The organism is Alkalibacterium iburiense, assembly GCF_039521845.1.
Taxonomy (GTDB): Bacteria; Bacillota; Bacilli; order Lactobacillales; family Carnobacteriaceae_A; genus Alkalibacterium; species Alkalibacterium iburiense.
This window is the reverse complement of the sequence record NZ_BAAACW010000110.1, coordinates 1-50245: the sequence shown is the minus strand read 5'-3', so window position 1 is coordinate 50245 and position 50245 is coordinate 1. Positions and strand designations below refer to the sequence as shown.

At 35.6% G+C, this 50245-nt stretch carries 47 protein-coding genes; 6 read left to right on the top strand and 41 right to left on the bottom strand.

Annotation, left to right across the window (positions count from 1 at the left end; genetic code table 11):
* Nucleotides 1–204 precede the first annotated feature (204 nt).
* From ABDZ53_RS09215 to ABDZ53_RS09200, 4 genes are all read right to left on the bottom strand, one after another.
* Nucleotides 205–567 carry a type III PLP-dependent enzyme domain-containing protein gene (locus ABDZ53_RS09215; protein WP_343755804.1) on the bottom strand — a complete coding sequence of 121 codons (363 nt, stop codon included), beginning with the start codon at nt 565–567 and terminating at the stop codon, nt 205–207.
* 15 nt (nt 568–582) lie between these two features.
* Nucleotides 583–1281: a type III PLP-dependent enzyme domain-containing protein gene (locus ABDZ53_RS09210; RefSeq protein WP_343755802.1), complete on the bottom strand. Its 699-nt coding sequence runs from the start codon at nt 1279–1281 to the stop codon at nt 583–585.
* 555 nt (nt 1282–1836) lie between these two features.
* Nucleotides 1837–2976, bottom strand: coding sequence for a glycerate kinase (locus ABDZ53_RS09205; protein WP_343755800.1), 1140 nt, complete (start codon nt 2974–2976; stop codon nt 1837–1839).
* A gap of 27 nt (nt 2977–3003) precedes the next feature.
* Nucleotides 3004–4269, bottom strand: a complete 1266-nt coding sequence (locus ABDZ53_RS09200; protein ID WP_343755797.1) for a GntP family permease — start codon at nt 4267–4269, stop codon at nt 3004–3006.
* Nucleotides 4270–4415: 146 nt separating this feature from the next.
* Here ABDZ53_RS09200 and ABDZ53_RS09195 point away from each other — a divergent pair, with 146 nt between their 5' ends.
* Nucleotides 4416–5516 (top strand): CdaR family transcriptional regulator, encoded by a 1101-nt coding sequence (locus ABDZ53_RS09195; protein WP_343755795.1) that lies wholly within the window; start codon nt 4416–4418, stop codon nt 5514–5516.
* A 112-nt stretch (nt 5517–5628) separates the two neighbouring features.
* Entirely contained in the window at nt 5629–6324 is a 696-nt protein-coding gene (locus ABDZ53_RS09190; RefSeq protein WP_343755793.1) for a class A sortase, read from the top strand.
* A 57-nt stretch (nt 6325–6381) separates the two neighbouring features.
* Here the strand turns inward: ABDZ53_RS09190 and ABDZ53_RS09185 are convergent, their stop codons facing one another.
* The 17 genes from ABDZ53_RS09185 to ABDZ53_RS09105 form a co-directional block, all read right to left on the bottom strand.
* Entirely contained in the window at nt 6382–7065 is a 684-nt protein-coding gene (locus ABDZ53_RS09185) for a nuclease-related domain-containing protein (protein ID WP_343755791.1), read from the bottom strand.
* A gap of 259 nt (nt 7066–7324) precedes the next feature.
* The gene (gene lacZ / locus ABDZ53_RS09180; protein ID WP_343755789.1) at nt 7325–10429 is read right to left on the bottom strand and encodes a beta-galactosidase, LacZ type; all 3105 of its coding nucleotides are present in this window, start codon (nt 10427–10429) and stop codon (nt 7325–7327) included.
* 32 nt (nt 10430–10461) lie between these two features.
* Nucleotides 10462–11349, bottom strand: a complete 888-nt coding sequence (locus ABDZ53_RS09175; RefSeq protein ID WP_343755787.1) for an ROK family protein — start codon at nt 11347–11349, stop codon at nt 10462–10464.
* A 27-nt stretch (nt 11350–11376) separates the two neighbouring features.
* Nucleotides 11377–12291 (bottom strand): dihydrodipicolinate synthase family protein, encoded by a 915-nt coding sequence (locus tag ABDZ53_RS09170; RefSeq protein WP_343755785.1) that lies wholly within the window; start codon nt 12289–12291, stop codon nt 11377–11379.
* 20 nt (nt 12292–12311) lie between these two features.
* Nucleotides 12312–13013, bottom strand: coding sequence for an N-acetylmannosamine-6-phosphate 2-epimerase (locus ABDZ53_RS09165; protein WP_343755783.1), 702 nt, complete (start codon nt 13011–13013; stop codon nt 12312–12314).
* 90 nt (nt 13014–13103) lie between these two features.
* Entirely contained in the window at nt 13104–13793 is a 690-nt protein-coding gene (locus tag ABDZ53_RS09160) for a YesL family protein (RefSeq protein ID WP_343755781.1), read from the bottom strand.
* Between the two features lie 24 nt (nt 13794–13817).
* Nucleotides 13818–15164, bottom strand: a complete 1347-nt coding sequence (locus tag ABDZ53_RS09155; RefSeq protein WP_343755779.1) for a sialidase family protein — start codon at nt 15162–15164, stop codon at nt 13818–13820.
* A 63-nt stretch (nt 15165–15227) separates the two neighbouring features.
* The gene (locus ABDZ53_RS09150) at nt 15228–16937 is read right to left on the bottom strand and encodes a type 2 periplasmic-binding domain-containing protein (protein WP_343755776.1); all 1710 of its coding nucleotides are present in this window, start codon (nt 16935–16937) and stop codon (nt 15228–15230) included.
* Between the two features lie 45 nt (nt 16938–16982).
* Nucleotides 16983–17897: a carbohydrate ABC transporter permease gene (locus ABDZ53_RS09145; RefSeq protein WP_343755774.1), complete on the bottom strand. Its 915-nt coding sequence runs from the start codon at nt 17895–17897 to the stop codon at nt 16983–16985.
* Between the two features lie 15 nt (nt 17898–17912).
* Nucleotides 17913–18893, bottom strand: coding sequence for an ABC transporter permease (locus ABDZ53_RS09140; RefSeq protein WP_343755772.1), 981 nt, complete (start codon nt 18891–18893; stop codon nt 17913–17915).
* A gap of 342 nt (nt 18894–19235) precedes the next feature.
* Complete coding sequence (locus tag ABDZ53_RS09135) at nt 19236–21887, bottom strand: sensor histidine kinase (RefSeq protein ID WP_343755769.1); 2652 nt, start codon at nt 21885–21887, stop codon at nt 19236–19238.
* Between the two features lie 2 nt (nt 21888–21889).
* The gene (locus ABDZ53_RS09130; RefSeq protein WP_343755767.1) at nt 21890–22666 is read right to left on the bottom strand and encodes a response regulator transcription factor; all 777 of its coding nucleotides are present in this window, start codon (nt 22664–22666) and stop codon (nt 21890–21892) included.
* A gap of 337 nt (nt 22667–23003) precedes the next feature.
* Entirely contained in the window at nt 23004–23855 is an 852-nt protein-coding gene (locus tag ABDZ53_RS09125; RefSeq protein WP_343755764.1) for a formylglycine-generating enzyme family protein, read from the bottom strand.
* Between the two features lie 132 nt (nt 23856–23987).
* On the bottom strand, nt 23988–24176 hold the full coding sequence (locus ABDZ53_RS09120; RefSeq protein ID WP_343755762.1) for a hypothetical protein: 189 nt from the start codon (nt 24174–24176) through the stop codon (nt 23988–23990).
* Between the two features lie 162 nt (nt 24177–24338).
* Nucleotides 24339–24560 (bottom strand): type II toxin-antitoxin system PemI/MazE family antitoxin, encoded by a 222-nt coding sequence (gene mazE, locus ABDZ53_RS09115; RefSeq protein WP_343755760.1) that lies wholly within the window; start codon nt 24558–24560, stop codon nt 24339–24341.
* A gap of 131 nt (nt 24561–24691) precedes the next feature.
* Nucleotides 24692–25357, bottom strand: coding sequence for a DUF421 domain-containing protein (locus ABDZ53_RS09110; protein WP_343755758.1), 666 nt, complete (start codon nt 25355–25357; stop codon nt 24692–24694).
* Nucleotides 25358–25537: 180 nt separating this feature from the next.
* On the bottom strand, nt 25538–26650 hold the full coding sequence (locus ABDZ53_RS09105) for a plasmid pRiA4b ORF-3 family protein (RefSeq protein ID WP_343755756.1): 1113 nt from the start codon (nt 26648–26650) through the stop codon (nt 25538–25540).
* Between the two features lie 138 nt (nt 26651–26788).
* On the opposite strand from ABDZ53_RS09105, the gene ABDZ53_RS09100 reads away from it, so the two are divergent.
* Together ABDZ53_RS09100 and ABDZ53_RS09095 are read left to right on the top strand one after the other, a co-directional pair.
* A complete protein-coding gene (locus tag ABDZ53_RS09100; RefSeq protein WP_343755754.1) occupies nt 26789–27061 on the top strand; it encodes an AbrB/MazE/SpoVT family DNA-binding domain-containing protein in 273 nt (90 codons plus the stop codon).
* The gene (locus ABDZ53_RS09095; protein WP_343755752.1) at nt 27061–27411 is read left to right on the top strand and encodes a type II toxin-antitoxin system PemK/MazF family toxin; all 351 of its coding nucleotides are present in this window, start codon (nt 27061–27063) and stop codon (nt 27409–27411) included. Before ABDZ53_RS09100 ends, ABDZ53_RS09095 begins: the two co-directional genes overlap by 1 nt.
* An 87-nt stretch (nt 27412–27498) precedes the next feature.
* Here the strand turns inward: ABDZ53_RS09095 and ABDZ53_RS09090 are convergent, their stop codons facing one another.
* The 12 genes from ABDZ53_RS09090 to ABDZ53_RS12940 all read right to left on the bottom strand — a co-directional run bounded on the left by ABDZ53_RS09090 (nt 27499) and on the right by ABDZ53_RS12940 (nt 38235).
* Nucleotides 27499–27756, bottom strand: a complete 258-nt coding sequence (locus ABDZ53_RS09090) for a type II toxin-antitoxin system PemK/MazF family toxin (RefSeq protein ID WP_343755806.1) — start codon at nt 27754–27756, stop codon at nt 27499–27501.
* 45 nt (nt 27757–27801) lie between these two features.
* A complete protein-coding gene (mazE, locus tag ABDZ53_RS09085) occupies nt 27802–28032 on the bottom strand; it encodes a type II toxin-antitoxin system PemI/MazE family antitoxin (protein ID WP_343755750.1) in 231 nt (76 codons plus the stop codon).
* A gap of 354 nt (nt 28033–28386) precedes the next feature.
* Nucleotides 28387–31212 (bottom strand): TOTE conflict system archaeo-eukaryotic primase domain-containing protein, encoded by a 2826-nt coding sequence (locus ABDZ53_RS09080; RefSeq protein WP_343755748.1) that lies wholly within the window; start codon nt 31210–31212, stop codon nt 28387–28389.
* Nucleotides 31213–31510: 298 nt separating this feature from the next.
* Complete coding sequence (locus ABDZ53_RS09075; RefSeq protein ID WP_343755746.1) at nt 31511–31804, bottom strand: type II toxin-antitoxin system RelE family toxin; 294 nt, start codon at nt 31802–31804, stop codon at nt 31511–31513.
* Nucleotides 31805–31807: 3 nt separating this feature from the next.
* A complete protein-coding gene (locus ABDZ53_RS09070) occupies nt 31808–32137 on the bottom strand; it encodes a hypothetical protein (RefSeq protein WP_343755744.1) in 330 nt (109 codons plus the stop codon).
* A gap of 111 nt (nt 32138–32248) precedes the next feature.
* On the bottom strand, nt 32249–34009 hold the full coding sequence (locus ABDZ53_RS09065) for a hypothetical protein (RefSeq protein ID WP_343755742.1): 1761 nt from the start codon (nt 34007–34009) through the stop codon (nt 32249–32251).
* A gap of 237 nt (nt 34010–34246) precedes the next feature.
* Nucleotides 34247–35557, bottom strand: a complete 1311-nt coding sequence (locus ABDZ53_RS12950; RefSeq protein ID WP_425541701.1) for a DUF1186 domain-containing protein — start codon at nt 35555–35557, stop codon at nt 34247–34249.
* Nucleotides 35558–36087: 530 nt separating this feature from the next.
* The gene (locus tag ABDZ53_RS09050) at nt 36088–36528 is read right to left on the bottom strand and encodes a protein-export chaperone SecB (RefSeq protein WP_343755741.1); all 441 of its coding nucleotides are present in this window, start codon (nt 36526–36528) and stop codon (nt 36088–36090) included.
* Between the two features lie 2 nt (nt 36529–36530).
* Nucleotides 36531–36830: a hypothetical protein gene (locus ABDZ53_RS09045; RefSeq protein WP_343755740.1), complete on the bottom strand. Its 300-nt coding sequence runs from the start codon at nt 36828–36830 to the stop codon at nt 36531–36533.
* A complete protein-coding gene (locus ABDZ53_RS09040; RefSeq protein ID WP_343755738.1) occupies nt 36831–37403 on the bottom strand; it encodes a hypothetical protein in 573 nt (190 codons plus the stop codon).
* Nucleotides 37404–37867: 464 nt separating this feature from the next.
* Complete coding sequence (locus ABDZ53_RS12945) at nt 37868–38008, bottom strand: IS1096 element passenger TnpR family protein (protein WP_425541700.1); 141 nt, start codon at nt 38006–38008, stop codon at nt 37868–37870.
* On the bottom strand, nt 38005–38235 hold the full coding sequence (locus ABDZ53_RS12940; RefSeq protein ID WP_486187748.1) for a plasmid pRiA4b ORF-3 family protein: 231 nt from the start codon (nt 38233–38235) through the stop codon (nt 38005–38007). Before ABDZ53_RS12940 ends, ABDZ53_RS12945 begins: the two co-directional genes overlap by 4 nt.
* 670 nt (nt 38236–38905) lie before the next feature.
* Here ABDZ53_RS12940 and ABDZ53_RS09035 point away from each other — a divergent pair.
* Complete coding sequence (locus ABDZ53_RS09035) at nt 38906–39808, top strand: hypothetical protein (protein WP_343755736.1); 903 nt, start codon at nt 38906–38908, stop codon at nt 39806–39808.
* Between the two features lie 69 nt (nt 39809–39877).
* On the opposite strand, the gene ABDZ53_RS09030 is transcribed toward ABDZ53_RS09035, so the two are convergent.
* The 5 genes from ABDZ53_RS09030 to ABDZ53_RS09010 form a co-directional block, all read right to left on the bottom strand.
* Nucleotides 39878–40714 carry an N-acetylmuramoyl-L-alanine amidase gene (locus ABDZ53_RS09030; RefSeq protein ID WP_343755734.1) on the bottom strand — a complete coding sequence of 279 codons (837 nt, stop codon included), beginning with the start codon at nt 40712–40714 and terminating at the stop codon, nt 39878–39880.
* 11 nt (nt 40715–40725) lie between these two features.
* The gene (locus ABDZ53_RS09025; protein WP_343755732.1) at nt 40726–41268 is read right to left on the bottom strand and encodes a sigma-70 family RNA polymerase sigma factor; all 543 of its coding nucleotides are present in this window, start codon (nt 41266–41268) and stop codon (nt 40726–40728) included.
* Between the two features lie 519 nt (nt 41269–41787).
* Nucleotides 41788–42951, bottom strand: coding sequence for a spr1629 family repressor/antitoxin (locus tag ABDZ53_RS09020; protein ID WP_343755730.1), 1164 nt, complete (start codon nt 42949–42951; stop codon nt 41788–41790).
* A gap of 18 nt (nt 42952–42969) precedes the next feature.
* Complete coding sequence (locus tag ABDZ53_RS09015) at nt 42970–43776, bottom strand: spr1630 family ClpXP-sensitive toxin (protein WP_343755728.1); 807 nt, start codon at nt 43774–43776, stop codon at nt 42970–42972.
* 207 nt (nt 43777–43983) lie between these two features.
* Nucleotides 43984–45567 (bottom strand): TIGR04141 family sporadically distributed protein, encoded by a 1584-nt coding sequence (locus ABDZ53_RS09010; RefSeq protein ID WP_343755726.1) that lies wholly within the window; start codon nt 45565–45567, stop codon nt 43984–43986.
* A gap of 557 nt (nt 45568–46124) precedes the next feature.
* On the opposite strand from ABDZ53_RS09010, the gene ABDZ53_RS09005 reads away from it, so the two are divergent.
* Nucleotides 46125–47231 carry an IS4 family transposase gene (locus tag ABDZ53_RS09005; protein WP_343755724.1) on the top strand — a complete coding sequence of 369 codons (1107 nt, stop codon included), beginning with the start codon at nt 46125–46127 and terminating at the stop codon, nt 47229–47231.
* 183 nt (nt 47232–47414) lie between these two features.
* Here ABDZ53_RS09005 and pdxA read toward each other — a convergent pair whose 3' ends face one another.
* The 3 genes from pdxA to ABDZ53_RS08990 all read right to left on the bottom strand — a co-directional run bounded on the left by pdxA (nt 47415) and on the right by ABDZ53_RS08990 (nt 50144).
* Nucleotides 47415–48392: a 4-hydroxythreonine-4-phosphate dehydrogenase PdxA gene (gene pdxA / locus ABDZ53_RS09000; protein ID WP_343755722.1), complete on the bottom strand. Its 978-nt coding sequence runs from the start codon at nt 48390–48392 to the stop codon at nt 47415–47417.
* 96 nt (nt 48393–48488) lie between these two features.
* Nucleotides 48489–49838, bottom strand: coding sequence for an amidase (locus ABDZ53_RS08995; protein WP_343755720.1), 1350 nt, complete (start codon nt 49836–49838; stop codon nt 48489–48491).
* A gap of 12 nt (nt 49839–49850) precedes the next feature.
* Nucleotides 49851–50144, bottom strand: coding sequence for a PTS sugar transporter subunit IIB (locus tag ABDZ53_RS08990; protein ID WP_343755718.1), 294 nt, complete (start codon nt 50142–50144; stop codon nt 49851–49853).
* Between the last annotated feature and the right edge of the window lie 101 nt (nt 50145–50245).

Here is a 50245-nt window from a genome sequence, read left to right as displayed (position 1 = left end):
ACTTTGAGTACTTTAACACAGGACTTTGTCTGTTCTTTTTTCACTCGCTTCACCTCTATCACGAATACAAACGTGTGTTCTTTTCGTTAACTTTAGTATATCACTCCGTCAACGGAAAGGCTAGAGAAAGGTACACTTATTTTTAAAAGAAAAAGAAGACAAAACAATCAGACATTTATCTCAATGTACGCTCTCATCCCACGATTAAAACCGTGGGCTTTCACGCTTGATAGTTCTGTAAGCACCGACTTTTTCGTAGATGATTCTATCTCCTCTGACCAGCTTCTGTTCTTCTGAAAGAGTCATGATTCGGTCGTGATCCATGCAGGTGTAGCCACATATGACTTGTTTCTCTACTGTTTTTTTCTCCTCTTTTTGTCTTTCAACTCGGTAAGTATAGTGGTCTTTAGCCCAAAGCGGATCAATGTTTATCCGACTGCCATCCGTTGTCACAATCGATGATTGGCTCGTATCTTTACTGTCCAGTACTGACGTATGAAACTCTACAGCTGAACCGATAATCGCTGACCCCGGTTCCACTATCAGTCGGGTTGATTCAGTATCCACTACTTCTTCCAATACCTATTTCACTGCCTGAATGTAATCACTCGCTGTAGGCTTGCCCTCCACTCCTCCGAAAAAGCCTCCGCCAATATCTATAAAGGATGGATTGATAGTATATTTTCTTATAATATATTTGGCATAACGGGCAATCTCCTGATACACTCGGACACTTCTCGTGACACTATTACAATGAAAATGAAGCCCGATTCTATTCGACGATTGATTGAATCGGATTAGGTCAAGCGCTTGAGCTAACTCTCCATTAGCTTCTGAAAATCCGAATCGGAACCCTTCTTCTCGATACCCTACGTCCTGACTGTCAAAAAGAGTGGTATCTACGTTAATGCGCAGTCCTATGGTTTCCTTGTGTTCCTGACAGTGTCTCCTGAAGTAATCCAGCTCATTTTGGGAATCAATATTAACTAGTGAGCCTTTTTGAACTGCCTTTAAAAAAGCCGCTTCTCCTTTTATGGGGCCATTAAATACAATTTCGTTTTCTGAATAACCGGACAATTGAGATAATGCGAACTCCTCATCTGATACGACTTCAGCCAGAACACCCTGTTTTCTTAAATAGTCTAATACCCAAGGCAAAGAATTGGTTTTGACCGAATAAGCAATATGTGAATAGGGCCAGATCGCCTGTAAAGCGTGCTTAAACTCAGAAAGATTCGTTTCTAACTGATCTTGATCTATTAAAAAGTATGGTGTTTGCATGTTCTTCTCCCCTTCTCTCTCGTTGTTCATTTAGGACAAACATGTACTCAACAAATAACCTCCTTTAGATGAGATGAGTTCTATAGGTGTATTTAAATGCAAAGTTTAGAAATGGGTCTAGGTAGAATCTATGAAAGGTGCTTGGAGATATGTGGGGTAATAAAAGACGCAATGTGAATAGACAGATGAAAGAAAAGGTTCATTTGGAAAATAGTAGTGTAAGAAATGGAGTATAGGATATAGTAAAAATGTGCATAGTATTTTTAAGGTGGGGGTAATTTTAATCGAATAATAAGGGGGAAAACTCAGGTGATAAAAAGATAGTCAAGATTAGAAGGAAAGGCAGTGGATGTAACAGATGAAATAAATGGAGATGAAAAGAATAGATTCCTTTTGTTGCAGGCATTCGATTTATTAATTTTAAAGTAGCACAACTCTAAACCGATTACAACACCTATTCACAAATAATCAGCCCGGAGTGAGTGAAAGGCAGCTGAGTTAGACATGTAAATATCTAAAAAGAGAAAGCCCCTAAAGACTTCCTCCTTATTTTAATTATAAGTTTTGAGCTGCTTTCACAATGGCAGCGACGTTCATGGAAACAGCTTTTAAATTGCGGTAGCCATTTTTTAAAGCTTCTTCTAAAGAGGTAAACTCAGGAATGATACTGAATGTTGAAATAATGCCTTCGTCGTAGATAGACTCATAGCCTTCGTTCAAACAGCCAGCTAAGGCAATCGTTGGGACACCATGTTCTTTTCCGACTCGAGAAACGGCAATCGGTGTTTTTCCGAATTGTGTTTGGTGGTTAATGCCTCCCTCACCTGTTATCACTAAATCGGCATCACGTATCGCTGCATCCAGATTTAAAATATCGACCATCAAGTCGCCGCCTCTTTGGAGTTCGGCGTCTAAGAAACCAAGCAAGCCGCCACCCAATCCACCAGCTGCACCGGCACCGGGTAAAGAATCAATATCTTTCCCAAGCTGATCTTGAACCAGACGAGCAAAATGAGTCAAATTAATATCCAATTGTTCGATTATCTCTGGCGTTGCTCCTTTTTGAGGGCCATAAATGTGTGACGCTCCATTTAACCCCGTTAGCGGATTGTCTACATCACACGCTACTTTGATAGAGACTTCTTTGAGACGAGGATGCATGCCTGATACATCAATGGTGTCCAAGTCAGCTAGACCTCTGCCAGTCGGTTCAATAGGCTCCCCGTCTTTTGTTAAAAGCTGTCCTCCAAGAGCCATAATCATACCGGCTCCCCCATCGTTCGTCGCACTGCCTCCAATACCTAAGAGAATGTCTTCTACCCCTTCTTCTAAGGCATCTTGAATGAGTTCTCCAAAACCATAAGTGGTTGTGTTTAAAGGATTGCGTTGACTCGTCTCTACTTTATCCAAACCAGATGACGCAGCCATTTCTATCACAGCAAGTTTTTTATCACCGGACAAGCCATAAAAGGAAGAGACTTTTTCTCCTAAGGGACCTGTAACGAATAATTCTTTAATGGTTCCCCCAGTCGCATCACTGATAGATTGGACCGTTCCTTCTCCTCCATCAGCCATGGGTATTTTCACGTACTCTTCATTGGGCAGGATTTTTTTAAAGCCTTCTTCAATGGCTGTGGCAGCCTCCAGAGCCGTCATGCTTTCTTTAAATGAATCAGGTGCGATAACAATTTTCATAATCTTATCCTTTCTCTTCTTTCTGTTTTATCCAAATAGTCCGAAAATGATCACGGAAATGATCGTAATAACGAGTCCGACTAATGATTCATAAGGAATGACTTTCAATCTATCTTTAAAACTCATCATGACACTTCCACCGGTTGCATGGTAAAAACTACCGTGTGGCAAGTGGTCTAAAACGGTTGCGCCTGCATGAATCATAGCGGCACCAGCAATAGCCGACACACCAGACTCCATAAGCGTTGTACTAAATACAGAGCTCGCGACAATGGATCCTGACGTGGTTGAAGCCGTAGCGGCAGACATCATAATCCCGGCAAATGGAGCAAGTAAATATTCTGGCAAGCCAATATTGGCAATGAAATTAACTAGGACATCGCCTAATGTGGAATTTGAAATAATTCCAGCAATTAAACCTGTTCCGATTAAAAGAACAGCGACGTTAGACATTTTACTTAATCCAAAGGACGCTTGATCGATAATTCCTTTGAATTTACCCATAATGAGTGAACCGGCGATTCCCCCTAAAGGTAAGGCAACCATAGGGTCAATGACAATATCAAACACAGGTCTGAGTGAAAGTAAAAGAACGGCTACAATCGGTCCGGATAAGGCTGTTATAAAGCTAGGTAATTCCTTATCTGTCAGTTCATCCGTATCCACATCTTCCAGCGCCACTTCTACCCCTTTGTTCGTTAAGCGTTTAGCTAAAAAGTAAGTAACAAATAAAGCGAAAATCCCAGGAATCACTCCTGCTAGCATCACTGAAGTCAAAGGTGTCCCAAACGCATCTGATACAGCAATTGTGTTAGGATTTGGTGACATGATGTTACCGGCTTTTCCTCCACCAATCATAGCAAGTAAAATAGACGTTTTACTTAACTTGGCATTCTTGGCAATAATCAAAGCAATTGGGGCAACGGTAATAACGGCAATATCGATAAATACCCCTACAGCGGTTAGAATCAAAGTGGCTAACGCTAAAGCAAACAAGGCTCGCGTTTCCCCAATTTTTGAAATGATAGTGCGTGCGATGGATTCAGCCGCTCCTGTTTCGATGAGGACACCAGCTAATATACCGGCTGCTAAAATACGCAAAATGGCCGTCATCATCCCTTGAGCTCCTCCGATCATCAAGGTGATTGTATCACTTAAACTCGCTCCACCAATTAATCCTCCAGCTAAAGCACCAACTAACAACCCGTAAACAGATGGTGTTTTTATAAAAATTAAAGCGATTGCAATAATGAGTCCAATTACGGCTCCTAAAGCAGTTACTTGTATATCCAATTTTCTTCCTCCTTATGTATCTGTTGTAAGCTAATCTTACTCTTTAGTGAATCCGTTTACTATATCTTCAAGACTAATTTATTGAGCATTGTTTTTGTCCTGCAGACCAAATATAATAAGAGATGAATCCATATAGGAGGTTTAAAATGGAAATTTCCGCTACTATTGCTCAAGAAATCGTCTCACAGATGAAAATTGTTCTTTCTCAGGAGATTAACTTCATGAACAGTCAAGCCATCATCATTGCCAGCACAGATTCTTCTCGAATCGGGAATTTTCACGGAGGTGCAGAAACGGTCTTAAAAACAAGACAGCCTCTAGTGATTGAATGTAACAATCAGTTCACTGGCAGCAAAAAAGGAATCAATATGCCCATCACATTTGAAAAAGAAGTCATTGGAGTTATAGGAATCACTGGTGAAAAGGAAAAGGTCATGAAAAATGGAGAAATCATTAAGAAGATGACTGAAATTTTGATTAAAGAAGACTTTCTGAAAAATATTACTCTGCAGAAAAGAAATCAATCAAGGTATATCATTGAAAAACTCCTTACCTATCATACGGCCCCTTCATCTTTTGAGGAGCCAGATGTTTTCAGTTATGATTATTCAAGACCACATATTTCAGCAGTTGGGCAATTAGATTGGGAAGGATCTTTTCGCTATGAGGATCTCTATACCCTACTGGATCAAGAGTTCTTTCATACTTCCCAATATAAATACACCATACTTAATAATCAGCTGTTTCTACTCATACAAGATAGTAATGCCCAAGCAGTCTCAAAGACACTGGATTCTTTAGGCAAAAAAATAAGCTCTGCTTTCAAATCGCCTTTTTATTTTGGAGTAAGCTCATTAAGCTTTTCAGAAGATGAGGCCAGCCAAGCCTTTCAGCACGCTCGTGATGCACTCAGCTGGAATATCTCTTATGATAAAAAGGGATTACTTGAATATAATGACATGGATTTAGGACTGCTATACTCCCACCTGTCCAAAAAGAACAAAAGACCTTTTATAGATAAAATCTTATCGGGTATTCCAGAAACGGAGTATGTAGAACTTAAAAAAGTGCTGCTGACTTACGGTGAATTTAATAAGAGTTTGTCTAGAAGCGCCGAACATTTATTTATCCATAAAAACTCTTTTCAATATAAACTGAATAAAATTTACACGTACACTGGATACGATCCGAAAGTACTAAATGACTATGTACGTCTTTATTTAGCTTTTTTATTGAATGATAAATGAAAGATTATATGTTGTTGCCTCAGTAACACAAGTTGTAATTTTATTTTTTTCAATTACACTAGATGTATGAAGATTCAAGGTTTTCAGAATATATTTAGTGAGGAGACTAAATATGAAACGTCGGATAGTAACTTTAATAGGTCTTTTATTCATCGTAATTGGGATAGTCATGCTTTCTCTTCCAAAAATGGCAGAATATAATATCAATAACCATGTCACTAGAGTCGATGACATGTATCATACTCTTGACTCCAATCAACTACGAAGTAATGTGGAATCAGAAGCTGAATTTGACTTTTCAGCCATTGATGACATCAGTCCAACCGATACTTTTTTTGATCCTGCTAATCTCGATAGCAATCTAGTTTTAGGACAAATCGTTATTCCTAGTATTGATGTACAGTTGACAATTTTTAAAGGGATTACAAATCAGATTTTAAATGCTGGGGTTGGGACAATGAAAGAGAATCAGACGATGGGGAAAAGTAACTATTCTCTGGCAGGGCACTATACTCATAGTGGTCAATTATTTGGCAGACTAGAAGAATTGAACATTGGGGATAAAATCTTATTGAATGATAAAGAGATGATATATGAATACGACGTATATGACACGTTAATTGTTCCCCCTACTGCAGTAGAAATGATTGAAGATCAATTGGCTGAAGAACATGGGAATGCTATTGTGTCTTTAATGAATTGTTTTTATGTTGATGATGTAAATACAGGCGATCGTTATTTTGTATTAGGAGAATTAGTTGGAACACATCCATACTCTGAAGCTGGTGTAGCAATGAATCATTTCTAAATTCTATCAAACAAAGTTCAACAAAAAAGCAGATCCGATTGGGTCTGCTTTTAGCTTTCAACTCTTTAATTTTACACGTTCTATATGCGCTCTTTTAGTTTGTTCATCCGCTAGAGTATGTTTGTTTAACTGGTTGAAAAGCGTCAATACTTCTTGCAATGATAGGACTTTTTCAGATTCCATTATATCTTGTTTTATAATAGAATGAAGCCTATTTCTTTTCATCACTTTGATGCGGGGAGAATGGATCGTAATATCTTTTAGGGTACAGCGCTCACTGAAGATGATGTAGGATTGAAATAAATCTCTATCAGTTAATCCTGAGTATTTCTTTATTGCATTGATATGAGCATTATTTTGCCAGACTGGATTGAAAAATTTAAATTTCTGCCCATTTGGCATCGTCTGAGTCCATTGTTTATACTTTTCATTCCCAAATATCCATCCACTATAATTCTTAGATTCAAAGACATATATGCCCGTTTCAGCCAGCATGATTAAATCAACCTCTGACGTGCTGCCATCCTCTTTAGGTATGTATGCATTAGATAACAACTTCTTAGGTATAGGCAATTGTTCCAAGGTGTAATACGTTAAAAATTCCCCGTAATTCCCTTTATCAAATACTGTCTTCAAAAAACTATTTCCACTGGCAACTGTATAGTTTGATTCATTAAACTTCAAATACATGGGAAGCATAATAAATAAGATCATTATAAAGATTAAAAAGATTATCACCATATCTTTCATCTCCTTTATACAAATTAGTGTGACTGTCTTGCATTTCACTACTTATTATCGGTTCTTCTAAAGGAGATATAAGCGAAATGCTAAAATTGTACTAAGAAATTAGCAACAGACTTTACATCGAATTTAAAGGAACCTGGATTGAGCTTTAATCATTTAATCTGTCATTTCAGATTTAGCATCAATTAGTAATCTGTTGAACGAAAAAAAAGCCTAGGTCCGAAGTCCTAAGCTTTCTTTATAATTTTGAAATTTATATCATTCTTAAACTAAATGCAAAGGTATAAGGATGCGTACCAGGTAGTCTAAATTCAGGATGAGTTTCCTGACCCCAGCTGTCATCTCCACCTACACCTGTTTGAGCTAAATTAATACGTAAAATTGTTTTATCTGACTCACTTAATTTATAAGCATAATCTACAGCTTCCAATTCTTCGAAAGTAAATTCCGAAGCATTAAATTCTAAATCGCCATGACCGCTTACTTTCAATCCTATGTTGTTTTCATTTTTGATTTCAAGCCACTTCGTACCTACATGGTTTCCGTGCTCTTGAGGCCTTAAATACGGAATGAATTGCTCAGAAACAGTGCTCTCATGCAAGCCGACTTTTGCTCCCGTTTGTCTATCCATATACGTCTCAAATGGTCCTTTTCCTAACCAACGAAGCTGATCGTAAGATTCATCTAAAGCTAATCTCACACCTACTTCAGGAATATCTGGTAAAGGCTTGTGAGGAATTAAGTTATAAAGTACTGTTACTTCTCCATTTTCTTCGAATGTGAACTGTAACGATACTTTCAATCCATGTAATTCAGGATATATAAAGTGAGTTTTAACTTTCATAGCATGCGATAGCTTGACAACTTCAAAAGCATCTAGCTCTCTATGTTCATTAGCATTTCTCCACACTTTACTCTTATCATTAAACCAGCTTCCAAAGTCGTTGTCCGTATAGGCTCTCCAGAAGTTTGGTTCCATGGCTGCTAGTAACAATTCAGTTCCATCTATTTTTACCGATGTTAACAGACCAGTTGCCTTAGCAAATCCATAAGCATGATTATTTGACTCAACATATAAGAGAGTATCTTCTTCTCTAACTTCCCATTTAGAAAGGGAGTTTTCAGTTTCTGTCAGTTTAACTACTGCTGGAACAGGCGTCTGTTCGAAAGCAATCTCATGTCCAGCTTCTGCCCATAATGTATCTTTTCTTGTTACTAATGACAAGGTCAAATAGAGACTGTCTTCAGCAGACTTCTTTTCATATTTATTGAATGGCAATTGGATTGTTTCCTTCGTTAAAGGATCGATTTCTAAACTTTCTAAACTTCCTTTATCTATCACTTTTCCATTCTTTTCAACAGACCAATTTAAAGTGTAAGCTGATAAATCATCAAATAGATTTTTATTACTTATCTCAACTTTTCCTTTTGTGAAATCTGATACTTTAAATTCGACATTCTGATAAGATTTTTTCACTTCATATAATTTTGGACTGACTGTTCCATCCCCAAAAATAACGCCATCTCCTGAAAAGTTTCCATCATGCGGTGACTCTCCAAAGTCTCCTCCATATGCTAAATAAGATTTACCTTCTTCAGAAGTTCGAGCAATCGCTTGGTCTTTCCAGTCCCATATGAATGCTCCCTGTAATATAGGATACTTATCAAATAACTCAGTATACTGATAAAAGTTACCTAAAGAGTTACCCATAGCATGTGAAAATTCACAAATGATGTAAGGCTTCGATTCTTCAGTTGCTTCTAGAGCATACTTTTCGACATCTTTAGGTGGGATGTACATAGTACTTTCAATGTCAGAAGCAGCTTCAGATTTTCGGTAATGGAAGACCCCTTCATAATGGACTAAACGAGTAGGATCCGTTTCTTTGAAGTAATCATAGAGTTTTAAGAAGTTGTCCCCACCAAATGATTCGTTGCCAAGTGACCATATTATGATACTTGGATGATTTTTATCCCGCTCATACATTGATTTGGCACGGTCTAATACATTAGCTGTCCAAATTGGCTTACTGCCGGGTACATTTCTGTCTTCTAATTCTTTTTGACCATAATACCACGTGCCATGTGATTCTAAGTTCATCTCATCGATGACGTAAAGGCCGTAACGGTCACATAATTCATAAAAGTACGGATGGTTCGGATAATGAGAGGTTCTGACAGAGTTGATGTTAAATTGTTTCATCAAAATAACATCCTTCTCCATATCTTCTTTTGTGACAGCTCTCCCTCTCTCGGCATCCCATTCATGACGGTTGACACCTTTAAAGACAATACGTTCACCATTGATTGTCATTAACCCGTCTTTTAATTCAAAGGTTCTAAAACCAACCTTACTGCGTTGTACTTCTAAAACTTCATCATTATCATCCTTTAAAGTAATAAACAAAGTATAGAGGTTGGGGTGTTCGGCACTCCATTTCTTAGGATTGCTGACTGTTTGAGAAAAGGTTTGAACAGAATCATCATCAGTGACAAGGTGTTGTTCTGTCACTACAACTTCTCCCTCTTCATCATGAAGCTCAATCTCTACTTTTCCTTTAAAGTCCACCTTGAATAAATTTTCTGTTTCAGTTGTTACACGTAATTCTGCATCAGTATACTCATCATCCAATACCGTTTGAACTTTAAAATCTTTAATGTGTACAAGTGGCGTACGGTATAGAATAACATCTCTGAATATCCCGCTTAATCGCCAGAAATCCTGATCTTCTAGCCAACTGGTATCTGCCCAGCGGTAGACTTCAACAGCTAGTTTATTTTCTCCTTCTTTTACATATGGGGACAAATCAAATTCTGAAGCTGTAAAAGTATCTTCACTATAACCGACTAAGTCTCCATTCACCCATACATAGTAAACAGCCTCTACCCCAGCAAAGTGAAGAAACAGAGGACTATCTGCCCATTCATTATCAAGAGTGAAGGTTCTAACATATTGCCCTACAGGGTTATAGTTGGTAGGAGCAAATGGTGGTTCAATATCATCGTGTTCCACCCATGGATACGTTGTGTTGGTATACTGTGGGTAATCATAGCCTTCAAACTGCCAATGACTAGGTACGGGTATGGTATCCCAACTTTCCGTATTATAATCAGCTTTAAAAAAATCCTTATCCCGTTGTTCAGGTTGCTTAACCCACTTGAATTGCCAGTCCCCATTTAATGATCGCACAAAGGGAGAGTCAAGATAAGCAGACTCTTTTGCTTGTTTAATAGATTCAAAGGGAAACGATGTAGTACTCGCTTCGCGTCGATTTAACTCAAATATTTCCGGATTATTATTCCACTCCGGATAGCCATTCTCAGGAGGAGTATAAGAGAATTTCTGTGGTTTTTGCATTGATTACTAACTCCTTTTCAAATAATTCCGATTTAGGACCGTACTGTTTCTAATTGATTCTTAAAATGAATATAGGCTCCCAGCATACCAGCTTGATTTCCTAAAGATGCAAAATGGATTTGTGTTCTTTTTCGAACATAAGCATTTTGGTAAAGTTTAAACCTCTCATTAATCTTTTCTGATAGGTACTCTTTTTGTTCCATAATACCGCCACCTAAAATAACGACTTCAGGATTCAATACGCTCACATTATTAATTATAATTTTAACGATATTCTGAACGAAACTATCTATTTCCTCTATGCATATCTGATTGCCTTTCTGTGCTTCTTGGAAAACCCAGTGGCCGTCAATATCTTCTTTATTAACGCGTTGTTTAACTTTATCGACTAGTGCTCTGGCTGAGGCAACGGTTTCTATATTATCATCTCCTAAGTAAGAGTAACCTACTTCGCCCGCACTGAAAGAACTACCGTGAAATATTTGTCCATTTATATAGACACTTCCTCCCACACCAGTCCCAATTGTTAACATAAGTGCATTGTTAATAGTGTTTAATTCCCCAAAGTGCAATTCTCCTAACAAGGCACAGTTGACATCATTTTCAACAGAACAGGGAACACCGTATACTTTTTCAAGTTCGTCTTTTATAGGTGTTCCAATAAAGTTTGGGATATTTCCATTCGCATGCAGAACCTTTCCCGCTACCGGATCAATGATACCCGCGGTAGAAATAGCAATACCATTTATGGATTCCCTCTTTTTTATTTCATTAATGACTTGGTGAATCCGATTGAGCAGGAAAAAGTCTTCATCAGAAGTACCTGTATCTAATTTCCCCAGGGGTGTAAGTTTTTGGGTCATTTCATTGAAGACACCGTACTTAATCTGGGTCCCTCCAATGTCCAATAAAGCTATCATACAAAGCACCTCCATTAATCCATTTCCTTATTGTACAAACTCTGCTTTTGCATCCGAAATCATCTTATGAACCTTTTTAATTCTCTCTTCATCTTTTTCAGTTACTCGCGGTAAAGGTGAACGAACGGATCCAATTTCAATGCCTTCTAAAGAAAGAACAGACTTGATAATGTCATATAAGTGGGCATCACTTTTAACGATTTCAAAAATAACATCATTGATACGGTACTGGATCTTTTGAGCTAATTCAAAGTCACTGTTTTGAACGGCTTCATCTGCTTTTAAAAACAACTCAGGCATGACTCCGTATGTACCACCGATTCCACTATCTGCACCCATCAAACGACCTGCAACGTACTGTTCATCTGGTCCGTTAAATATAACGGAGTCTTTTGAGGCTGCTTGCTTAAATTCATAAATATCTTGTACTGGCATAGACGAGTTCTTGACACCAATAACTTGGTCTTTCGCCATCATTTTTTTGTATAAATCTGCTGATAAAGCATACCCTGTTGTTTGCGGAATATTATAAATAATAAAATCCAAATCGGTTGCTTCCATCATCTGTGTCCAGTAGTCTTCTATCGCATCTTCTGGAAGAACAAAATAAATGGGAGGAATAGCAGCAAGGGCATCTGCTCCTACAGATTCAGCATGTTTAGCTAGTTCAATACTGTGGCGGGTAGATGGGGCTGCAACGTGTGCAATAATAGTTAATTCATCTCCCACAGCTTCTACAACATTTTCTAAAACAAGTTTTCTTTCTTCAACTGTCTGATAAATACACTCACCAGAACTGCCTCCAACATATAACCCTTTAACTCCTACTTTGGCATAATGTCTCGCTAAAGTTTGAATGCGTTCAGGATCGATTTCTCCTTCTTCGTTATAGCAAGCGTAAAATGCGGGAATAATTCCTCTATATTTGTCTAATCTACTCATTAAAATCTCTTCCTAACTGTTTAATTATTTGGTAGTGCATGGATGAACCGTTTGGCAATATCTAAAGGTCGGGTAATAGCGCCTCCGACTACAGCAGTATGAATCCCTGTTTCAAAAGCTTTCTTTAGTTGTTCTGGATAGTGCAATTTTCCTTCAGCTACTATGAATCGATCCGTTTGCTCCACTAAATCTTTCATTAACTGGAAATTGACATCTGTCTGTTCTTTCGTTTCTTCCGTATAGCCGTTCATCGTTGTTCCTATTAAATCAAAACCAATCTCAGCGGCATTGAGCCCTTCTTCTAACGTTGATATGTCTGCCATAAATAACTGGTCAGGATATTTTTCTTTGACCTCTTTGAAGAAGCCATTGATTGTCTTTCCATCTCCACGTTTGGCAAACGTGGCATCCATCGCAATAATATCACTGCCCGCTTCAACTAGCTCGTCCACTTCTTTCATCGTCACTGTGATATAAGAATCGAATGATGGGTACTCCCTTTTGATTATTCCGATTACCGGTATGTCAAAAGCATCTTTAATCTGTTTAATGTCTGTTACCCCTTGTGCCCGAATCCCAGCAGCACCTGCTTCGATAGCAGCCTGAGCCATTAAAACCATGACTCCACCCTCTTCTTTATAGAGGGGTTCACCAGGAAGAGCTTGACAGGAAACAATTAATTCGTTTTTTAGTGATTGTATAAGTTCATGATTATTTTTCACTCTAACTTTCCTTTCGTTGAATAGTTAATAATCAGATAATAGAAATTCTTAGTAATCTATAACTCAAAGACTACTAAGAATCACTGTTAGTTATGATTTATTTTCAGTAGATAACTCTGAATAAGACGTCTCTTTTTTATTTTTTCTTTGCCCTTCTTTTTCAGCAACATCATCAACAGACTTAAAAGCATGGTTAGCTAGTCTCATAATCCCATAGGCTAATACGCCAACACTTACAAAGGGAACTAATACTGGAACGACACGTGCACTCAAGTAAAAGAGGTAGCACAGTCCAGCCATCCCTACAGCATGTAAGGGAGTTGAGATAACCATTATAAAAGCATGCTTAATAACTTGAACATTTTTAATATCAAAATGAACATAAGTTGGGACTATATAGAGAACAACTAATAAAAAGATTAACCATAATCCTAACGAGCTCAGAGTAAACAGGAAAGATAAGGAACCTTGAACATTCAAGGAATACTGATAGTGGAGTCCTAACAATAGACTCATAGCGAGAATGCTGTAACCCAGCAAATTAGCTTTTACGAGATTTTTTTTATAATGTGCCCAGAATTCTTTATTAAACGAAAACCCATCCCCTGACTGTATCCTTTTTCGTATCAAGGCAAACATGGAAACTGTAGCCGGGAAAAATCCTCCGAATACTAAACCTACTAGTGTGAAAACGATCCAAAGTAACTGAATATGTGCCATATCAGCAAACCACGTCATGAGTTTCATTAACTTACTATCTTTATGAAATAATCCTTGCATAATAATCCCTTTCTTTCTTGTTTTTTAGGCTTTCAAATCATCCAATGTAAAGGAGGCGTAAACAGACTTGATTCTTCCTTCATCATCACATTCTGTTTCATATAAGACGCCTATTTCTCCGTTTTCTAAAACAGTTAGACAAGAGTACACGAATGAACCAGATTCTAATACTTTAGCATGTGGCCACGTTTTCCCGCCATCTTCACTGAGAAGGACCACCCCATTTTCTCTTTCTGTTTCAGAACGTGGTCCGCAGAAAATCAATGTGTCTTGTTCATCCGATTCCTGCGTGTAGTTGATGACACTCACTTGACAGACTGGATTAAGTAATTCTTCAACGAATTCAAAGTTTTCCCAAGTCACTCCACCGTCATGACTCACAGCTCGAGCTATTTGGCCATTACCAAAATGATTCCGCATATAAAGAGCTAATGTGCCATCAGATAATTCAACAACTTGTGATTCTGTTAATTCGTGATTTCTCGCGGACACACCTAGATCTTTCGCAGAGTTAGATTCAAGTGTAATCGTACGATTATCATTTGGCGAGTCTGCCCTCTTCCATGTTGCTCCATTATCGTCACTATAAATTACTGTACAGGACATGAAACGAACAGAATTTGAGAAGTAAACGGGATAAACTAAACGTCCTTTATGTTCTCCCTTTTTTAGTTGAATTCCAATTCCTGGCCCTGTCCCTAAGAAACGCATCCATTCTTCTTTCACCTGAGTGTTTAGTTCCATCGGTTTAGACCACGTTTCTCCGTCGTCTTCACTTTTGATGACCTGAAGAAAGGTTGTGGGTGATTCATAGAGTAAGTCTTGATTAAGTTCATCAAACTTTTCATATATATGCCCGACCGTTTTATTTCCTTTAGTCACATAACCTTTTTCATTAACTGTATACTCTGTTTTTTCACCTTTCGCATTTAAAACACTGCCATCATCTTTTAAAACATAACGCGCTTTTTGCCAGTCAAAGAGTAGTCGGTCTCCATTTTCGTCAAACCCAACTCCTTCTTCACTGTTCCATAGTCCAATGCCTCCTGGCGTATGCGAATACAGTAACCAGATGGTTCCTGTTTCTTCATCTTGTAATAATGAAGAATCAATAGCTGCAGGACTGGATAGGTCATCTCCAGGAAACTCCACAACTGTTTGTAAATCTCCCCAAGTTTGTCCATTGTCAAAACTTCTTCGAATGGTAATATTGATTTTATTCGGATTATCTCTTTGATCTACAATTCTCGCATCGTTTGCGGCGATCACGGTTCCTTCATCTGTCGTCAACAAGGTCGGAATACGGTAAGCCTTTGAGCCATTTAATCCTGGTGTAAATAAATCTTGTTTGTGTGCCTTTAATTCTTTCATCTTTGTTATTTCTCCTCCAACTGTATAAAAAGGAGACAATACACTATTGTCTCCTTTTAAGCTTTATTGCCCTAATATATCTTCAACTAATGGGGCTTTTTCTAATTCATCTAATAATTCTTGTCCCCCATTGTTTAACCATGTGTTAACATAATCGTCCCAATCATTTTCAATATCGATGACACCTGTGATTCCATTCATTCTGAATTCTTCTTCAATGGTTCTCAGTTGTGCTCCATATCTAGCCATGACATCCGCTTCATCTGTTTCGTTAAATAAGTCATAACGGTGAGGTTGAATCGCGTTTTCTTCTACTACTTCATCTACTGCAAAGTAATCTTCCATTAACTGGTTCGTTTCCATTGTATTTAACCATAGAACACGGTTACCTGGGTATGTTCTAAAATTGTAGGCCCAGAATCCAGTGTCGCCTTCTTCTCGCGTATACTCATCACGTACTATGAGTGTCGATTCTCCTTCTTCACCTGCCCAGTCTGAGTGCTCTCCTGGTTCACCATAAACAGTCCATACTCCTTCATCAGAGTGGTTCATGAAGTCAAACATTTGTAGATAACGGGCTAATTGCTCATCTGTCACATCTGCAGAAATGAACATTTGATCATCGTCACTGAGTAAAGTAACAGGTGTATAAGCTGGCTGTCCTTTGTGTCCTTCAGGTCCAATCTCGGATCCTGTTACTAACAATTTAGCGTCTTCATCTTGATGCAAGACATTATGAGGCGCTCTTCCTTGTGTCCACGTTTCTTGTGCTAAATACGCACGTTGAGCAATAAAGTATCCGGCTGCTCCCGTTTGGAATTTCTCCCAAGCTGTTCGCTCGCTTAACGTTGTCCATTCTGGGTCAATTAGACCATCTTCATACCAACTAGCTAATGTCAGTAAATAATCTTTGTATCTCTCAGAAATCATTGGGTGAGTTAGTTCACCGTTTTCTTCAAAGTTATATTCTGGAGTAATTCCGAATGCTCCCATTAAGGTCAAGCTCCAGTTCAAGTTGTCATTAAATGGCATTAGACCATAAGTGTCATTTGATCCATTTCCATCTGGATCACCTTCTGAGAAAGCACGTAAGATTTCTTCTAATTCTTCAATGGTATAAGAATGTTCTGTTCTATAAATCCTCTCATAGCCATCGTCTTCTCCAATAGGTTCAATATCATCAGGTATGTCTAATCCTAAATTTTCCATCCAGTCTAAACGAAGTGTAGGAGCCCATAATATCCCTTGCGTATGGTTTTGAATCCCTACCAAGGCCAAGTATGCATCGTCGTTTTCAGGATGTTTAAACATGTCCCAACCTAATCCATCATCTGTTTCATTGAGCATTTCAGTATATAATGGGGCATATTCTTCAATCATTTCTCTAGGAATAGGACGAATCAATCCGTTATTGTATAACTCGTTTGGAGTCATATCATTCCCTGTGAAGGCGAATGTATCAGGCAAATCACCCGATGCAATCATAATGGACTGTTCATTTGAATCCCATGTATCAACATGTGTGTTTTCAATGTTGACATTAAATTCTTCCTCTAAACGTTCTTGAACATAGTTACCGTCTTCAATATTGCCTTGCGTAAGAGAACCAGACAGATGCAAATCTATTGTTTCAGAAAAATCACCAGCCTCTGGTAATTCCGTCATATCAACTTCCGCTTCTTCTGCTGATCCACCTCCGTCACCACAAGCAGCTAACACTGCTAATGTAGGTAAGACAAGGGAAGCTCTAATTAATCTTTTCTTGTTAAACATTTTATTCTCTCCTAATTAAATTTATTTCTTATCAATGAGTGATTATTATCCTTTAACTGCTCCCAGTTGTAACCCTTTAATGAAATACTTTTGAGCAAAGGGATAAACTAAAATAATGGGTCCAATAGATACCATGACCGTTGCAGCTCGTACGTTAGTTAGAAGCAGTTCAGCTGCTTGTCCACCCACTCCTGATACCTGGTTTTGCATACGAGATGGGTCGACATCAATGAGCATTTGACGCACCATTGTTTGAAGAACATCTAATGAACTGTCCTGAATATAGACTTGAGCATGGAACCACTCGTTCCAGTGGTAAACAGCTGCCCACATAGCAATGGTTACAACAATAGGTTTGGATAAAGGTAAGATAATTTTATAAAGAATCTGAAACGGTGTTGCTCCATCCATCGTTGCGGATTCTTCAATCTCTGGACTTATACTTTTGAAAAAGTTTCTCATAATGATAATGAACATGACATTTAACGCTCTAGGCAAGATAAGTGCCATTCGTGTGTTTAAAAGCCCCAATTCTCTGACAATTAAATAATCAGGAATCATTCCACCCTGCATAAACATAGCCACTAAAAACAAGCCCATGAATACGCCTCGAAATGGCAAGTCATCTCGTGAAAGAGGATACGCTGCCAATATCGTTACACCTGTAATGAGAAGAGTCCCTAAAACAGTTCTAATAATCGTGTTAAGATAGGCTAAACCAACATCTCCGTAACTAAAGATAAATTGATACGCTTCTAATGACCATTGTTCCGGCCAGAGACTGACTCCTAAACTTGTCGTTGTAGATGAATGACTGAAAGACAGTACAATCTGGTTCCAGAAAGGATAAATAATCACTATAGAAAGCAAGGTTAGTAGAATAATAACCACGTAATCGAATAGCGTATAGCCTTCAAAAAACTTTCGTTTCTTCTTAGGTTTATTTAGTGTGTTTTCCATTTATACTTCTCCTTCCTACAAGACATTCATATCTGTCTTTTTCTTAACTAACCAGTTAGAACCAACAATTAATACTAAACCAATAATATTCTTAAATAATCCTACTGCTGTCGCATAATCAAAGTTAAAATCGATTAACCCGACTCGGTAAACATACGTATCGATAATATCTGCTACACCATATACGGATGGATTATATAAGTTTAAGATCTGGTCAAAACCGGCATTTAGAATGGTTCCTAATCTTAATAAGAACATGGTCAAAATAATCGGCATAATAGTTGGGATCGTTACATTCCTCATTTTTTGAATACGTGTTGCACCATCTAAATCTGCTGCTTCATATAATGATGGATTGACTCCAGTCATGGCTGCCAAATAAATAATCGCACCGTAACCAATTTCTTTCCAGATGTCTGAAGCGATTAGAATCGGTACAAACCAGGTTCTGCTAGATAGAAAGTGAATCGGTTCTCCGCCAAACATATTGATGATGGCATTAACGATACCTCTTTGTGGTGAGAACACTTCGATAACCATTGAAGCTACTATGACCCACGACATAAAATAAGGTAAATATGAAATGACTTGAGTAATCTTTTTGAATTTCATATTTTTTACTTCGTTCAGTAAAAGCGCTAATAGGATAGAGGCAGGAAATGAAAACACTAATTTTAACAGACTGATGATTATCGTATTCTTCAGTGCTCGTGTGAATGTAAAATCAGAAAACATTCTTTCGAAGTGAGCGAAATTGTTCCAAGGACTTCCCCAAATTCCTAATCCTGGAGAATAATTCTTAAAGGCAACTAGTAACCCATACATCGGTCCGTAACTAAAAATAGCAAGAAATGTCAACGGGATTGCTAACATAAGTAAGAATGGCCAGTTCCTTTTTAATTTTCTTTTAAAGTTCTCAGATTTCATTCTTCTTTTATCTTTAGGCGAATCACTTACTTCGTCCATCACTGCTCCTGTCTTAACTGCTTCTCTCATTGATTAAACGCATCCTTTCTTAATTGTATTTTGTAATCTCTTCACTACACATTCCCCTTTGTCTTTCTCACAATAGTGTAAAACGATTACACATTGTTGAAGCGTTTTCCGCAACCGCTTAATACCAATTATATCGGAAGCGTTTTTTTATAGTTTCAATTTATTTAAATGCTCTTGTAATAAATTTAGGTCATTTATAAAATATTTTGACATAAGTTATTAAAATTTATTGCATTCTTTCCCATTGACTTGAAAAATAAGTATAAAAAAACTCAGCTCATACTTATGAATTCGACACACACTTCGGATTCATTGGCCTGTATAGCTGAGTTTATATTCGATTTAATAGTGTACGGGACTATCTAGTGGAATCGTAATGGTTACTTTTGTTCCTTCATGTAAAATACTATTAATGGTGAGATCATACTTATCTCCATAATATAGGTTTAAGCGGTCATTGATGTTATAGATTCCTGATTTACTGAACGTGGACTCATCCAACTGTTTCTGTATATCGTCTAATCTCTCTCTTTCAATTCCTGACGCATTATCTGCTACCATAAATTGAATCGTGTCATTGACTTGCTTTATTTTTATATAGAGGTGAATTAACTTATCAGTATGCCTCACACCGTGATGAATGGTATTTTCCACAATAGGTTGGAGTATTAACTTAATCACTTCTAAATCAAGAACAGTATCATCCACATCCCACTCTACATCGAAATTATCAAAACGCTCTTTCATGATTTCAAGATAATTCTGTGTAAACTCTATTTCTTCACGAATAGGGACATGCATAGATTCTCTATTCGTCACAAACTGAAAGAATCGAGTTAAGGAACTAATCATATTAACAGCTCGATCAGTTTTTTCCATTTCGACTAAAAATAACAAGTTTTCAAGAGAATTATATAAGAAATGAGGGTTTACTTGATTTTGCAATGCTAATAACTGTATTTCTTTTTTCTCGTATTCTTCTCTAAGAGCGTAATTATGCATCTCTACTTTTTCTTCCATTATCTTGTTTAACATAATAATACTCTCATTAAAATTCTTTCTTAACTCGTAAATTTCATCCACACCGTTAATCGCTGTTTGGTAATCTGGATCTAATGCTTCATGATCGTATTTTTTCGAAAAGGTAGCGATATCACTAAATGGTTTGATGATTTTTCCAGTTAAAATATAAGATAAAACAAATAAGATAATAATCGCTATAAAATAAATATAAGCGTTTCTTAAAAATATACCTGCAATATCTGACTGAATCGCGTCTGCATTCAAGAGAGAGGTATATACCCACCCATCAATATTTAAATCAGACTGAAATTCATGTATGCCACTTGTATCCCAGCCATTTTCCTTTTGGCTAAGAAAACTCCCTTCATTAATATCCCAATACACGCTATCTTCAATCGATAAAACTTCACTTTCAATCATTTCTACTAAAGGTAAATCGCTAAAGAAATGACTATCAATCGTTACAATTACTTTTCCTTTTCCTTCAAACAAATCATGTGTTCTCAAAAAAGGAAGTCCAACAGATAACATTTCCTGACCCAGTGGATGACGAGTCATACCAAAGAGATAACGGGATTGACTGTCCTCGTTAAGGATAGTCAATTCTCTTATCGTCTCGTGAGCGTAGTCAGAAGAGGAAAACCATAATTCTCCGGTCTGATTATAAACCGATACACTGCCTACAGTTGAAGTCGATATATATTGGGGTGTAGCTGTTCCCCACTCTTGTTGGATATATAGTTCTCTCATCAACTCTGGATTAATCACATGATTAGCCAATACTGTTCGTATTCTATCGATTTCAGAGTTGATTAGGGCTGCTTTACTCTCATGTTCAGAGGCTTTTAAATCCATCATTTCATTTAAAACGGTTTGAGATGTTCTAAAATAATACACACCTGTAATCAACAGTAAAGGTAAAAGAATTGTGAGTAAAAAATAACTGAACAACCGGTCTCTAAAACTTAATCGGCTACGACGTGGTGAGTGTTCATATTTGAACCCCTCATTCTTCTTATCTTGACTTTGAATCCATTGCAGTAAACTATAAATAGGTTGTAAGGCAGTGTTTGCTACATATTTAGACAAAATGTAGGATAGAAAATAAACAAAGACTATAATTAGTAAGAAAACCAGTATAAAAGAAGGAAGATTGCTTATTTCATCGTAAGAAAGAGTGTAGGTGACCTCTATACCAAATGGATGAATATTTCCTTGTAAAAGATTTTTATTTTCTTCGTTTTCTGCCTCTTTAAAAGCTTTCCCTTTGTAAATTAAATCATCACCATAGCTAAGCTGATAGTTGTCTGGAGCAAGTAGATTACCCACAAGCAAACTATTATCTATAATAAAAAGAATCGTTCCCTTGTGCTCATCTTCTAAATTATAAATGTTCGTAGCAAAAAACAATTTTCCTTCTAAATATGAATCTTTTTCTATACTTTCATTTCCTTCGAACACAGCATGTTCAAGAAACAAACCTTGAGTATAAAGCGTTTCTGGGCTTAAATTATTATCTAACTCAATACCGTTCCAAGCATAATTCGCCGCATTTCCTGAAGAGCTATATTGATTATTCGAAGTGATAATCAAAATATCTTCTATAATGTTGTTTTCTGTATTTAATAAAAACAGATAATTTCTTAATTGCTCATAAGAGTAGTATTTTTCGATTGGTGTTGATTGATCTCCATCAAGTACTGTTAAATGAGAAAGGATAACATCATTGTTTTGTGACGACTGCATAAGGGAATGAACATTACTCAGTTCTCTCTGAATAGAGTCGATAGATTGATTTAGAGTCCGTTGTCCTGCTTCAGTGTATTCTGCTTCCTTAAAATCATTCACTTGATTATTTAAAAAAGTAACTAGTAGTATCGTACTGATTAGACTGATTCCTATGGAGAAAACAATCAAGTATGTCTGTAATCTTTTCATCTTTAATTTTTTAAATAGATTTTTCTTTTGCATCATTAACTTCCATTCTTTTTCCTAAAGCTGGATGGACTTTCTCCGACGATTTGCTTAAAGACCTTATTGAAATACGATGGCGTGCTAAACCCTACTTTTGAGGCGATATCTTTTAATTGATAATCTGAATACTTCAATAAGCTTTTCGCTTTCTCGATACGCACTTCATTTACAAAGGAAGTAAAACTCTCCCCGACCTGTTCATTAAATAAGGTGCTGAAATAAGATTCATGAATAAATAATTCATTAGCAATGGTTTTAATCGAAATGTTCTCATGATAATGAGCATAAACATAATTTTTAGCAAATGTGATATACTCATTTTCTTTTACAGAAGACTCTAATTTAGGATTAACTGATGGAGCAGACTTTGAAAATTCAGTATTATCTTTATCAATTGTTTCTTTTTTCTCTTTATTGACAATTTTTTCCATTATATCTCTGAAGTCATTTTTCATAATGGGTTTGAGTAAATACCCTTTGACATTATAGCCTATCGCTTTCTGAGCTAATTCAAAATCACTGTGTGCACTTAATATAACGACCTCAGTTTCAGGAAAGAACCGATTTAATTTTTCGATTAGTTGTAGACCATCCATATTCGGCATCTTAATATCAGTAAAAACCAAGTCTGGTTTATGCTCTTCCGCTAATTCAAGAGCAACCAGTCCGTCTGGAGCTGTTCCTACCACTTCATAACTATAGTCATCCCAAGGGAATAATTGAGCTAAGCGTTCACGTATATTTTTTTCGTCATCTACGATAATACATTTATACATTCTCTTACTCCTTTAATCTTTTAAAGACATTGGTAAACGTGTACAATTTAAGTTTCTAACACACATCTATTCTTATTTGATGTCTTTAGACACCCAAAAAAAAGAATTTGTATGATTCCTTAGCTAGTTTAGCATGAAAAAGCGTTTTTAAAAACAGCTATCGTCAATTGTCTTTGACGATAGCTGTTTATTTTCTTAATGAAAACACTTTTTCATAATCCATAGCGTGGGTTAAATCACTCTAACATTATTCTTTTACCTAGTCTTAATTTATATGGATTCCATCATTTCCATCTTTCTCTTTCTCCTTCATTCTTAAAAATGATAGACTATATTTTCACTTCACACATCTAAATCCAAGGTTACTAGTAGATGAAGCCGCAGAGGACTTATGTCGAGCTGAAACTCGGTACCTATTGCAGTAAGAGGAATGGCATAGAAAAGAGCCCCCTCTTGTGTCAAATTCATCGTCAGAGTCTTTGCTGTAATTAGTCAAATAATAATCAGCCTCTTTGGACTGAAATTCACTTAATGAGATGGAGGCAGGATTTAAACACCATTCCCATACATTTCCAGCCATCTGATATAATCCATAACCGTTTGGTTTAAACGTCTTAACAGGAGCCGTTCCTAAGTATCCATCTTCTTTCGTATTTTCAACAGGGAATTTCCCTTGCCATATATTACATTGGTGTTCCCTTTCTATAACCAGCTCGTTCCCCCACGGATAAAGGTTGTTTTCATAACCACTCCTAGCGGCATACTCCCATTCAGCTTCTGTAGGCAACCTTTTTCCTGCCCACTTGCAGTAAGCCATTGCATCGTTTCTCGATACATGAGTGACAGGATGATTGAGCTTGTCTTCAATAGTGGAATGAAGACCTTCAGGTTTCTTCCAATAAGCCCCTTCAACCGCTCTCCACCATGTGGTTCGGGGCAATACTGGGTGTTTGTCTCTTTCTTCTTCTGGCAATAACAGATGAAAGACATAAGACCACCCGTACTTTTCTGCATCGGTGATATAGCCTGTGTCTTCAACAAAGTCTTTGAACTGCTGAATAGTGACTGTGGTTTGATCCATTTCAAAAGCAGGCATACTCAATTTCACTTGAGGTTTTTCTCTATCCGCTGGATAACCTACTCCTTCCGCATCTCCCATTGTAAAATCACCAGAAGGGATGGAACACATAAAATCTTTTACCTTAGTATAACTCCAATCATTTACCTTGTCTAACTAGCTCTTTAATACTCTACTCCACTATTTTTGTATATTTCTAGAAAACGGCCGTATCAATATAGCCGGTTCTTTCATGCATAGCATTTAAAACCCCATCGTCATTGCTGTTCCAAAACTCTCTTCAATAGATATATCCTTGTAATTAGAAACAGCGGAACTATCGATAGTAGCATCTCCTGATCCCGCCGGATTATTGGTTTGAATTAGCGGTGCGCTCAGATTATAGTAAGTGGAAGACCACCTTATAAGTGCGCCTTCCTTCCCTTTCGTCACACATACTATATCTACTCCATAGAAAAAAGTTTTCTTTTTAACAACAAAATATATACTTTTGACTAGACTAGTCTTTTTTAAGACTATTAAGCTCTGTTGATTGATCAAAATCAGTTTAAATGATATCTCCTTTGCCTAGAAATGATGTAGCAGTCTTGCTTACTATATCTCATTTCCTCCTGGTTTCATATCTTCCCAGAGATCTTTTTCATAAAACTCCCCAGGTTGCCCATGTAGAAATGGATTTATAAGCTTAGGAATAAATGTAATTGTTCCATTGTCATCCAATTTCACACTGTATTCACTATCTAGGTCCAAATTCTTTACTACAGCAGCTGGGATGGTGATGACTACAGAACTCCCTTGTTTACGTAATTTAGCCATGGACAAGTCTTCTCCTTTCTATCGTTTATCCCTTTCCCTGCAAATAACTCAGTAAGCACCCTTCACTATTAACTGTAGGATGCTGTCCCTCAAGAAATGTAAGTAAAAGCATACGAACAGCAACATACTATTTACCCATCCAACCTTTCTTCTTCATCAATGATAGCTGATTCAGCATGAAGATAAAGCTCTCCTTCAGGAAGCCAATCACCATAAAAGATATCCTCTACCTTCGAATACCTTTGTTTATTCAATTTCTCTCGTAACCAATCTTCGTCTTTATCAATAGAAGCCAATGTATCATGATCAATGCGCCCATCATCTATCAGCAGGACAGATGGATCTTGTTTTTCAGATTTTTTTATCACTGTCACACTTCCATTTATTTCTAAAATAGCATAATAGGCTTCTTTCAAGGTATAACAGCCTTGCTGGCGCAATAATGCCCTTAGTTGTTCTAAATCAATGTGGTTCCTATTCATTGCTTCTTTATTTATTTTTCCCTTATGAATTAAAACAGAAGGCTCTCCCTGCAAAGCTTTTGAAGCCACTTCAGTTTTCACCAGTAGTTTTTCCACCCCATAAACTCCTAGACCCCAAATAGATATAGCAAACAACATATGAAAGACAGAAACTTGCTGATCATAAATTGATGTTTCCAGTAATCCACCAAGTACGAGCACATAAAGCAAATCAAAAGGGGTTAATTCTGAAACAGCCTTTTTGCCTATCAATCGAAAGACAATAAATACAGCCAAAGCTCCTAAGGACATTTTGACGAAAATATCTAAATACATTTTTTTCTTCCTTTCAACAGATAATAATATTTTTGTCTATAAGAAATCAAATTTTTCCAGTAACCCTAGTATAGCATGAGCTGTCTGATTATTTTGACGATTAGAACTAATCACTCATCTTAAAAAATGAAGCATAAAAAAAAGCAAACCGAAATAGGTCTGCTTGACTCGTAATTGAACTTAAAGTCTATCTAAACTAAAGTTAATACTATTTAAAGTGTGTATGGATAAACGACTTCTGAATCGTTCACTCCACATAGAAAAATGCTCATACTGTTCATCGGATGGATTAGACATCACCTGTTTAAATTCTGCATAGCCGTCTACTCCTCCGACATCCTCAGGTACCGGGTCCCCTTGCATGTCTATTAAACGCGCTTTTCGAAGACTCGGCTTTTCAATGATTTGGGTCACTTCAATTCTATGTCTCCAATCATCTCCGAAATCATATTCATACAGAAAGACATCTCCAGAACGGATGTATTCCAGCAGCTGCACTTCTTCATCGTATTTCATTATTTGTTGTCTTTGTTTATATCCAAATGATTCATCGTCGTCTACTAGACAGACAGACATACCATTTGGTTTTTCAAAAGTGAATTGATGCAAATGATAATCGTCCCACATGAAGGCTTCCTGCAATATGTGATGCAACTGATTAAAAGTATAAGTCATCGGAACCTGTAAAACCCTCACGACATCTTCTTCTGTTTCCAATTCAAGGCTTACCTTTATTTCTGCAACAGGTGGCGTGAATACGAGGTTCTCTCCTAATCCTTTATCGCTTAAGAATGATTCCCATTTATTTAACGGTGTATCTTCGGTTCCATCTGGATAAGTGACTATACGGTTATTCACTTTTTCCATCACTTTCAATTGGGCAATGACCTCGTCGTCATACCCTCTCACTTCCATCTTTAAAGGTCTCATTGCTTCTTCAAGATAGTCTGCAGTATCGACATTTTTTCCTTTTGTAAACGTCAGATCTCGGCTCTCTATTTTCTCCTCTATCTCCATCTGCTTGACCCAGTTTAGTCCTAGATAATCGAAGTAAGCTTGTCTGACATAGCGAATGATATTCTCAATTTTACTCAATTCTTCTTTTTTAAGCGGCCAGGCTACAAGTGTTAATTGTGATTCTGAATGGATAAGCACAAGCGCCTTTCTCCTATTTAAAATAGCAATATGAGCTAACCATGAGTTTTCAGTACTTTTATATGAATCCAGCGGGAGTGGCGACCCTTTTGCCTTTTCAATTTCTGTTAAAAATTTTTCTGTTGTGTTAATGAGCATGAATTTTTCTCCTATTAATTGTTTTGTTTATCATAACACATTAACTCAAAACAACAGTATAAAAAATAAAGTTAAACTCCTTACCTTTCCTTACTTTTATGCTATAATAAGAATATCTATTAATTAGGAGTGAATGTAATGATTAGCAACAAAGAAAAAAATACTGTCACTGCAAAAATTACATCAAAAAACCAAGTAACTATTCCAAAGTCTATTCGAACTGCTTTAGATATTAAGTCCCATGATCAAATTATTTTTTATACTAACGACTTAGGTCAAGTGGTTATCAAAGGTGTTGATAAAAAACAAGCCTTTTGGGAAATAGTGGAAGAACAGCAGGCAAAGTACGGTCCTATTGATGACGAAGAAATGAAATGGGGAACAGATATAGAAGCTGAGGATTTTGATTAATGGCTAAACTCAGACAAGGAGATATTATACTCGTTAATTTAGATCCATCAAAAGGAACAGAAACAAAAAAGACTAGGCCATGTTTAGTTGTCAGTAATAATCATTATAATCAGCTTTTAAACACCGTCTTAATAGCTCCTATAAGCAATTCTCAAAAATATAAAGAAAAGCGGTTTGTAGTTTCACCATTCTTTGTTTCAATTCCAGATAATGATAACGTTAAGGGAACTATCTTACTTCAACATATAAGAAGTATTGATCCTATTTCACGTGTTATAGGAAATCCAATCGCGCATCTAAACCCTGATGTAATAGAGAAAATTAGTGAAGTCATTCATAATTTTTTCTAAAAAACGATTTGATAAACTACAACAGCAGACCTATGATAATACTTAGGTCTGCTGTTGTTTCATTTGAAACAAGTTGGTTGATTTATTCTAGTTCATTATGAGAGATTTTTCAACAAATTCACATTGTCTCTCAGTATAATCAAGTGATTTTAATTGAGAGATTAATACCTGTCCTTTTATTTTTGAAGTGCTCGTTAAACTAAAACGAGTAGGAAGATTCTTTTTAGTAGATGTTATGGGACAGATAACCCCGAAGTTTGTACTTTGATTGAACGCATATGAAGATACCACTAAACCAGGCCTTCTTTTTTGAATCTCTAGACCAGCAGAAGGGTCAAAATTAATCTATATGATATCCCCTTTGTCTGGAATGTACTTAGGTATTGTCATTTACCAAACCTCTTCTCCTACAGGTTTCATATTCTCCCAGACATCTTTCTCATAATATTCACCAGGTTTCGCATGTTTAAATGGGTTTTCTAGTTTAGGAATTAGTGAGATGTTTCCATGTTCATCTGTACTGACATTATATTCAACGTCCAAATTTAAATTTTTTGCTTCATTAGCTGGTATTGTAACGACAACAGATTTTCCGTGTTTACGTAATTTAGTAATTGACATATTTCACACCTCTATATTCATTATACTCCTCAACATTAAATAACGTAATGCAAAGAACACAACATTTATTCCAATAAATTACATCTTTATATCAAACTAAATCTTTCTTTTCTAGACATACATCGGAATCCTTTATAAAACTTTACTCTTAATAGTAAAATCATCTGGCACACAAATATGAAGGAGTAATTCTTTTTCTCCTGTCTGCTAGAGTAACTGCCTTCCTACTAACTCTCCCCAATCAAACTTATCATTAGCATTTAAAAACTCTCCTTCGTAATCAGCAAAAAATTCCTCAATCATTTCTGTACATTTTTCAATCTTAATATAATTTGTCTATGAACCTTAATTTTTCTAATCCAACTTTTCATACTCGTTATCAAGCACTGCCGCTTCCATCTCTTTGGCGAGTACTGGACTTTCAATCCGAATAAAACTTCCCTCCTTTTTACTGTATCCCAACAAATCTATACTGCCATACCAAATAATTGAATGATCTATAATGACGCACCTATGGTAACTATTCTCTTTTAATAACAATGAGTATCCTGCTTTTTGAAGTTTGTTAATAGCTATTTTTCTAGATTCACGATGGTTCTTATTCTTAATATCACTGCTTTCTTTTGTAGATATTAAAATGTTTGCTTCTTTACTAGAAAATTTATTTTGAAATTGCTTGATTTGTTTTTTGGATAAAGACGGGCTACTTATCATAATTTCTTTTTTAGCATTTTTCATATCTTTTTTAAGCGTATCAAAGTAAGTATCCGTTTCAAATATAGATTGCCGTTTATCATCTTGACCATCAACATTTATAGTGTAACCCATACTTGCATAACCCGTTAATCTCTTTTGGTACATTCGCTCAAGAACCGGAACATGTATATCTGCATAATCAAAAATGCGCACTTCTTCTTTGCTTTCATGTAATCGGTGTAATCGTCCAGCGTATTGCTGTACACGTCCTTTCCATGAAATTGGCATAGCTATAAATAGAGTATCCAACCTTGCTTCATCAAAGCCTTCACCTATATACTTTCCAGTCGATAAAATAGTGAATGGCTTCCCATCTGACAAATTCTCGATTTTCTCCATTGTTTCTCTGTTATGCTTAGCTCCTTTACTCCCAGTTAAAACAAAGAGATACTTTAATTTATCCGCTAATAAGTCCTTTAACTTTTCAATATGTTCAATCCGTTCTGTCAGTACTAAGTTATAGCGATTTTCTTTATTTTGATCGATGATATCACGGGCAATCATTTCGTTTCTAACATCATTTTCTACTAATTGTGAATACACAGATTGTACAGGCTGTTCGTTAGAAATAGTGGGATCGAGAGGTGTAAAACGAGTGACCAAAGTATGGTCGAATGGTCGTTCTCTGGCTTGTTCTTTTGCGTTGTCTTGAAAACGTATATCGCCACATTGCATATGGATAATTGGCTGATGTCCATCTTTTCTTTTCGGAGTTGCTGTCAATCCATAGACATATTTAGCGTTCACTTGTTTTAATACGCTCTCAAAACTGAAAGCTGAAATATGATGACATTCATCTACAATAACCATTCCGTAGTTTTCCACACATTCATGTACTTCTCCTTTTCGGTATAAGGATTGAAGTAATGCAACATCAATCTTACTTGATAGTTTCTTTTTGCCACCCCCAAGTTGGCCAACAAATGAGTCTTCTGTTTCATCACCTTGCCATTCTAAAAATTCACAAATCCGTTTTTTCCATTGATTAGCAAGTGAGACTTTATTAACTAAAATAAGTGTATTTACTTTACGTTCAGTTATCATGTTCAAAGCAGCGACTGTCTTTCCAAAAGCTGTTGATCCACTTAAGATACCAGTATCGTGTTCTAGCATCTTAGACACCGCTTCTTTTTGTTGCGGCCATAATTCTCCTTTAAAAGAAACAGGAAGAGTTTTTCCGATATTTCTATCGTCGTTCACTCTGTATGTAACGTTGTTGGTATCTAATAAATAGATTATTTCGTCCTTTAATCCTCTAGGCAAAATAATGTGTTCAGCGGTTTCTTCATGACAAGCAATGATTCGCTGCACACGGTAAGTTGACCTCCGCATGGCCTGCAATTGATAGAACTCAGGGTTATAAAAAGCAGCCATCCATTTCAAATGACTCAACCCTTTGGAAGAAATGCCTTTTTTGCTTATATAGATCATGTTCGATAAGATGACTGTCACAGTAGCAGAGAAATCTTTATCTGAAATTTTTGTGTTCTTTGCTTTCTTAGTACCCATGTTTTCTTGTTCGCCATTTTCTCTTACTAAAATCTCAATATACTTACTTAACTCTTCATTTGGTATCTTTTGAATACTAGCTAAATAAGCCCATTGATCCGGGTAAGCTTCAAACCCTTCGTCAATAAAGACGCTATTTCCATTTTTTCGGGCTTCTTTTTGCAGTGGTAAGGCAATCAAATTACCAAATCCTCCTTTTGGTACCGTATCTTGGTTAGGAAATAGGCGATCAAAAGATGCAAAATCAAGTTCATGTCGTTTACTCATTGCAGCTTTTATTAGTTCAGTTCCAAACTTTCTAGCGATAGAAGCTTTTTGATCTGAAGAAAAGAAAAACCAGACATGTGCTCCGTCGCCAGATTGTGATCGCTCTACACAAATAGGGATAGTATGCTCGGCACAAACTTCTCTTAAAGCAGTCACATCTTTCTCCCATTCTTTATTGTCTAAATCAATGGCTAAAAAGTAACACGTATCGTCTAAAGTTATAGGGAATAAACCTGCAACGAAGTTCTTTTCTCCTTTTAAATGACGTTCTGCCACATTAAAATTAAAAGGTTCATATTCTCTATCCTTACTTCTTTCCCAATAAGGAAGTTTTGCAGGTGCATAACCTACTCTTCCAGTTTGAGAATGAATAAACTTTTGAGCATAAACATCTTCCCTTCCTTTGAAAAGAGAGCGATACAATTTGATTTTTTCAGCAGGAGAGGCAAATTTGTTAAATGATGTGTCACTTTCTTTATTTTTTATAAAGCCGTTTGAAGCTGGATTCACTTGGTTATCTATAGTGGTTTCATTTAAAACTGTCCCTTTATATTCTTGAATTTCAGCTTCAAGTATGCTTACTCTTTCTTTTAACAGTTTGACTTCTTTTTTTAACTTCTTATTTTCCTGTTCTATTGATTTAGACATAATAATTAACATCCTTAACTTAGATTTGAAGTGACATTTTATTAGACTGTACTTGCTCTTACCAGTTCATCATAACAAGTCTACACTACATTTGGAAAGAAAATGCAAATGGGTGAACTGTTGTATACTGCAGAATAATACAGTGTAAAACAGCAGACTTAAAGTATCACACTCTGAGTCTGCTGTTTTTATTCTATTATATATGTTATCTCTACACTTGTTGGATATATCTTGTAATTTGCCATCATCTTCAAGCAAAGTTGAACCATTACATCCATATACCTTTCAAACGTTATTGTCATTCCAATATCCTTTTGCTAGCTATTTTATATACTTCTGAATCGCTTCTTTTTCCAATGGCAACTATCTCAATAATTTCGATATGACCTGATGCTTCTCTGAACACCACTCTTAAACCTGCTTTTTTATGTTTTAGTTTTCTACAGCCGGACAAATCTCCTCTGAGTAATTCTCCTGCATGCATACCCATTTTTTCTATCTTTCTTAGAGACTTATCTACTAGTTTTCTTTGAGAGCCATCTAAGTTATCTAAATCATGACGTGCTCCACGGAGTAGTTTTAAAGTATACATACATTACTCCCAGCCATCATCTTCAGAATATTCTACATCTGACAGATCTATACCTGATTCCTCTAAAGAGTAAGTTACAGGATTTTCTTGAGAATCATGTTCTTGAATTCTTTTGTAGACTTCAGCATCATGTAATTTTTCCGCAAGTTCTTCAATTGTTTGAGCCATTTTTTCGTATAACTCTTTATCGAGCACAACCCCTGCAACATTGTTTCTGTTCAATATATAGACTGCCTGATTTAGCTCAGCTGATAATTTGAAAACATCCATCGGACTATTCTTTACATCCGTGATTGACCCTTTTGCAATGTCTCCCATCATCTCCAATGTCATACTTCATCACCTCTTTAATTTGTTTAATTTATTATACTATAGTTACCAACTTTTTAAAAGCTTTATAAACAACCTTTAAAAAGACTTGTTCACTTTTAATAATATATTAATTTATAATAGTTCTTTTACTTCTTTTCTAAAACGATTAAATCGGCTGTACTTCTTGAGATAATCATTTGCGATTTTTTCTTTGGCACCAAGGTTACCCATAGATTCGATGACTTCTCCGTAAGCGATTATGAGTTCCGCTGCTTTATGGTAGCTGTTTCGTAATTTTTCGCTCAGCAGTGCTTCTGTGCGTTTATCTATCGTTTGTTTGATCCACTTAAGTATCTCTTCTTTTTCAACTTCGGAAAGTGACGTCGTATGTTTTAACTGTCTGAAAGCACGACTAAAATAGACTTGATCTCTTGGATGAGTCACTAAACGGCTTCTTATCTCGTCCTCAATTATTCCTTTAACAGGCGTCTCTTCATCCGTTTCTCTACGTAAAAGCAATAACAATGGAACAGCCAGACCCAAACTGTCATAGCTCCAACCAAGAGTTATTTTATTTTCTTTACACTTTAAGTAGTACTCATAAGAATTACCAGTAAAAAATGGAATACTGCTATATTCATTGTCGGTTAACTTATTTTCAGTTAAATGCTTATCCGGTTTTCTTGGATTATCAACTTTCGGTACATCGTTAGACCAAACATGTATGACCGCTTCTACTTCTTCACCAGGGTTAAGATGCGGTCTCAAACGCAAGTAGTTTATCGGACTCGAACGGTGCACAAAAGCTAATTTTCTAAACAGCTTCATGTCGGAAAAATGGTTTAAATGACTCGCAATCACATAGCCAATCTCCATTACGTCTGACTTGATAAACGACCCATCTGGCATTTTCTCTTTGGCAAAATGGATAAATGATAAGATGTCTTCGCATTCTTTTTGGGACAGTTTTTTTATTTTTGCTTCTACCTCATTTGGTTTAAACCAGGCAACTAATCTCCAATCATTTAATCGCTCTTCTGTGTATTCAAGATCCAGTTTGTTAGCCAGCACATTGAGATAGAGTTGGGGATGCTGCTGGCCGAAACGTTCAATATTCTCTTCTAAATAGTTTAAATCTTTGTAAGAAGCACATACTTGCACCAAAGAGTCATACGCATGTCTACCCGGTTGTGTGATTAAGAATTCAATCCACTCATCGACAAAAGATTCAGTATCAACTTCTACTTTTCCAGCCGTCTTCATCTTATCTATGTCAATAATGTTGTGCGCTTTCATTACTTTATATAGCTTTTTCAACCGTTCTTCTCCGGTATACCCCATCGCTATAGCATATAGCCATAAACGAATAAAAACATCTCGGTCAGTATACGTCTGCTCGAATAATTCTGTATTTTCAAAAGTAGTGTCATAATGGACATCGTCATACTCGTCCTCAAGAACAGCATATGCTAAAACATCAATGGCGATTAACTCGCTTAACAACTGGTCCGTTTCCTGATACATCCCTCTCTCTACTAAATCTTCTACCAACTGACAGCTATCTTTGAATCGTTCAAAGACATCTAGTGGATCTTTCACATCGATAAATTCATCTTCTGGCTCATGATGCCAGTCATCATAGTATTCATTCAATACGAGGTATATAAAGACTTCCGCAGAACGAACACTGTCAATCCACTCCTCAACATTTTGCAGGCGTGCTAACAATGTCTGCTTATCTTCAACTTCCGAGGAATTAAATTTCTCTAAAAAATGAGTTCTGCTATTTTCCGGTAACTTCCGAGCATAGTTTCTTATCCATGAACGAAGGGTTTGTTCGTCCATCTTGTTAATTTGTTTATCAATTTTCTGCATGAAACGGTTGTAATCCATAAGAGTCTCCTTCTAAATTTGCTTATGTATAGTCAAATTTGCATTTAAAATAAGAGACGTGCTCTAAAAGATACGATTTTGAACACGTCTCTATTTTATTTAATTCTCAGGTATTTTAATTTGATAGGGAAACTTTTTTGTAATGAGACCCAGCAGCCCAAAAGTGCACACCTTTTTTTACCTTGTTCTACCAAATAAAAAATATCTCTTTTTTACTTCTTTTAGCGAAAAGCTGAATTATACAAAACTTTCAATTGTCCAATCTAATTTTTCTATCAACTGCTCCTGATTAGAAGTTACATCATAACGTTTAATTAATGTGTCTAGCGTTTCAATCCATTCTTTGCTTCGGTAATGTATCTTGTGTTGATTATCGTATTCATCAAAAGAATGAATAGCTTCCTTTTCACATTTGCTTTCAAAAAGGGTAAATGCTTCTATAAGATAGGATAGTTTTATCCGTTCTTCTTTTTCTCTATCTCTTTTCTCCCAAATAGGACTCGGTCTGTAGTGCAATGCAAGATAGACCAAACGATCAATAGCAATAGCTTCCTCATCAAAACTGTCCGTTATTCTAACCTCATAATCATTACGTTCACCCTCTGTAGTCGGGTAATCTCTTAACCATTTTTTTTGCACTTCAATATATTCTTGGTGTTTTATTTCAGAGGATGTTTCTTTGTTCAAGCAACATTTTTTATATTTTTTCCCACTGCCGCATGGACAAGGATCATTTCTTCCAACTTTGGATGTTTTAGTTACAGTTTGATCATTTTTATTTAGTTTCTTTAGTAATTTTTCGAAGTCTTTTTCATCTTTTTGTGGATTTGTATTTGCTTGTTCAAACATCCCCCATTTGCGCATTTCCTTAATACTATCATCTAAATAAAAAACAGACTCTCTATTGTACGAATAAGAATACATAAAATCTATAAAACTATCATAGTAGCCGACTATTCCTTCGTCAATCCGCCCTTCATCGTATAAGTGTTGTATATCATCAATCAATTCAAATATATGTCTATCAATAACGAGCCCTTGCATCATATTTGCTAAATCAGTTTCTCTATCATAAGGGTTAGACATCAATTTTCTTAAATAAGTGATGACCTCTTCTTTACTCACTTCACCATCGGAATATAATTTCCCATAAACATCTAATGCCGCTCCACGAACATAAACATCTGCCACTGGATCCTCTATTACACTTTTTAATGTATTGAAATCACCATCAAACGTGCTATACAGAATAGAACTCAAGTCTTCAGTTATTATATCTCCAAGCATAAAATCTGCTTGTTCTGAAGAAACAGACACTAACTCACAAATTTTTGAGAAAGCTTCCTTTTCTCTAAATTGAGCCAGTAAAAATAGAGCATAGATATGTAGCATGTAATCTTCAGTAATCATTCTCGGATTTTCGATCAAATGATCTAATTCTTTTAACAAAATCTGAGTTGTTTCTTCTTTATTAGCTATTGCCTTTTCTAGTGCACTTTGAGGAAATTGTTCATTGAAATACCTTAACTCTTTAATTACTTTTTCCATATTTCTAATACCTTCCTTTGTTAATAATTTAATTATTCATAAACATTTAATACTGTTAGATTAACAGAAAAAATTGAGCTATAGTCTATAGTATAATACAAAATTTGAAAGATAAATTTGAAAGAACAACTTTATGTAAAAGTAACCCTCCGCTTCGGCATCCATTCTGTTTAGCTACCTAAAGAAGCAGACCTCACTCGCCTATATACTTTACACCTGCTTGCCTTTATATGGGCTATTATTAATTTTTACCTCTTGAGTCTTTCTTTAGATTTTTTGGATAGGTTTGTTCTTAGACTAAAAAGACCGATCATAGGTAGTGGTATGAAAGGTTTTGACATTTTATGGAAATCATTTTTTCCTATTTGTTTTAGTATCGTCATAGTGAAACTCTTTTTTCATTGTTCTTTATTGAAACACAAAAAGGTGCCAGTAAGTTCGATAGACCCCACCAACACCATACGCTTAAGTTATAGAACATTTATAAAAAAAGAATTAGTACCCGATTAATTGGATGTTCGCTTTTAATGTTATTTTGAACGATTATCATTTATTATAATTCTATCTTCGTCTTGTAAATACTCCATTACATTAATTAAAGGTAATCTAAATGCGGAAAAAACATTACTTATTGAAGACATGTCACTAATCAAGCTCCTTAAATAGGGGAATAATGCTGCTGTTCCACTTGTCTTCAAAAAGCTTTCTCTCGAGTAATCATCACCATCAAACTCAAAAATACCCGTTATTTCTACATTTATTATAAATGGGCAATTCTCATTTTCTAAATCCCCAACATTTGCTCTTAAAGTAATAAAATCTGTATTATCTTCATAGCTAATTATAGCATTTATCTCAAAGTCAACTTCCAACAATTCATTCTCAGTTGGTTTAAAGTTTGAATTTAGATTATATTCAGCTTTATTGACTATATATTCAGTTAGTTGAAATGAAGCTTTGTATTGTTCCATATTTAAGCCACCCATTTATGAACTTTTGGTAGTGTATTATATTTATATTCTTCGTTGCTTTTAGAATATTCATTAGCTTTATGCATATTATAATTTCTTTTATAACTATCCATTAAAATTTTATTGTTTTTATTAATGAGAGATGTGTTAATTGATTCTTCAGAAGGTAATAAGTCTCCTAACAATTCTTCAAATGTATAAAACGACCCAGAATTCTCATCATAAACTCCTGGTTTATCTACATTAAATTCAATATCAATATCAAATTTTTTGGCAGATTCTAACATTCTTTTTCTATCCATTTAAATAACCTCCTGTGTTATATCTCTAACTTTTTTAAAGTTAATAGAATCTGTATCAACGATGCAGAATTGTATTTCATTATTACTTAAATCTAAGTTTTCTAAAAAACTCATTTTATTAACATGGTCTTTATGAAAAGTATATTTTACTGCAGACATTTTGTGATAATCAACCAATACATTTATTAACTTTGCTCTAGCTTCAATTTTTCGTTGTTCTTCGTCTTTACTTGTTAGATTCATTCTAACGGTCTTCTGATTATTTTTCCAGAAATTCGTCATTTTTTCTCTATCTTTTTCACTGTCCAAATCTAATAATTTTTCTCTCTTAATTTTATAGCCTTCTATAAAGAGTATTCCTCTATCTTCCTGAGTTTTATTAAATCTTCTAGTTGCCATTTCACTCCACCATATGGCTTTGTTTATATCGTCTACAAAAAAATAGACACCGTTTCCTAACCAATGGTCGTTTCTTGATTTAAAAATAAATTGCTTTGTTTTTAATATTTCATTTATATGACCTTGAATAGTTCCATGATAAAGATTGAAAAAAGAATGTGGATTATGCTCCATAACATCTGCCCTTTAACTACTATACTTTATAATCTATTTAAAATTATATTACATTGGAATTAATTACGTAATGAATAAACAACGACACTATTATACTTCATTTTGAATCTTTAATCAACTGTATGGGTTTTCATAAACAACTAGAAACTCATACTTACCAATTACCAAACTTTATAGCATGTGATTATATCGACTACCAAATTCATTGTGAGACATAGCAATTCTATACTAAGTCGAGATAATATAATAATTTAAGTTTGCTGATGGACTAAGATATTTTTAAAAAAACCTTACTTCCTGGTTTATTGGTCTGTCAACACTTTTTGAACATATTTTATATAGTGTTTAATTGTTCAAGTTCATCCTAATGCGAAAAATGGTAGTGTCGTTAATTGGTAGAATCAGGCATGACCTGTTTGAATTCTGCATACCCGTCTGTTCCTCCTGCATCTTCAGAGACTGGATCACCTGTCATTTCTACTAAACGAGCTGTGCGAAAAGTTGCATTTTTCTATAACTTCAGTCACTTCAATCTCATGTTTCCAATCATCACCAAAATCATATCCGTAAGTAAAGACATCTCCTTGACGAAGGTATTCAATCAACTACACTTCTTCATCATTTGATATTTTTCTTTATAACCAAAAGATTCGTCATCATCTACTAAACAAATAGACCTCTCATTTTGTCTATTAAAAACAAATTGATGTAAATGATAGTCATCCCACATAAATGCTTCTTGCAGTATATGGTGCAACTGATTAAAAGTATAAGTCATAGGGACATGCAGTTTTCTAATGACATCTGGCTCCGTATCTAATTTAAGACTCACCTTTAATTCCGCAACTGGCGGTGTAAAGACAAGGTTTTCACCTAGACCCTTATCACTTAAAAGGTTTTGCCTTTTTTTAAAGGAGAATTTGTTGGCCCATCTGAAAAAGTGAGAGTTCGATTATTCACTTTTTCCATTAATTTCACCTGTAAAATTGTTTCGTTATTATAGGATCTAACTGCTGATTTTAAAAAGTCTATTGTATCTTCTGTCCTATATAAATTCATTGTTCTTATTAATTCTAAAGTCCTATCATTTACTACAACTTCTACGATATCATTGAATGAATTATCATTTCCAATATTTATCCTACCGTTTAATTCTTATTAAACGAGAAGGAATGAGAATATTATATGTTGATTTTTGTACAACTTTCTTTTCTAAATATAATGTAATAGTTGTGGATACAACCGTAACCGTCTAAAAAAATATGTTTTAAAGGGGCTCGATATTTTTTAAACATTATTCAATTTATAGGAAAGGCAATAAGATACGACTCCCCTTCCTTAATTCAGTCATAACCGTTCCGTTTCAAGTGAAAAACAGTTAATTTATGACTAAATATAGACTTTTACATTAAAATTTGATTAAATAGTTATAAAAGTATAGACTTAGCAATAGAAAACGGTTACACTGTTGTTAACAACATAAAAAAGTGAGGAATCTGCGTATGGATCATCCGTTTTATAAGCAACAAGCTCATGAGTATTACTTGAAGTGCCACAACTTATTTGAAAAGGAACTAGCTGCTTCCCTTCCTACCCCTTACCCATCTGTCGTTTCTGAAACCAGCAGAAATGATTATGTTTATTTCGAACCCTTACATATTGACCAGAAAAAACTAACAGGACCCGATCTTGAGAGTTTATTGAATGTCAGTTTCGAGTCACCTTCTCTCTTTCCCGACAAAAACACATACTACATTTATGATATGAGTCAGTTAAAAGAAATTCCTTATAATACACTTATGTTCCAATTGAACGAAGCACCTAAAAAGTCTATGGAAACGACCACGATCATTATGAACCGTTACTTTGAATCCAGGCGTGTGCCTTATACCCTAATGAATCTAATGGGCGAGCCACTGGGCTACAAACAAATGCTTCCTTATGTATTCGGTGACACCTGTTTCGTCCCTGAAAGTGGAGCAACTAAGAAGCCCGCCAGTTGGTATGCTTTACACTCTGTATCGGAGTATGTCTGTCATGCTAAAGAAAAAGAAGTCAGTTTGTATTCCGGTCACTATCCACTTCTGACTTTGAAAACAGATAAAAGCAGCTTCGAGGAACAACTCAATCGGTCGGCTCACTTATATTATATTCAGTCCAGACTAAGAATAGAGTACTTACAGCAGCACGGATCGATAAAAATGGAACCTAAGGCAGAAAACTTACTTGACCGATTTATCAATACCCGTTCCTATCATATGCCTAATTATACAGCTTTCGATTTGATTTTTTATTTCATTGTTTATTGTACACATAAGAATTTGACCCTAATTTTAGGGCCGGATAATCCATATTTAGATGAAGTGAAAGAACGCTTTAAGTTTCCTCCCTTTCCATTGAATTAAATACAAAACGCAATGACTGCAATCCCACCAGATTGCCTCATTGCGTTTGTTTTATTTATCTAAACTATTCTACACCACCTGGACATAGGTAGGACTAGCGGTCACGTAAAAAATATCTCCTTTCGTATTTCTTACTTTATACTGTTCACCTGACCCAACTTTCACCTTATCTAAAATCTCATTAAACCCAATCCCTTTAGTTAAATAACCAAAGACATCCGCATCTTTCCAACTAGGCTGAGTATAAAAGCGTAGCTCACCCGCATGGATACTTTCCACTCGCTTGCCTTTATAAGAGTCCTTTTGAGGTTTCGGACTAACTGGTTTTTTTGGTCTCACTTTTTTAGGTTTGTGATAATCAATCCCTATTTTTTCACAGATCACTTTTATCACAGCTTCCGCAGCGGTAACGAGGTTCTCTTTTTTAGCATAGTAAGCGTGGTCCTGCTGGTTATCGATAAAGCCGTACTCAATAATAACCGTCTGGGTGCTTCCAGTCATTCGGTTCATGAAATAATAGTCGACGCCCGGTTTCATGACTCGCGTAAAGACACGGCGCAAAGGTAAAGAAGTGGCTTCAACCAGCCCATTGGCTAAATCCGTCGCAAAAGTCGGTTTGGAGTGGATGGAATGAATCACTTCAATCCCTCTGGCTTCTCCATTAAAGGCATTAAAATGATTAGAGACACACAAGTCATACTGGTCTTTAATGCGAGCAATGCGTTGTGCCGGTTCTAGTGTGATATCGGACTGACGAGTCATCTCAACAAAAGCCCCTAGTTCTTTTAATCGTTTATACTGATACAGACTAATCTCTAAATTCCAGTCTTTTTCTTTCGCTGAAAAGCCTAATGCTCCTGAATCGACTCCCCCATGTCCTGGGTCTATAATGACTTTTTTACTCATGTTTTTCCTCCTCATTTTGTCAGTACGCTTCTGTAATGCTCTAATTTTTGAGCGGTCTTATTTTTCCAACTATAAACGGTCTTTCGGCTCACTCCGTATTTTTTCGCTATCTCCGTGACAGATAATTGGTTTAGCACCGTATCTTTTAAATACTTTTGTTCATTTGGAGCAAGGCAGCTGAGCATGGATGGCAAGAGTTCCCATATCATCCAGTCCTCATTGTCTTTAACCGTTAACGTTTGCCAGGAATCCGTATCATCTGGCCAGTTTGTTTCCCGCCCCATCGCCAGACTTTTTTTCCGTAGTTCATCAACTAGTGCCCAGCGTACTTTTTGAAAGGCATAACCTGTAAACTGGTAAAACCCTTTTTCATGAAATAAATCATCTGGAAAGTGTTCGTACGCTTCTACCAGTTTCATTAACCCGATCTGCACAAAATCATCATAGTCCGGATGATCAAACCAAATGTTGCAGCGCTTGAGTACCCCGTACACGATGGAATCATGCACAAAGAAAAAATCATCTTCTAATTCTTTTGTTAAGTGTCTTTTCATGTATTCCTCTTATCCGAAGATCTTCTGGTTTTCTGTACATGGCCTGTGTACATCTCCTACTATAAATAGAGATGGGTTCTCATTCAAAAAGACAAATAAGTAAATTCGAAGACAAAGATGAGGACATTTGAGAATTCGGGTATAAAAGAAGGAGTTTGGAAAAAGAGATAGTGGATTCTAACTAAAATATAATTTTTTCAAGATGTTATGTGGCTGTATTTAAGAAGTCTTAGTTTTTGATTACAGTTCCAACACTTTTCCACTTGGGTCGGGATGTAAATTAAAGCTTGCAAAAAAAGCAAACCTATATAGGCCTGCTTTTCTATACTTATTACTATTTGATTTTGATTGGTTTCTTATCTTAAATCCACTTAAGGTAAATCATTCTGTATGAAGAAGCTAGCTGTTTATCGTCATTAACCATTTCATAGTAATCATATTTTAGAAGCTCACTGTCGGCTTATTTTCTGAAAGTAAAAAACCCGTAATTATCAAAGAAGTTTTATATCTCTTGAAGTACTATTGATACAAATTTACTACCTTATTTGACGGATTAATTCTTTCTTGGGTTCTATGTTTTTTAAAAAAATCATCATGAATGCCAAATAGCTTTTCAAAATATTCAATCTCAACAGAATATCGCTCGACCCAGTTGGTTATAAAATAAGAATCTTCTTTTAGTGCGTGTGAAATTAAAGCCCTAATTTTCCCAGGAATATGAATTGGTAAATCATTATCTAAAGGTTCTCTGAAACGATAACCTAGTTTATGAATATTTTTCCAAAACATACTGTTCTCACTTTTGGTTATCCAGCCTTCTAAGTTTGCACGATAAGCAATGGACTGAATTGATGTTTTGTATTTATTTTTTAGCGGCAAGTATTCCTTAGGATTAGTTGGATTGATTATCTTTGAGAAGTCTTCTTCCAACTCTCGTTCGGGTAACATAAAGTAGGAAGCAAACAAATTAGCTTCCTTCTCTATTTTCCTCAAATCATTTTCAGCTATTTCATTAAAATCAATATAACGGTGTAAGATTAAATGGCCTAATTCATGACTCATATCAAAATTTCTTCTGACTGCAGGATTTTTACCTTTATTTAAAACTATAATTGGATAACTGTCTTCTAGCAACCAAGTACTGTAGGCATCCACTGATTTTTCCAATTTTCGTTCGATGATGTATATCCCACTTGTTTCTAAAAAATACATTAAACGTTCATTTGAAACTGTTCCTAAAGTTTCTCTAGCTTCTTCGGCAATTTCTTTTAGTTCATGTTTAGAAAGTTGTGTCAAATTATAATTTTTCTCAATATCTCCGCAAAATGAGTTCATTTTGCCGTGAACAGGATAAGCTACTTTCTCAATATCTAGGAGATGGGTATAAAAGAAATCAAGAAAAACTTGTTCATTTTTTATACTCGTTCTTTTTTGACTGTAACTTTCTCGAAATGCAATGTTACTCGTCTGAGATACAACAGTTAAATAAGAATCTTTCAAAAAATAAGATGATTTCACATTAAAAACATCCGTTAATTGTATCAGTACATTAAAAGTTGGCCTTTCCTGATTCGTCTCATATCGCCAAACGGTCTGTTCATTTACATTTATGATTTCTGCTAAGTCTTTCCGAGTATAAGAAAACATTTCACGTATCTGCTGTAATTTCTCACCATAAAACATTTTCTTGCCCCTTTCCAGTTACTCTTCTTGATTTACATCTTCTTTTTGGGTAGCCTCAGAAGCATAGTCTTCAGTATCTCCTGCCACTGCCACACCATATTCGACGGCTTCAGCAGCTATTTCTAATGGACTAATTGCTTTTTGAGCTTTTCTAAATAATTCAATGCTTATTGATGCTTGATATTCTAACATCATTCCTCGCAAGCTTTCAACTTGAACGAGACCTAATGTTTTTGAATCCATCATCATTAAATCCGCATCACTAAGTTCTTGAGTATTTGAATCAATTTCATACGTCAAAATATAAAACCCATCAAACTCTTCTTCTAAATTCAATGATAAGTTCTCACTTCGAATAATTGCTCTCTCGTCTATTGCGTTATCCGCATATAATTTTAATTGCTGAACTTTACTATTATTAACGATTTTGTCTAATTCTAACCTGTTATTTATCTTAGAAAGACCATAGAGCCAATTTTTTTCTCTATTCTCTAAAGTTTTAGATTGTAGTTCTGCTAAAGTTTCATTTATTCTTTCCGCTCTTCTAACAATAATCATATGATTATTTTCACTATTATGTACTTTGAATTTCAAATAACTCCATGAACCTGCTTTTGCATGTTCAAATTGAACGTTAGCTGATTCTTCTTTCGCTATCATGTCTTCTAGGTGGTTTCCACGAGTATACGCATATCCATTGCTAATAACCATGTCCTCAGCGGCTGCTACTCTAACTTGAAGATATCTTTCATAGCCATTCACAAGTCCTCTAACAAAATGGTGATTGATTTCATCACTAAGTTTTAATTCATTTTTATCAATCATATTAATCTCCTTTACCAATGGATTGTAAAACCAGATTTTATTAATTATATCATAATACAACGCAATAGATTGATAGTTATCTAGAAATTCCTAACATATTTATTCTTGTAAAAGGAATCTGTAATTCATCAAACTACTTTTATCCTATATTTTTCTAGAATCACTAAATTAATTTTATTGATTACTTCAACTATTCACTTGTTATTTTTATTCAATTTCTTGTAAAATCTTTGTCTTCTTCACTTTATATCCTAACCCCTTTAAATACTCAACTGTTTGCATCATATTTAGTATAGAGAAGAAAGGCAATCTTTCATGTAGTTCTCGTTCATCTTTGTCAATAATAGCAAAAACTATGGTCATATTACTTGATAAATAATTTGTAAGAGGAATTATATGAGCATAATTAGTATCTATTTCATTTATCTTATTAATAGCTTCTTGTCTAAAAGATTCCTCTCTTAGTAAAAGTTCTCCTGACACCCTTCCTTGAGAAAATAGATGACTTAGCGTAGAAGATCCATACCATTTTTTAACATGAATTAACTCATTAGAATCCGTTAATAAATCACATAATTCAATCTGACTATTATTAAAAGACAGATTTTTCCGATCCATATTAATCATATTAGGAAGACTATTACCACTTGAAATACGATTATTATATCCCGGTTCTGATTCATTTACTCTACACGCCGGTAATTCTAATTCGTAATCATCCACACCTTGTATATAATTCCTTACTTGGTTTGCGTAATCTCTATCTACTTTAAACCATTCACCAACTGTTAAAATATAAATAGTATCCTCTAAAAATGTCTCAAATATTAAACAGCTATAAACATTCCACTTATCAACATAGCCATCATTTTCATTATCATGAGAATAAATATAGTGAGATTTAATTTGTTTAATACTTACTGAACTGAAAGTTTCAACACGTTCATAATAGTCTTGTATATTTAAATCTTCATACTTTTCTCCTTTTTCTGTATAGGAATAACTATGGTTTGAAGTATAGTCTACTATCTCTGGTATCCCAATACTAATTTCTTCCACGTTATTATTTATTTGTTCAACTAGCAAGCCATCAAGTTCATCTATTGTTTCTTTATCTTCAACTTTCTGAAGGTTGTCAACCCAGCTAAAACTACCCATATAATCTTCACTATTATATTTTTCAACTAAAATCTGACATATCTCATTAAAATCTCTAAATCCATTATTGAATTCGTAAGTAAAATGAAAAGAATCACGTCCCGAAATAACCTTACCGAAATGATTATATTCGGGAGTTCCTGTTACTGATCTCAATAAGTCACTTACCACATCAAAGTTTAGGTTTCTAATTTCTGTGTCTCTGTTAGATTGGCTTCGAGTTTGAATAGAAGAAATATCTATATTTACAGAATCAATACTTCGTAGATTGTCTGGATGTATAGAATTTAACACTACTTTCAAACCAAAATCTTTTTCATAAACATTTTCTTTAATCATGTGCCGTCCTTGTCCATGAGCAAATATAAGCAGATGCTCTAAATACTTAATAAAAATCACTGCTCTGGTAGATTTATTACTCATATTTGGAATGTCTTCATCTGTACCCAATTCCAAAAACGACAACCAATCGGGAGGTTTCTCCTGTTCAAATCCTAAAATAATTTGTCCTTCAATATTAAGATTGCCTTTAATTGGATATGAATGATAATTTTGATTTCTAACCAATTGAGAATAATTATGATTTCTATATTCGTTTTTTACTAAGTAAGCAGTGAGCTTTGTTCTAGCCATTAGATATCTCCTTCCTACATATTCAATTTACATAGCTCTACCTTTAAGGTGTTTTTCAGTATAAGTTAAGTTTCAAAATTACGAAGTTTACTTGTCTACTATTCATTCTTTCTAAAATATAGTATTGAAGTTTTTAGCATTTCTATTGTATCACATAAACAGATAGCGCTTTCTTTTTAATCAAAACTGACAAACTTTAGTCAAAAAATAAATAACCTAACACCAATAAATAGAGATGTCAGGTTATAATACATAGTTTTCAATATTTGATTTCGTTTAATTTATATCTTATTACTCTCAAATCTTTACACTACCCCTTAATCTCTCATAAACTAAATAAATCTTTCATAAAATTCTCAACTTTATTAATGGCCTACATACATTATACAACTCATCAAATTCTAGATAACTGTCACGATAGAGAACTAGACAATGAACTAACTTATATTGTATCCCACTAGTGTTGCATTAAAATATTAACCTGTTCCATGGCATAAAAAAATCCTTTATACTAGTACTTGGATGACTTATCCAAGACCAATACAAAGGATCTATGCATGGATAAGTATAAAACAAAAATGACCATAAATAAATGGTTTTCGTATATTAAGTTAGAACAATTAAGCTTTGATTCTCGTCAAGCCATCAAACAATTTGATCGTTATGCAAAGAAATTGACATTTAAGAAAGTAATAAAGCTCTTTCTGTATGCCATTAACGATGAAACCGAAAGTTTACGACACCTAGACCAACAACTTGTCAATCCGAATTTGAAAAAAGTAATGGGGATAGACTCTATCAGTTACTCTCAGCTTTCTCGTGCCCTACGGGCACTTGAACCAAGTGTATTACTGGAGGTTTTTAATCATTTACTTTCTCTTGTGCATAAAAAGACGAAGGTAAAGTCGAAAGAAAAACTCTATCTGATTGATTCCACAACCTTTTCATTTAGCAAGAATTCCTATCCATGGGCGCATTTTAGACCGACAAAAGCTGGCATAAAGTTACATTTAAAAGTCTGCTTCATGAATGAACGTTGGGTGCACCCTGAACAATTTGAAGTATCTCCTGCTTCTGAACACGACCATGATCACTTGAACGTCTTTATCAATGAGAAACGGGCGACCTACGTTTTTGATCGTGGGTATCTTGATTTCGCTCAATTCGATCAAATGCATTGGGATGGGTATTTCTTCGTTTCTCGGATTAAGAAGAATACGAAGGTACATGTGCAAGGCCATCTAGACGTTCCTAAAGGAACGGGTATTATCAGTGACCAGTTGGTTCAATTGGGCAGTCAAGTCTACTTGACGAGTCTCTTTCGACTTGTGACGATAGAAAGAAAGCAGCAAGCCAATTTAAGAATTATCACCAACCGCATGGATGTATCAGCTGAAGAGATTAGTAAAATGTATCAATCACGATGGCAAATCGAGCTCTTTTTCAAGCATATCAAGCAACACATGACGATTAAAAACTACTTTTCAAAGTCAGAAGAAGGTGTGGAAAATCAAGTCATACTGGCACTGATTGTCTACTTACTGACCTTACTCATCAAGCTTGAATTAGACTTAAAACAAACAGTTTTCCACGTTTTAAGGCATTTACGAGCGTTACAGTATGAACCGTTCGAATTATTTAAGGAAATATTCGAACCTGACTAAGTGAAAGAAGCCGCAAATCGATTTATCTACAACTAAATAAGTCAAAAAAATTCTGGAAAAAGTCATCCGCTGCGCCAGCATTTGACTTTTTTGTAAATTTTGATGAGAACTACTTGTGATTTAGTTAACAAATATGAAATTCGGTAAGAAAATAATTTTATGCAACACTAGTGATTGTATCCATTATTTCTGAGTAGTTAAACGCGTACTAACTTTCAATGCATGAATCATACTTTTTTCACTAGCGATGCCTTGACCGGCAATGTCAAAGGCGGTTCCGTGGTCTACTGATGTCCGAATAATGGGCAAGCCGAGTGTAATATTCACACCACTATCGAAAGCCAATAATTTCATCGGTATATGTCCTTGGTCGTGATACATGGCAACGACTATATCATAAACTCCTTTAGATGCTTGCAAGAAGACAGTATCTGGCGGTAATGGTCCAGAAACGTTATAACCATTAGCTTTCGCTTCTTCAACGGCAGGGGCGATCTCATCTCTATCTTCATGTCCAAACAAACCCGATTCTCCTGCATGTGGATTCAGGCCGGCTACGGCAACTTTCGGATTATCGACTCCCATTTGTTTTATAGCATCATGCCCTAATTTAATACAGTCCATGACACGGTCTTTTTTCACTCGATCAGTTGCTTCGCGAAGGGAAACATGAGTGGATACGTGTACCACTGACATAAATTCAGACCATAACATCATCGCATATGTCTTAGTACCAGTTAAATCCGTAAATATTTCTGTATGCCCATCATAGTAGTGCCCACCTTTATGCAAAGCTTCCTTATTTAAAGGACCGGTAATCACTGCCTCAATACGTTTTTCCACAGCTAAAGCAATTGCTCGTTCTAAATACCGATAGGCGGCATCACCGGCTATACCTGATACTTCGCCAATTGTGAAATCCTCCATAGATAAATCAACCGCATGAATAAGATTGATTTTATCTTTCTCAAAAGCTTCCGGTTCAGAAATAACATTCAACGGATACGGGTTTTTAAGCAAGTCAGAATAATAGCGAAGGACTTTTTCGCTTCCTATAATGAGTGTATTATTTCTGTACGTTTCATTGTTCATCAATCCTTTCATGGCGATTTCTGGTCCTATTCCAGCGGGATCACCCATGGTAATGGCATTCAATTTCATAATTTTACATCTCCTTTATATAAAAAATGGATGCGTTATAACTGGTTAAACAGCTATAGCACATCCATCATACTTTTTAAAAGACAAGTGTATTGACTAACTTAACTGTTCGATGACAGAAGCCAAATTGTACAATTTCTTTTCTTGAAAAGGCAGGCCAATTAACTGAACTGAATGAGCATATCCTTCTCTGCTTTTTCCACTTGGCACAGCCATTGCTGGAAAGCCGGTTAAATTGGATGCTTTGACTAATCGCGAATAGACACTTCGTATATGATATGTTTCTTCGTCTATTTCGATTTGTCTTTGGTTTAAATCACTCGGAAAAGCAGGCACAGTAGGCGTCATAATCACATCTACTTGTTTTAAAATAGTAGTAAATGTTTCAATTGCCTGTTTTTTCACTTTACACATACTAGTATATTCAGAGGCTTTTATACGCTGGCCTTCCAAAATACGCAACCGTATTTCTTCTTCGATAAAATCGGATTGACTATCCATTTCTTTTTTTAAAGATTCATACACTTCAGCTGCAAATATGATGGAATTCGCTTTATTAAAGGCTTCCATATGAGGAATCTCTATTTGCTTAATTTTATAACCAGCAGCTACCAAGTTGCGAACCAATTTTTCAAAATGAGACTTTATTTCTGGCTCGATTATATCAAAGAAAAATCTTTTGGGTACACCGATTACTTTTAAAGAATGTTCTTTACCAGTAAATGATGCAAAATCAATTGAATCACTTCTAGCTATAGCATCTAATAACAACGCATTATCTTCAACGGTTCGAGTTATAGGACCTAGTGTATCTAACGTCGGGACTAATGACTCGACACCTACTCTACTAATTAAACCAAATGTCGGTTTCATGCCGACTACACCACACAAAGCGGCTGGAATGCGAATAGACCCTCCCGTATCTGACCCAATAGAGCCATAACTAAAATAAGATGAGACCCCAGCGGCAGAACCAGAACTTGACCCACCTGCTATTTTCTCAAAATTAAAAGGATTTTTGATTGGTCCAAAGTGAGAAACATCTCCAGTCGATCCATAGGCTAAACTGTGCATATTTTCTTTTCCGATGATAATCGCACCGCTATCATTTAATCTATTGACAACGTCAGCGTCCTCTTTACTTAACCGATTCGCAAACAATTGAGACCCACTCGTCGTATAGGTTCCTTTAAAGTGAATAATATCTTTTAGGCCTATAGGGACACCGTGTAAAGGGCCTTTATATAAGCCTTTCATGATGTCCCTTTCAGCTTCATTGGCTTTTTCTATTGCACTCTCAAAGGTATAAGTGATATACGCATTAACATCTGGATCCTTTTTTGTTATATGACTAATAACAGACTCAAGGAGTTCAACTGGTGAAAGTTCTTTATTTTTAATAACATGTTGCAATTCTGACAACGGAAGGTATACCAGATCATTCATCGGCATGAATCCTTATAGCCCGAGCTCTTTCAATTTCATTTCAATCTCTTCATATACTTTCTCCGTTCCCATTCCCGTTAACAATGGCACACCATTGATGACTTTGTCTTTATACTTATCTGGTACCATAGTTGTTGAAACAGTCAAGTCATAATTTTCAACATTTTTCAGTTCATCTGATACTTTACCTTGTGACATTTTGACGTCTTTATCATAGCCGTTCTCTTTCAACCATTCTTTAATTCTTCCCGTCACAACAGTGGAAGTTGCTATACCTGTTCCACATATAACTAACATTTTTTTCATGATTTTCCTCCTACTTTCCTTCTCGTATTTCCAAAAATTTTGTTTATTTTATAGTTTATTTCTTCGTTTATTGCTTGTAAATCAATCTTTTACACAAAAAA

Excerpts from the sequence above, each read along its gene's own strand:
- ABDZ53_RS09075 (WP_343755746.1), bottom strand. The coding sequence starts at position 31,804 with ATGTATACTTTAAAACTACTCCGTGGAGCACGTCATGATTTAGATAAC.
- ABDZ53_RS09035 (WP_343755736.1), top strand. The coding sequence starts at position 38,906 with ATGGATCATCCGTTTTATAAGCAACAAGCTCATGAGTATTACTTGAAG.
- ABDZ53_RS09185 (WP_343755791.1), bottom strand. The coding sequence starts at position 7,065 with ATGGTGATAATCTTTTTAATCTTTATAATGATCTTATTTATTATGCTT.
- ABDZ53_RS09080 (WP_343755748.1), bottom strand. The coding sequence starts at position 31,212 with ATGTCTAAATCAATAGAACAGGAAAATAAGAAGTTAAAAAAAGAAGTC.
- ABDZ53_RS09205 (WP_343755800.1), bottom strand. The coding sequence starts at position 2,976 with ATGAAAATTGTTATCGCACCTGATTCATTTAAAGAAAGCATGACGGCT.
- ABDZ53_RS09135 (WP_343755769.1), bottom strand. The coding sequence starts at position 21,887 with ATGCAAAAGAAAAATCTATTTAAAAAATTAAAGATGAAAAGATTACAG.
- pdxA (WP_343755722.1), bottom strand. The coding sequence starts at position 48,392 with ATGAAATTGAATGCCATTACCATGGGTGATCCCGCTGGAATAGGACCA.
- lacZ (WP_343755789.1), bottom strand. The coding sequence starts at position 10,429 with ATGCAAAAACCACAGAAATTCTCTTATACTCCTCCTGAGAATGGCTAT.
- ABDZ53_RS09010 (WP_343755726.1), bottom strand. The coding sequence starts at position 45,567 with ATGGCTAGAACAAAGCTCACTGCTTACTTAGTAAAAAACGAATATAGA.
- ABDZ53_RS09065 (WP_343755742.1), bottom strand. The coding sequence starts at position 34,009 with ATGGATTACAACCGTTTCATGCAGAAAATTGATAAACAAATTAACAAG.
- mazE (WP_343755760.1), bottom strand. The coding sequence starts at position 24,560 with ATGGCTAAATTACGTAAACAAGGGAGTTCTGTAGTCATCACCATCCCA.
- ABDZ53_RS09210 (WP_343755802.1), bottom strand. The coding sequence starts at position 1,281 with ATGCAAACACCATACTTTTTAATAGATCAAGATCAGTTAGAAACGAAT.
- ABDZ53_RS09040 (WP_343755738.1), bottom strand. The coding sequence starts at position 37,403 with ATGGAGCATAATCCACATTCTTTTTTCAATCTTTATCATGGAACTATT.
- ABDZ53_RS09110 (WP_343755758.1), bottom strand. The coding sequence starts at position 25,357 with ATGTATTTAGATATTTTCGTCAAAATGTCCTTAGGAGCTTTGGCTGTA.
- ABDZ53_RS09155 (WP_343755779.1), bottom strand. The coding sequence starts at position 15,164 with ATGAAAGAATTAAAGGCACACAAACAAGATTTATTTACACCAGGATTA.
- ABDZ53_RS09195 (WP_343755795.1), top strand. The coding sequence starts at position 4,416 with ATGGAAATTTCCGCTACTATTGCTCAAGAAATCGTCTCACAGATGAAA.
- ABDZ53_RS09190 (WP_343755793.1), top strand. The coding sequence starts at position 5,629 with ATGAAACGTCGGATAGTAACTTTAATAGGTCTTTTATTCATCGTAATT.
- ABDZ53_RS09070 (WP_343755744.1), bottom strand. The coding sequence starts at position 32,137 with ATGACATTGGAGATGATGGGAGACATTGCAAAAGGGTCAATCACGGAT.
- ABDZ53_RS09095 (WP_343755752.1), top strand. The coding sequence starts at position 27,061 with ATGGCTAAACTCAGACAAGGAGATATTATACTCGTTAATTTAGATCCA.
- ABDZ53_RS09105 (WP_343755756.1), bottom strand. The coding sequence starts at position 26,650 with ATGCTCATTAACACAACAGAAAAATTTTTAACAGAAATTGAAAAGGCA.
- ABDZ53_RS09160 (WP_343755781.1), bottom strand. The coding sequence starts at position 13,793 with ATGCAAGGATTATTTCATAAAGATAGTAAGTTAATGAAACTCATGACG.
- ABDZ53_RS09025 (WP_343755732.1), bottom strand. The coding sequence starts at position 41,268 with ATGAAAAGACACTTAACAAAAGAATTAGAAGATGATTTTTTCTTTGTG.
- ABDZ53_RS09030 (WP_343755734.1), bottom strand. The coding sequence starts at position 40,714 with ATGAGTAAAAAAGTCATTATAGACCCAGGACATGGGGGAGTCGATTCA.
- ABDZ53_RS09015 (WP_343755728.1), bottom strand. The coding sequence starts at position 43,776 with ATGATTGATAAAAATGAATTAAAACTTAGTGATGAAATCAATCACCAT.
- ABDZ53_RS09100 (WP_343755754.1), top strand. The coding sequence starts at position 26,789 with ATGATTAGCAACAAAGAAAAAAATACTGTCACTGCAAAAATTACATCA.
- ABDZ53_RS09020 (WP_343755730.1), bottom strand. The coding sequence starts at position 42,951 with ATGTTTTATGGTGAGAAATTACAGCAGATACGTGAAATGTTTTCTTAT.
- ABDZ53_RS09140 (WP_343755772.1), bottom strand. The coding sequence starts at position 18,893 with ATGAGAGAAGCAGTTAAGACAGGAGCAGTGATGGACGAAGTAAGTGAT.
- ABDZ53_RS12950 (WP_425541701.1), bottom strand. The coding sequence starts at position 35,557 with ATGGAAAAAGTAATTAAAGAGTTAAGGTATTTCAATGAACAATTTCCT.
- ABDZ53_RS09170 (WP_343755785.1), bottom strand. The coding sequence starts at position 12,291 with ATGAGTAGATTAGACAAATATAGAGGAATTATTCCCGCATTTTACGCT.
- ABDZ53_RS09145 (WP_343755774.1), bottom strand. The coding sequence starts at position 17,897 with ATGGAAAACACACTAAATAAACCTAAGAAGAAACGAAAGTTTTTTGAA.
- mazE (WP_343755750.1), bottom strand. The coding sequence starts at position 28,032 with ATGTCAATTACTAAATTACGTAAACACGGAAAATCTGTTGTCGTTACA.
- ABDZ53_RS09005 (WP_343755724.1), top strand. The coding sequence starts at position 46,125 with ATGGATAAGTATAAAACAAAAATGACCATAAATAAATGGTTTTCGTAT.
- ABDZ53_RS08990 (WP_343755718.1), bottom strand. The coding sequence starts at position 50,144 with ATGAAAAAAATGTTAGTTATATGTGGAACAGGTATAGCAACTTCCACT.
- ABDZ53_RS09125 (WP_343755764.1), bottom strand. The coding sequence starts at position 23,855 with ATGTGTTCCATCCCTTCTGGTGATTTTACAATGGGAGATGCGGAAGGA.
- ABDZ53_RS09045 (WP_343755740.1), bottom strand. The coding sequence starts at position 36,830 with ATGGATAGAAAAAGAATGTTAGAATCTGCCAAAAAATTTGATATTGAT.
- ABDZ53_RS09175 (WP_343755787.1), bottom strand. The coding sequence starts at position 11,349 with ATGATAGCTTTATTGGACATTGGAGGGACCCAGATTAAGTACGGTGTC.
- ABDZ53_RS08995 (WP_343755720.1), bottom strand. The coding sequence starts at position 49,838 with ATGAATGATCTGGTATACCTTCCGTTGTCAGAATTGCAACATGTTATT.
- ABDZ53_RS09150 (WP_343755776.1), bottom strand. The coding sequence starts at position 16,937 with ATGTTTAACAAGAAAAGATTAATTAGAGCTTCCCTTGTCTTACCTACA.
- ABDZ53_RS09130 (WP_343755767.1), bottom strand. The coding sequence starts at position 22,666 with ATGTATAAATGTATTATCGTAGATGACGAAAAAAATATACGTGAACGC.
- ABDZ53_RS09050 (WP_343755741.1), bottom strand. The coding sequence starts at position 36,528 with ATGGAACAATACAAAGCTTCATTTCAACTAACTGAATATATAGTCAAT.